This window comes from Nocardia cyriacigeorgica, assembly GCF_010868145.1.
In the GTDB taxonomy this organism is placed as follows: domain Bacteria; phylum Actinomycetota; class Actinomycetes; order Mycobacteriales; family Mycobacteriaceae; genus Nocardia; species Nocardia cyriacigeorgica_D.
Genome location: NZ_JAAGUY010000028.1, coordinates 1 through 57,671 on the forward strand (window position 1 = coordinate 1; position 57,671 = coordinate 57,671).

At 66.3% G+C, this 57,671-nt stretch carries 52 protein-coding genes and 4 tRNA genes (1 of these 56 running past the window's edge); 17 read left to right on the forward strand and 39 right to left on the reverse strand.

The genetic code is table 11. From position 1 onward, the window contains the following. Positions 1–177: 177 nt before the first annotated feature. Positions 178–696 (reverse strand): hypothetical protein, encoded by a 519-nt coding sequence (locus GV792_RS24280; protein WP_163826750.1) that lies wholly within the window; start codon positions 694–696, stop codon positions 178–180. 142 nt (positions 697–838) lie between these two features. Here GV792_RS24280 and GV792_RS24285 point away from each other — a divergent pair, with 142 nt between their 5' ends. Then, positions 839–1,528, forward strand: coding sequence for a TetR/AcrR family transcriptional regulator C-terminal domain-containing protein (locus tag GV792_RS24285; protein WP_163826752.1), 690 nt, complete (start codon positions 839–841; stop codon positions 1,526–1,528). A gap of 98 nt (positions 1,529–1,626) precedes the next feature. Continuing rightward, positions 1,627–2,823, forward strand: a complete 1,197-nt coding sequence (locus GV792_RS24290) for a glycosyltransferase (protein ID WP_163826754.1) — start codon at positions 1,627–1,629, stop codon at positions 2,821–2,823. Positions 2,824–2,891: 68 nt separating this feature from the next. Here GV792_RS24290 and GV792_RS24295 read toward each other — a convergent pair whose 3' ends face one another. From GV792_RS24295 to rplJ, 15 genes are all read right to left on the reverse strand, one after another. After that, positions 2,892–6,845: a DNA-directed RNA polymerase subunit beta' gene (locus GV792_RS24295; protein ID WP_163826756.1), complete on the reverse strand. Its 3,954-nt coding sequence runs from the start codon at positions 6,843–6,845 to the stop codon at positions 2,892–2,894. A gap of 102 nt (positions 6,846–6,947) precedes the next feature. Beyond that, the gene (rpoB, locus tag GV792_RS24300; protein ID WP_375154317.1) at positions 6,948–10,472 is read right to left on the reverse strand and encodes a DNA-directed RNA polymerase subunit beta; all 3,525 of its coding nucleotides are present in this window, start codon (positions 10,470–10,472) and stop codon (positions 6,948–6,950) included. Positions 10,473–10,941: 469 nt separating this feature from the next. Beyond that, on the reverse strand, positions 10,942–11,742 hold the full coding sequence (locus GV792_RS24305) for a hypothetical protein (RefSeq protein ID WP_256668095.1): 801 nt from the start codon (positions 11,740–11,742) through the stop codon (positions 10,942–10,944). Positions 11,743–11,823: 81 nt separating this feature from the next. Continuing rightward, the gene (locus GV792_RS24310; RefSeq protein ID WP_175583031.1) at positions 11,824–12,735 is read right to left on the reverse strand and encodes a hypothetical protein; all 912 of its coding nucleotides are present in this window, start codon (positions 12,733–12,735) and stop codon (positions 11,824–11,826) included. 21 nt (positions 12,736–12,756) lie between these two features. Further along, positions 12,757–13,998 carry an MCE family protein gene (locus GV792_RS24315; protein WP_163826760.1) on the reverse strand — a complete coding sequence of 414 codons (1,242 nt, stop codon included), beginning with the start codon at positions 13,996–13,998 and terminating at the stop codon, positions 12,757–12,759. Further along, positions 13,995–15,230, reverse strand: a complete 1,236-nt coding sequence (locus GV792_RS24320; RefSeq protein ID WP_375154318.1) for an MCE family protein — start codon at positions 15,228–15,230, stop codon at positions 13,995–13,997. The genes GV792_RS24315 and GV792_RS24320 overlap by 4 nt, the downstream gene beginning before the upstream one ends. Beyond that, positions 15,230–16,459 carry an MCE family protein gene (locus GV792_RS24325; protein ID WP_163826764.1) on the reverse strand — a complete coding sequence of 410 codons (1,230 nt, stop codon included), beginning with the start codon at positions 16,457–16,459 and terminating at the stop codon, positions 15,230–15,232. Before GV792_RS24325 ends, GV792_RS24320 begins: the two co-directional genes overlap by 1 nt. Continuing rightward, positions 16,459–17,469 (reverse strand): MCE family protein, encoded by a 1,011-nt coding sequence (locus GV792_RS24330; protein ID WP_256668094.1) that lies wholly within the window; start codon positions 17,467–17,469, stop codon positions 16,459–16,461. Before GV792_RS24330 ends, GV792_RS24325 begins: the two co-directional genes overlap by 1 nt. Then, positions 17,469–18,548: an MCE family protein gene (locus GV792_RS24335; RefSeq protein ID WP_175583032.1), complete on the reverse strand. Its 1,080-nt coding sequence runs from the start codon at positions 18,546–18,548 to the stop codon at positions 17,469–17,471. Before GV792_RS24335 ends, GV792_RS24330 begins: the two co-directional genes overlap by 1 nt. After that, complete coding sequence (locus GV792_RS24340) at positions 18,545–19,897, reverse strand: MCE family protein (protein ID WP_163826765.1); 1,353 nt, start codon at positions 19,895–19,897, stop codon at positions 18,545–18,547. Before GV792_RS24340 ends, GV792_RS24335 begins: the two co-directional genes overlap by 4 nt. Continuing rightward, positions 19,894–20,760, reverse strand: a complete 867-nt coding sequence (locus GV792_RS24345) for an MlaE family ABC transporter permease (RefSeq protein ID WP_163826766.1) — start codon at positions 20,758–20,760, stop codon at positions 19,894–19,896. The genes GV792_RS24340 and GV792_RS24345 overlap by 4 nt, the downstream gene beginning before the upstream one ends. A gap of 3 nt (positions 20,761–20,763) precedes the next feature. Then, on the reverse strand, positions 20,764–21,558 hold the full coding sequence (locus GV792_RS24350) for an MlaE family ABC transporter permease (protein ID WP_163826767.1): 795 nt from the start codon (positions 21,556–21,558) through the stop codon (positions 20,764–20,766). A 131-nt stretch (positions 21,559–21,689) separates the two neighbouring features. Beyond that, the gene (locus GV792_RS24355) at positions 21,690–22,763 is read right to left on the reverse strand and encodes an ABC transporter ATP-binding protein (RefSeq protein ID WP_175583033.1); all 1,074 of its coding nucleotides are present in this window, start codon (positions 22,761–22,763) and stop codon (positions 21,690–21,692) included. A 245-nt stretch (positions 22,764–23,008) separates the two neighbouring features. After that, a complete protein-coding gene (gene rplL / locus GV792_RS24360) occupies positions 23,009–23,389 on the reverse strand; it encodes a 50S ribosomal protein L7/L12 (RefSeq protein WP_163826769.1) in 381 nt (126 codons plus the stop codon). A 60-nt stretch (positions 23,390–23,449) separates the two neighbouring features. Beyond that, positions 23,450–23,977, reverse strand: a complete 528-nt coding sequence (gene rplJ, locus GV792_RS24365; RefSeq protein WP_163826771.1) for a 50S ribosomal protein L10 — start codon at positions 23,975–23,977, stop codon at positions 23,450–23,452. A 438-nt stretch (positions 23,978–24,415) separates the two neighbouring features. On the opposite strand from rplJ, the gene GV792_RS24370 reads away from it, so the two are divergent. After that, positions 24,416–26,038, forward strand: a complete 1,623-nt coding sequence (locus tag GV792_RS24370; RefSeq protein ID WP_163826773.1) for an MFS transporter — start codon at positions 24,416–24,418, stop codon at positions 26,036–26,038. A 749-nt stretch (positions 26,039–26,787) separates the two neighbouring features. Here the strand turns inward: GV792_RS24370 and rplA are convergent. The 10 genes from rplA to GV792_RS24420 form a co-directional block, all read right to left on the reverse strand. Continuing rightward, positions 26,788–27,501 carry a 50S ribosomal protein L1 gene (gene rplA / locus GV792_RS24375; protein ID WP_163826775.1) on the reverse strand — a complete coding sequence of 238 codons (714 nt, stop codon included), beginning with the start codon at positions 27,499–27,501 and terminating at the stop codon, positions 26,788–26,790. Between the two features lie 71 nt (positions 27,502–27,572). After that, positions 27,573–28,007, reverse strand: coding sequence for a 50S ribosomal protein L11 (gene rplK, locus GV792_RS24380; protein WP_014353103.1), 435 nt, complete (start codon positions 28,005–28,007; stop codon positions 27,573–27,575). 184 nt (positions 28,008–28,191) lie between these two features. Beyond that, complete coding sequence (nusG, locus tag GV792_RS24385; RefSeq protein ID WP_163826868.1) at positions 28,192–28,995, reverse strand: transcription termination/antitermination protein NusG; 804 nt, start codon at positions 28,993–28,995, stop codon at positions 28,192–28,194. A gap of 114 nt (positions 28,996–29,109) precedes the next feature. Next, positions 29,110–29,490 (reverse strand): preprotein translocase subunit SecE, encoded by a 381-nt coding sequence (secE, locus tag GV792_RS24390; RefSeq protein WP_163826777.1) that lies wholly within the window; start codon positions 29,488–29,490, stop codon positions 29,110–29,112. Positions 29,491–29,521: 31 nt separating this feature from the next. Further along, positions 29,522–29,594, reverse strand: a tRNA-Trp gene (locus GV792_RS24395). Positions 29,595–29,831: 237 nt separating this feature from the next. Further along, positions 29,832–30,893 carry a fused (3R)-hydroxyacyl-ACP dehydratase subunits HadA/HadB gene (locus GV792_RS24400; RefSeq protein ID WP_163826871.1) on the reverse strand — a complete coding sequence of 354 codons (1,062 nt, stop codon included), beginning with the start codon at positions 30,891–30,893 and terminating at the stop codon, positions 29,832–29,834. A 207-nt stretch (positions 30,894–31,100) separates the two neighbouring features. Further along, entirely contained in the window at positions 31,101–31,271 is a 171-nt protein-coding gene (gene rpmG, locus GV792_RS24405; RefSeq protein ID WP_011211653.1) for a 50S ribosomal protein L33, read from the reverse strand. A 37-nt stretch (positions 31,272–31,308) separates the two neighbouring features. After that, a tRNA-Met gene (locus GV792_RS24410) sits at positions 31,309–31,384 on the reverse strand. Positions 31,385–31,468: 84 nt separating this feature from the next. Then, positions 31,469–31,541, reverse strand: a tRNA-Thr gene (locus GV792_RS24415). A gap of 207 nt (positions 31,542–31,748) precedes the next feature. Further along, a tRNA-Tyr gene (locus tag GV792_RS24420) sits at positions 31,749–31,831 on the reverse strand. 216 nt (positions 31,832–32,047) lie between these two features. Between GV792_RS24420 and GV792_RS24425 the strand changes: the two genes are divergently transcribed. Further along, the gene (locus tag GV792_RS24425; RefSeq protein WP_163826779.1) at positions 32,048–32,539 is read left to right on the forward strand and encodes a YajQ family cyclic di-GMP-binding protein; all 492 of its coding nucleotides are present in this window, start codon (positions 32,048–32,050) and stop codon (positions 32,537–32,539) included. 78 nt (positions 32,540–32,617) lie between these two features. Here the strand turns inward: GV792_RS24425 and htpX are convergent, their stop codons facing one another. Next, entirely contained in the window at positions 32,618–33,496 is an 879-nt protein-coding gene (gene htpX / locus GV792_RS24430; RefSeq protein WP_163826781.1) for a zinc metalloprotease HtpX, read from the reverse strand. Between the two features lie 258 nt (positions 33,497–33,754). Beyond that, positions 33,755–34,777, reverse strand: a complete 1,023-nt coding sequence (locus GV792_RS24435) for a polyprenyl synthetase family protein (RefSeq protein WP_163826783.1) — start codon at positions 34,775–34,777, stop codon at positions 33,755–33,757. Positions 34,778–35,032: 255 nt separating this feature from the next. Between GV792_RS24435 and GV792_RS24440 the strand changes: the two genes are divergently transcribed. The 3 genes from GV792_RS24440 (at position 35,033) to GV792_RS24450 (ending at position 37,371) form a co-directional block, all read left to right on the forward strand. Continuing rightward, positions 35,033–36,313: a geranylgeranyl reductase family protein gene (locus tag GV792_RS24440; RefSeq protein WP_175583366.1), complete on the forward strand. Its 1,281-nt coding sequence runs from the start codon at positions 35,033–35,035 to the stop codon at positions 36,311–36,313. A 132-nt stretch (positions 36,314–36,445) separates the two neighbouring features. After that, entirely contained in the window at positions 36,446–36,862 is a 417-nt protein-coding gene (locus GV792_RS24445) for a helix-turn-helix transcriptional regulator (protein WP_163826876.1), read from the forward strand. A gap of 65 nt (positions 36,863–36,927) precedes the next feature. Then, positions 36,928–37,371 carry a VOC family protein gene (locus tag GV792_RS24450; protein WP_163826785.1) on the forward strand — a complete coding sequence of 148 codons (444 nt, stop codon included), beginning with the start codon at positions 36,928–36,930 and terminating at the stop codon, positions 37,369–37,371. Between the two features lie 49 nt (positions 37,372–37,420). Here GV792_RS24450 and GV792_RS24455 read toward each other — a convergent pair whose 3' ends face one another. Then, a complete protein-coding gene (locus GV792_RS24455; protein ID WP_163826787.1) occupies positions 37,421–37,927 on the reverse strand; it encodes a DUF2505 domain-containing protein in 507 nt (168 codons plus the stop codon). A 95-nt stretch (positions 37,928–38,022) separates the two neighbouring features. Here GV792_RS24455 and GV792_RS24460 point away from each other — a divergent pair, with 95 nt between their 5' ends. Then, a complete protein-coding gene (locus GV792_RS24460; protein WP_163826789.1) occupies positions 38,023–38,487 on the forward strand; it encodes a DUF3592 domain-containing protein in 465 nt (154 codons plus the stop codon). Between the two features lie 121 nt (positions 38,488–38,608). Next, complete coding sequence (locus GV792_RS24465; RefSeq protein ID WP_163826791.1) at positions 38,609–39,751, forward strand: glycosyltransferase family 4 protein; 1,143 nt, start codon at positions 38,609–38,611, stop codon at positions 39,749–39,751. Between the two features lie 42 nt (positions 39,752–39,793). Here GV792_RS24465 and GV792_RS24470 read toward each other — a convergent pair whose 3' ends face one another. Further along, positions 39,794–40,228, reverse strand: a complete 435-nt coding sequence (locus tag GV792_RS24470; RefSeq protein ID WP_163826878.1) for a GtrA family protein — start codon at positions 40,226–40,228, stop codon at positions 39,794–39,796. Positions 40,229–40,469: 241 nt separating this feature from the next. Between GV792_RS24470 and GV792_RS24475 the strand changes: the two genes are divergently transcribed. Further along, positions 40,470–41,108: a DUF4097 family beta strand repeat-containing protein gene (locus GV792_RS24475; protein WP_163826793.1), complete on the forward strand. Its 639-nt coding sequence runs from the start codon at positions 40,470–40,472 to the stop codon at positions 41,106–41,108. 107 nt (positions 41,109–41,215) lie between these two features. Here GV792_RS24475 and GV792_RS24480 read toward each other — a convergent pair whose 3' ends face one another. Next, the gene (locus GV792_RS24480) at positions 41,216–41,845 is read right to left on the reverse strand and encodes a TetR/AcrR family transcriptional regulator (protein ID WP_163826795.1); all 630 of its coding nucleotides are present in this window, start codon (positions 41,843–41,845) and stop codon (positions 41,216–41,218) included. 82 nt (positions 41,846–41,927) lie between these two features. Between GV792_RS24480 and GV792_RS24485 the strand changes: the two genes are divergently transcribed. Then, on the forward strand, positions 41,928–42,962 hold the full coding sequence (locus GV792_RS24485; RefSeq protein ID WP_163826797.1) for an aldo/keto reductase: 1,035 nt from the start codon (positions 41,928–41,930) through the stop codon (positions 42,960–42,962). A gap of 139 nt (positions 42,963–43,101) precedes the next feature. Beyond that, positions 43,102–43,725, forward strand: coding sequence for a TetR/AcrR family transcriptional regulator (locus tag GV792_RS24490; RefSeq protein ID WP_163826799.1), 624 nt, complete (start codon positions 43,102–43,104; stop codon positions 43,723–43,725). A gap of 4 nt (positions 43,726–43,729) precedes the next feature. On the opposite strand, the gene GV792_RS24495 is transcribed toward GV792_RS24490, so the two are convergent. The 5 genes from GV792_RS24495 to GV792_RS24515 form a co-directional block, all read right to left on the reverse strand. Next, complete coding sequence (locus GV792_RS24495) at positions 43,730–44,677, reverse strand: NADP-dependent oxidoreductase (RefSeq protein WP_163826802.1); 948 nt, start codon at positions 44,675–44,677, stop codon at positions 43,730–43,732. Between the two features lie 240 nt (positions 44,678–44,917). Continuing rightward, positions 44,918–49,126, reverse strand: a complete 4,209-nt coding sequence (locus GV792_RS24500) for a bifunctional nitrate reductase/sulfite reductase flavoprotein subunit alpha (RefSeq protein WP_256673880.1) — start codon at positions 49,124–49,126, stop codon at positions 44,918–44,920. A gap of 120 nt (positions 49,127–49,246) precedes the next feature. After that, entirely contained in the window at positions 49,247–49,951 is a 705-nt protein-coding gene (locus GV792_RS24505) for a demethylmenaquinone methyltransferase (protein WP_163826806.1), read from the reverse strand. A 71-nt stretch (positions 49,952–50,022) separates the two neighbouring features. Further along, complete coding sequence (locus GV792_RS24510; RefSeq protein WP_163826809.1) at positions 50,023–50,703, reverse strand: GAP family protein; 681 nt, start codon at positions 50,701–50,703, stop codon at positions 50,023–50,025. An 81-nt stretch (positions 50,704–50,784) separates the two neighbouring features. Next, on the reverse strand, positions 50,785–51,381 hold the full coding sequence (locus GV792_RS24515; RefSeq protein ID WP_163826811.1) for a TIGR03086 family metal-binding protein: 597 nt from the start codon (positions 51,379–51,381) through the stop codon (positions 50,785–50,787). A gap of 198 nt (positions 51,382–51,579) precedes the next feature. Between GV792_RS24515 and GV792_RS24520 the strand changes: the two genes are divergently transcribed. Then, entirely contained in the window at positions 51,580–51,792 is a 213-nt protein-coding gene (locus GV792_RS24520; protein ID WP_163826812.1) for a hypothetical protein, read from the forward strand. Between the two features lie 24 nt (positions 51,793–51,816). On the opposite strand, the gene menD is transcribed toward GV792_RS24520, so the two are convergent. Beyond that, complete coding sequence (menD, locus tag GV792_RS24525; RefSeq protein ID WP_163826814.1) at positions 51,817–53,451, reverse strand: 2-succinyl-5-enolpyruvyl-6-hydroxy-3-cyclohexene-1-carboxylic-acid synthase; 1,635 nt, start codon at positions 53,449–53,451, stop codon at positions 51,817–51,819. Between the two features lie 86 nt (positions 53,452–53,537). Between menD and GV792_RS24530 the strand changes: the two genes are divergently transcribed. Continuing rightward, positions 53,538–54,368 (forward strand): siderophore-interacting protein, encoded by an 831-nt coding sequence (locus tag GV792_RS24530; RefSeq protein ID WP_163826816.1) that lies wholly within the window; start codon positions 53,538–53,540, stop codon positions 54,366–54,368. 126 nt (positions 54,369–54,494) lie between these two features. Here GV792_RS24530 and GV792_RS24535 read toward each other — a convergent pair whose 3' ends face one another. Both GV792_RS24535 and GV792_RS24540 read right to left on the reverse strand, forming a co-directional pair. After that, the gene (locus GV792_RS24535; protein ID WP_163826818.1) at positions 54,495–54,941 is read right to left on the reverse strand and encodes a DUF6918 family protein; all 447 of its coding nucleotides are present in this window, start codon (positions 54,939–54,941) and stop codon (positions 54,495–54,497) included. A gap of 76 nt (positions 54,942–55,017) precedes the next feature. Beyond that, on the reverse strand, positions 55,018–55,674 hold the full coding sequence (locus tag GV792_RS24540; protein WP_163826820.1) for a PaaI family thioesterase: 657 nt from the start codon (positions 55,672–55,674) through the stop codon (positions 55,018–55,020). 115 nt (positions 55,675–55,789) lie between these two features. Between GV792_RS24540 and GV792_RS24545 the strand changes: the two genes are divergently transcribed. The 3 genes from GV792_RS24545 to menE form a co-directional block, all read left to right on the forward strand. Then, positions 55,790–56,683, forward strand: a complete 894-nt coding sequence (locus GV792_RS24545) for a 1,4-dihydroxy-2-naphthoyl-CoA synthase (protein ID WP_163826822.1) — start codon at positions 55,790–55,792, stop codon at positions 56,681–56,683. A gap of 57 nt (positions 56,684–56,740) precedes the next feature. Further along, positions 56,741–57,133 (forward strand): VOC family protein, encoded by a 393-nt coding sequence (locus GV792_RS24550; RefSeq protein ID WP_163826824.1) that lies wholly within the window; start codon positions 56,741–56,743, stop codon positions 57,131–57,133. A 280-nt stretch (positions 57,134–57,413) separates the two neighbouring features. Further along, on the forward strand, positions 57,414–57,671 hold the 5' end (the start) of the coding sequence (menE, locus tag GV792_RS24555; RefSeq protein WP_163826826.1) for an o-succinylbenzoate--CoA ligase. Its footprint extends 900 nt past the window's final position; only the first 258 of its 1,158 coding nucleotides appear in the window; the start codon lies at positions 57,414–57,416; its stop codon lies beyond the right edge, outside the window.

Genomic DNA, 57,671 nt, shown 5'->3' on the forward strand with positions numbered 1-57,671 from the left:
GGCCAACCCGCCATCGACGCCGCGGTCGCGTACCTGAACCGCACGCCCTGACGCCGACAACAGACTTCGGCCGCCGATCACTGACGAACCCGGCCAACGACAGCATTCGGCCCCTCGCTCCCATGGCGGAGCGAGGGGCCGAATGCGTATCGGGACCGAAGCGCGACAGGCCTTGCGTCAACTGACGGCCATGACCACCAGACCGAGCAGCGCCGCCCCGAACACCACCACATTGCGAACGTTCTGCAAGGTCCAGGTCCATGCCGGGAACCCGGCTTCGGCAGCCTTCAGCAGCGCAGGCACGTCGATACGGGCCAATTCCGGATCGCCCTTGCGCTCGAACGCGGCCTGGACCGACCGCACAGCCGTGAGGTTGCTGTAGACGATCACGGCATTGCCGAGCAGCACCAGGATCAGGACCGCCCAGTTCACCGGCCGCACCCAATCGGCGCCTGCGAGGTTCGCACCGGCGAGGGCGATCAGGATCGCCGCGATGCTGATCGGCGCGGCGGATTCGTGGCCGCTCGCGTCGAACCGCATCCCGTGCTCGGACAGCGCCGTCGTGCGCACGCCCTGGCGAGCCAGCTCCGACTGCGCCTGAACCATTGCACCTCGGCCGTAGCGGTTCCGAACGATCGGCATGCTGAGGAATGCGGCCGCGATTGCCAGAGCCATAACAGCGACGAAGGCGTTCATGATGGGTTCTCCTTGCCCAGGTGCACTCTCCCGTGCACCGACTTGAACTAAGTACAAGTAGAGAATACGCACAGACTTGCACTAAGTACAAGTGATTCCTTGAACTTTGTGCAAGAGCTGGGTTCGCGCATAGAGTGCAGCCATGTCCCGGGACACGCTGACCAGCGAACAGATCGTCGCGACCGCCATCGAACTCCTCGATGAGGAGGGCCTGGACGGGCTCAACATGCGCAGCCTCGGCAAGCGACTCGATGCCGCCGCCACCGCCATGTACTGGCATGTCAAGAACAAGGACAACCTGGTCCGACTGGCGGCCGACGCGGTGTGGGCCGAGGTCGACCTACCCGACCTGAGCACAATGGACTGGCGCACCGCCGCCGAGACCATGGCCACCGGGATGTACACCATGATCACGACACATCCGTGGCTGGTGCAGGCGCAGTCGTCGTATCTGCTCTACGGCCCCAACAAGTCCCGCCACGACGACCATGTCCTCGCCGTCTACGACGAGGCGGGCTTCGACGAAGCCGACGCCGACAACGCCGCCGCCACCGTCTTCATGTTCGTCCTCGGCAACGCCGTCGGCGCCGCAGCCAACGTCTCCCTCCATCGCCGCCTGGCCCAGAAAGGCAACGATCCCGAACACGAACTCCGCGAAGCCATGACCGCCGCCACCGACGTCGCCGCCCAATTCCCCCGCCTACGCCGCCGCATCGAATCCGCTGCCGCCTCCACCGGTTACAACGCCGCCCCCGACTCCGGCTTCACCTTCGGCCTGACCACCCTGCTCGACGGACTGCGCGACCGGCTTGCCGCCAGCGAGTCCGCCTGACGTACCCACGCATCGTCATCGGTGGGGACACCGTGACCTCCTGACTTCCCATGGCCGACTACGGTTCACGCCGAATTACGTGTGCAAGGAGGGGCAGCGTGCGGGTGCTGTTGTCGGCGAGCGGGACGCGGGGCGATATCGAGCCGGCCTTGGCGCTCGCACTGGGAATGCGCGAGGTCGGGGCCAAGGCACAGGTCTGCGCGCCGCCGGACTTCGCAGGGCGCTGCGCTGAGCTGGGCGTATCGATGGTCCCCCTTGGGCCGCCGATCCCTGGGCTGCGCGGCGCAAAGGTCTCGCCGGCGGATCTACTGGAATACGCCGACCAGTGGCCCACAGCTCAATTCGACACGATCCCCGCAGCGGCCGCGGGATTCGACGCCGTAGTAGCGACCGGCATGACCGAAATCGCCGCCCGGTCGGCTGCGGAACGTCTGGGAATCCACTACCAGTACGCGAGCTACCAGCCGACCAGCCTGCCCTCACCGCACCATCCGCCCATGCCGCGGATGCCGGGCGATCGGCCCGCACCGGAGGCGATCGGCAACGGGCTGCAGTGGGAGATCGACGCCCTCGGGTGGAACGCACAGTTCGGTACGGCGCTGAATTCCGGCCGGTCGACGCTCGGACTGCCACCGGTGGACGATGTGCGCGACCACGTCGTCACCGACCGGCCGTGGTTGGCAGCGGACCCGGTACTCGCACCATGGACGGAGTCCCCCGGTCTGGACATCGTGCAGACCGGTGCCTGGATCGTCCCCGATACGCGTCCCCTACCCGCCGACCTGGCGGCGTTCCTGGATGCGGGTACGCCCCCGGTATACATCGGCTTCGGCAGTATGCGGGTGCACAACGGCATCGCCCGGGTCGCGATCGACGCAGCCCGCGCGCACAACCGCCGTGTCCTCCTATCCCGCGGCTGGGCCGAGTTGTCCCCGGTCGACGGCCAGTCCGACTGCATGGCCGTCGGCGAAGTCAACCACCAGGCGTTGTTCCCCCGGGTCGCTGCCGTCATCCACCACGGCGGCGCGGGCACGACAACGACCGCCACCCGAGCCGGCGTGCCGCAAGTGGTGGTGCCCCAGATGATGGACCAGCCGTACTGGGCCCACCGAGTCACCGACCTCGGCATCGGCACGACGTGCGAAGGCCCCGCCCCCGACCTGGCATCGTTGTCTGCTGCCCTCGACACAGCACTGACCTCGACCACCCGAGACCGCGCGAACGCAATCGCGGGCATGATCCGCACCGATGGTGCGACGGTGGCAGCGAAGTTGTTGGCCGACGCGATCGGATAGCAGTTCCAGGTAGCACTTCGGCCCCGCTCCAAACCGGAGCGGGGCCGAATGCTGTCTCTACCTACCGATTACCGGTAGTCGCTGAAACCGTAGTCGTCCAGCGGGACCGCGGCACCTGTGGTGGTGCCGAAGCCCTCCGGGCTGTAGTAGGTGTCGTCGTAGGACGGCACCGCGTACGCCGCGGCACGTGCCTCTTCGGTCGGCTGAACCTGGATGTTGCGGTAGCGGTTGATACCGGTACCGGCGGGGATCAGCTTACCGATGATCACGTTCTCCTTGAGACCGATGAGCTTGTCGGAGCGGCAGTTGATCGCCGCATCCGTCAGGACTCGAGTGGTCTCCTGGAACGATGCCGCCGACAGCCACGAATCGGTGGCCAGCGACGCCTTGGTGATACCCATCAGCACCGGACGTCCGGCCGCGGGCTCGCCACCCTCGGACACGACGCGACGGTTGGCCGCCTCGAACTCGGCGCGCTCGGTGAGCGAACCGGGCAGGAACTCGGTGGCACCGGAGTCGATGATCGTCACGCGACGCAGCATCTGACGCACGATGGTCTCGATGTGCTTGTCGTGGATCGACACACCCTGCGAGCGGTAGACCTCCTGGACCTCGTGGACCAGGTGGATCTGCACCTGACGGGGGCCCATCACGCGCAGCACCTCGTGCGGATCCGCCGCGCCTTCCAGCAGCTGCTGGCCGACCTCGACGTGGTCACCGTCCGAGAGCAGACGCTCGGTGCCGTCGTCGTGCTTGAACACGCGCAGCCGCTGACGCTTCGAGAGCTTGTCGTAGACGACATCCTCGCCACCGTCATCCGGGATGATGGTGATCTTGTAGAAGCGATCGTCGTCCTCGAGCCGCACGCGACCCGAAACCTCGGCGATCGGCGCCTTGCCCTTCGGCACGCGAGCCTCGAACAGCTCCTGAACACGCGGCAGACCACCGGTGATGTCGTCACCTGCGACACCACCCTGGTGGAAGGTACGCATGGTCAGCTGGGTACCGGGCTCACCGATGGACTGCGCGGCGACGATACCGACGGCCTCACCGATGTCGACCAGCTTGCCGGTCGCCATGGAGCGGCCGTAGCAGGTCGCGCACACGCCGGTGCCGGTGGTGCAGGTCAGCACGGAGCGGACCTTGACCTCGGTGATGCCTGCGTCGAGCAGCGCCTCGATGGCCGGGTCGCCCAGGTCGGCGCCCTTCGTCACCACGACGTTTCCGTTGGCGTCGACCGCGTCGGCGGCCAGCGTACGGGCGTAGGTGGAGGTTTCCACATGCGCGTCGCGGATGATCGAGCCGTCGAGCTGCTTCTCGGCGATCGGCACCAGGATGCCGCGCTCGGTGCCACAGTCGTGCTCGCGCACGATGACGTCCTGCGAGACGTCCACCAGACGACGGGTCAGGTAACCCGAGTCGGCGGTACGAAGCGCGGTGTCGGCCAGACCCTTACGGGCACCGTGGGTGTTGATGAAGTACTCGAGAACGGTCAGGCCCTCACGGAAGGAGGACTTGATCGGACGCGGGATGAACTCACCCTTCGGGTTCGTCACCAGGCCCTTCATACCGGCGAGGGTACGAGTCTGGGTGAAGTTACCCGTGGCGCCCGAATCGACGATCGTGATGATCGGGTTGTCGGCCGGGTAGTGCGCACGCAGCGCCTTACCGACCTCTTCGGTCGCCTCCTGCCAGATCTTGACCAGGGCGTTGTTGCGCTCCTGGTGATCGAGCGCACCACGCTGGTACTTCTTCTCGATCTGATCCGACTGCGCCTCGTAGCGCTCCATGATCTCGGCCTTCTCCGGCGGAACGAGAACGTCCGACATGGAGACGGTGACACCCGAACGCGTGGCCCAGTAGAAGCCCGCGTCCTTGAGCTTGTCGACGGTCTGCGCGACCACGATCATCGGGTAGCGCTCGGCGAGATCGTTGATGATCGTCGCCTGCCGCTTCTTCGGCATCTGCTCGTTGATGAACGCGTAGTCCGCGGGCAGCAGCTCGTTGAACAGCACCCGGCCCAGCGTGGTCTGGGTGGTCCAGGCCTCGCCGCGACGCCAGCCCTCGGGGAACAGCTCCGCCTCGACGTCCTTGGGCGGACGCTGGTCGGTCAGACGCACCTTGATCAGCGACCGCACGGTCAGCTCACCACGGTCGACCGCCATCTGCGCCTCGGCGGGCGAGGAGTACACGCCCTGCTCCGGCGCGTCCTTGGTGGCAGGCTGGTACTCGCCCTTTGCGCCCTCGTGCAGGCGGGTCAGGTAGTACAGACCGGTCACCATGTCCAGACGCGGCATGGCCAGCGGACGACCCGAAGCCGGCGACAGGATGTTGTTCGAGGACAGCATCAGGATGCGGGCCTCGGCCTGCGCCTCCGCGCTCAGCGGCAGGTGCACGGCCATCTGGTCACCGTCGAAGTCGGCGTTGAACGCCTCACAGACCAGCGGGTGCAGCTGGATGGCCTTGCCTTCCACCAGCTGCGGCTCGAAGGCCTGGATACCGAGGCGGTGCAGGGTGGGTGCACGGTTGAGCAGCACCGGGTGCTCGGCGATGACCTCTTCGAGGACATCCCACACCTGCGGCCGCTGCCGCTCCACCATCCGCTTGGCGGACTTGATGTTCTGCGCGTGGTTCAGGTCGACCAGCCGCTTCATCACGAACGGCTTGAACAGCTCCAGCGCCATCAGCTTGGGCAGACCGCACTGGTGCAGCTTCAGCTGCGGACCGACGACGATGACCGAACGGCCCGAGTAATCGACACGCTTACCGAGCAGGTTCTGACGGAAACGACCCTGCTTGCCCTTGAGCAGATCCGACAGCGACTTGAGCGGACGGTTGCCCGGTCCGGTGACCGGACGGCCGCGGCGGCCGTTGTCGAACAGCGCGTCGACCGACTCCTGCAGCATCCGCTTCTCGTTGTTGACGATGATCTCGGGCGCACCGAGGTCGATCAGTCGCTTGAGGCGGTTGTTGCGGTTGATGACGCGGCGGTACAGGTCGTTCAGGTCGGAGGTGGCGAAGCGGCCACCGTCGAGCTGAACCATCGGACGCAGCTCCGGCGGGATCACCGGAACGGCGTCGAGCACCATGCCCATGGGCGAGTTGCCGTTGGTCTGGAACGCGGCCACGACCTTGAGTCGCTTGAGCGCACGCAGCTTCTTCTGGCCCTTACCGCTGCGGATGGTCTCGCGCAGGTTCTCGGCCTCGGCCTCGATGTCGAAGTTCTCCATCAGCTTCTGGATGGACTCCGCGCCCATCGCGCCGGTGAAGTATTCGCCGTAGCGGTCGGTCAGCTCGCGGTAGAGGACCTCGTCGACGATGAGCTGCTTCGGGGCCAGCTTGGTGAAGGTGGTCCAGATCTCGTCGAGCCGGTCCAGCTCACGCTGGGCGCGGTCGCGCAGCTGCTTCATCTCACGCTCGCCGCCGTCCTTGACCTTGCGGCGGACGTCGGACTTGGCGCCTTCGGCCTCGAGCTCGGCGATATCGGCCTCGAGCTTCTGGGCGCGGGCCTCGAGATCGGCGTCGCGCTGATCGGCGACAGCCTTCTTCTCGACCTCCATCTCCGCCTCGAGGGTGGACAGCTCGTTGTGACGGAGCTCCTCGTCGACGGTGGTGATGACGTAGGCGGCGAAGTAGATGATCTTTTCCAGATCCTTCGGCGCCAGGTCGAGCAGGTAACCCAGGCGCGAGGGCACGCCCTTGAAGTACCAGATGTGGGTGACCGGTGCGGCCAGCTCGATGTGGCCCATCCGCTCACGACGCACCTTGGCGCGGGTGACCTCGACGCCACAGCGCTCACAGATGATGCCCTTGAAGCGGACACGCTTGTACTTGCCGCAGTAGCACTCCCAGTCCCGGGTGGGACCGAAGATCTTCTCGCAGAACAAGCCGTCCTTCTCCGGCTTGAGCGTGCGGTAGTTGATGGTCTCCGGCTTCTTCACCTCACCGTAGGACCACCGGCGGATGTCTTCGGCGGTGGCAAGGCCGATCCGGAGTTCATCGAAGAAGTTGACGTCTAGCACGTAACTTCCTTTCCCCTGTGCGGGTCGAATTCGAGCAAAAGTTCACTAGTGAGTCGAGCGCGGAGGCCGGATGACGTCCGGAGACGGCACCCGGCCCGCCGCCTAGTTCGCCAAATCGTCGACGGTGGCCGCTTCGTTCCTTGACAGGTTGATGCCCAGGTTGGCCGCCGCCCGCTCCAGATCCTCGTCGTCGCCATCGCGCATCTCGATCGCGGCGCCGTCGGACGACAGCACCTCGACGTTGAGGCACAGGGACTGGAGTTCCTTGAGTAGCACCTTGAACGATTCCGGAATGCCCGGCTCCGGAATGTTCTCGCCCTTGACGATCGCCTCGTAGACCTTCACACGGCCCACCACGTCGTCGGACTTGATGGTCAGCAGTTCCTGCAGGGTGTAGGCGGCGCCGTAGGCCTGCATGGCCCAGCACTCCATCTCACCGAAGCGCTGACCACCGAACTGCGCCTTACCACCGAGCGGCTGCTGGGTGATCATCGAGTACGGGCCGGTCGAACGGGCGTGGATCTTGTCGTCGACCAGGTGGTGCAGCTTCAGGATGTACATGTAGCCGACCGCGACCGGGTACGGGAACGGCTCGCCGGAGCGGCCGTCGAACAGGGTCGCCTTGCCGTTCTCGTTGACCATGCGGTCGCCGTCGCGGTTGGGCAGGGTCGAGCCGAGCAGACCGGTCAGCTCCTCCTCGCGGGCACCGTCGAACACCGGGGTGGCGATGTTCGAGTCGGCCGGCGCACCCAGCATCTGCTCGGGCAGGGCCTTGGCCCACTCCGGACGGGTGCCGTCGGCGGCCACGTCGACCTGCCAGCCCGCCTTGCCGATCCACCCGAGGTGGGTCTCCAAGATCTGACCGATGTTCATACGACGCGGAACACCGTGGGTGTTCAGGATGATGTCGACCGGGGTGCCGTCGGGCATGAACGGCATGTCCTCGGTGGGGAGGATCTTGCCGATGACGCCCTTGTTTCCGTGCCGACCGGCCAGCTTGTCGCCGTCCTGGATCTTGCGCTTCTGCGCCACGTACACGCGCACCAGCTCGTTGACGCCGGGAGGCAGATCGTCGTCGTCATCGCGCGAGAACACGCGGATGCCGATGACCTTGCCGGACTCACCGTGGGGCACCTTCAGCGAGGTGTCGCGGACCTCGCGGGCCTTCTCACCGAAGATGGCGCGCAGCAGCCGCTCCTCCGGGGTCAGCTCGGTCTCGCCCTTCGGGGTGACCTTGCCGACCAGGATGTCGCCGTCGCGGACCTCGGCACCGATGCGGACGATGCCGCGCTCGTCCAGATCGGCGAGCACCTCGTCGGAGACGTTCGGGATGTCCCGGGTGATCTCCTCGGCGCCCAGCTTGGTGTCGCGGGCGTCGATCTCGTGCTCTTCGATGTGGATGGAGGTGAGGACGTCGTCTTCCACGAGGCGCTGCGACAGGATGATCGCGTCCTCGTAGTTGTGGCCCTCCCACGGCATGACCGCGACGAGCAGGTTCTTGCCCAGCGCCATCTCACCGTTCTCGGTGCAGGGACCGTCGGCGAGGACCTGGCCGGTCTCGACCCGCTGCCCCTCGTCCACGATCGGACGCTGGTTGGCGCAGGTGCCCTGGTTGGAGCGGGCGAACTTGCGCATCCGGTAGGACTTGCGAGTGCCGTCGTCGGCCATCACGGTGACGTAGTCGGCGGAGACTTCCTCGACCACACCGGACTTCTCGTTCACCACGACGTCACCGGCGTCGACCGCGGCGCGCAGCTCCATACCGGTACCGACCACAGGGGCCTCGGAACGGATCAGCGGCACGGCCTGACGCTGCATGTTCGCACCCATGAGGGCACGGTTGGCGTCGTCGTGCTCGAGGAACGGAATCATGGCGGTCGCGACCGACACCATCTGGCGCGGCGAGACGTCCATGTAGGTCACCTCGGGCGGGGCGACGAACTCCATCTCCTCGTTGCCCTTGCGCGCGAGCACCCGGTCGTCGAGGAAGTTGCCGTCGGCGTCGATCGGCGAGTTCGCCTGGGCGCGGACCTCGCGGTCCTCCTCGTCGGCGGTGAGGTACTTGACCTCGTCGGTGACCCGGCCCTCGACGACCTTGCGGTACGGCGTCTCGATGAAGCCGAACGGGTTGACCCGCGCGTACACCGACAGCGAACCGATCAGGCCGATGTTCGGGCCTTCCGGGGTCTCGATCGGGCACATGCGGCCGTAGTGCGAGGGGTGGACGTCTCGGACTTCCAGGCCGGCACGCTCACGGGACAGACCACCTGGGCCGAGCGCGTTGAGGCGGCGCTTGTGGGTCAGGCCCGACAGCGGGTTGTTCTGGTCCATGAACTGCGACAGCTGGGAGGTTCCGAAGAACTCCTTGATCGCGGCGACGACCGGGCGGATGTTGATCAGGGTCTGCGGCGTGATGGCCTCGACGTCCTGGGTGGTCATCCGCTCGCGGACCACGCGCTCCATGCGGGACAGGCCGACCCGGATCTGGTTCTGGATCAGCTCGCCGACGGTACGGATACGACGGTTGCCGAAGTGGTCGATGTCATCGACCTCGACCGGAACCTCGGCACCACCGGGCGCGGTCATCGCGCGGTCACCCGAGTGCAGGCGCACCAGGTACTCGATGATGTTGACGATGTCTTCCTTCGTCAGCACCGAGCTGGTGACCGGCTCGCCGAGGTGGATACCCAGCTTCTTGTTGATCTTGTAGCGACCGACGCGTGCCAGGTCGTAGCGCTTCTCCTTGAAGAACAGGTTCTCCAGCAGGTTCTGCGCGGACTCCTTGGTCGGCGGCTCGCCCGGACGCAGCTTGCGGTAGATGTCCAGCAGCGCCTCGTCCTGACCGGCGGTGTTGTCCTTCTCGAGGGTGGACATCATGATTTCGGAGAAGCCGAAACGCTCGTGGATCTCCTCGGTGGTCCAGCCCAGCGCCTTGAGCAGCACGGTGACCGGCTGACGACGCTTGCGGTCGATGCGGACGCCGACGGTGTCGCGCTTGTCGACGTCGAACTCCAGCCACGCGCCACGGCTCGGGATGACCCGCACGCTGTGCAGATCCTTCTCGGTGCTCTTGTCGACGGAGTGGTCGAAGTAGACACCGGGCGAGCGCACCAGCTGCGAGACGACGACGCGCTCGGTGCCGTTGATGATGAACGTGCCCTTGTCGGTCATCATCGGGAAATCACCCATGAAGACCGTCTGGCTCTTGATCTCACCGGTGTTGTTGTTGATGAACTCCGCGGTGACGAACAGCGGAGCCGCGTAGGTCATGTCCTTGTCTTTGCACTCATCGATAGAGGCCTTGACCTCTTCGAAGCGCGGATCCGAGAAGGACAGAGACATCGACCCGGAGAAGTCCTCGATGGGCGAGAGCTCCTCGAGCACCTCCTCGAGCCCACCGACCAGGCCGACGTCGCCGCGGGCAGCTGCCCGCTCACGCCATTCGGGCGACCCGATCAGCCAGGCGAAAGATTCCGTTTGTAGATCGAGAAGCCCGGGCACCGCAAGCGGCTCCCTGAGCTTCGCGAAAGACACCCGCAACGGGGCCCCGGGGATAGACCCCGCAACTCCCAGCTTCGAATTGGCGCTTGTCTGGGTGGAGACTGCCAAGATGCGTCCTTCCAGCACCTCACGCGCGTCGCGTGGTGGTCCGCGACCGTCGCTTGTCTGCTACGAATTCCGCTGGTTACAACCCGAACGAAACTCGAACAGGCACCAACGGAAGTAACACCGGAAGGGTGGAACTTACGTGTGCAAATCGAGGTATGGACAGGAGGCAGCCAGCGCAACGTCCAAACTTACACCTACTGACACGGAGGTGTCAAAGTACCAGCCGTGCGAATTTTCGCGTGGCTGACGCGCCGTGTCCGGCCCACCCTGCTCCGGCCGTGTCCGATTCCGCTGGCTGCGTCGTGAACCACGGTGAGCCGAGTGTCATATGTGACGGATTACCGCCACGGTGACAGCTGCCGCTGCTGTGAATAGCGTGACGGGTCCAACGAGACTCGTCAAGTGGCAGCACCGGGTCGGCAGCCGGCGAGATCGACTGCCCCGCTGTGCTTATCCAGGCCGTGTAACGGCTCGGATCAGCCGGTTGTCATCGGTCGATGATGTCTTCGGCCAGCCAGCGGCCATCCACCTTCCGCATCTGCAGCACCACCGGTCCGGCGACACTCTGCTGCGCGATCCCGTCCTTCTCCGCACTGACAACGAGGTTGACAAGGACCTCGGCTCGGTCGCCGGACAGCAACGTCACACCGATCGGCTCGGGATGGGCTTCGGTGCTGGTCCCGGCCTGTTTTATGGCCGAAATGGTGGTCGCGGCATAGCTGTCGAGCTCCTCGCGCATAGTGCCGGTGAGCACCTGCGAGACGGCCTCCTGATAGCCGTCGATGTCGTTGACCTCATAGCCGTAGACAGTGCGCAGGGCGTGCTCGGCGGCGGCCCGCACTTCTTCGGTGGTGGCGTTGTCGACGAAAGCGGAGTTGTCGTCGGGGACACCGGGTCGCAGGGCGGCGACGATGGCGAAGGCGGCCAGCGCCAGCGCGGCGATACCGCACGCCAGTGGGAGGGTCCAAGAACCGGCCCGACCGGAGCGGGGGCGTCTGCGCGACAGGAAATGGCGGCGATCCCGGCCGCTCTGCGTCGGACGCGACAGCCGTGCAATGCGCGCGGCCTTGGTGCGGGACGCGCGGGTGGTGCTCGCTCCGGTCAGCGCGGCGGGGCCGCGGCTGTCCGCGCGGCGTGCTCCGCCGGCGCGGCTGCCGGTCGAGCGAGCGCCGGACGCGGCGATGCCACGGGTTCCCGTCGACGGCGTACCGGTGCGGCGGATCGGACGACCCTGGCGTTCGGCCGGGCGACGAGAGGAGATCTTGTTGACGGATCGACGTTCAGCCATCGCTGTTCCTCCTTGGCACCGGCTATCGACTGGAGTTGTGGGACGGGTGACGCGCCCGGCCGCCGAGCGCACCCCGGGGTGTCACCGGGTTCCGCCCGGACGGAGCGAACCGGTGGGCTCCGCCGGGGCGGGAGCGGCGCCCGACTCACCCGGTGTGGAAGCAGGCCCGGAGCCAGGCGACTGGCTGCCCGGGGTGGCGCCACCCTGGCCGGGCGCCGGCGGGTCGGCGGGAATGGTTCCGGCATCGTTCAGCGGCACCGGCTGACCCAGCGACGCCACCTGCTCGGCTTTCCAGGTCTGCCCTTCCTTGGCCATGTCGAGGCTCCAGGTGTACCGATACCCGGTCGGCCGCTCCCCTGGCTTGGCCTCGGTGACACGCAGCACCACCAGCGCCGATGCCCGATCCCGCTCGGAGTTCAGTGAAGTCAACGCCGCGCCGAGCACGGTTGATTCCATCCGCACGCCCGCCTGCGTCGCCATTGCCTCGGCCTGCTGCTGATGTTCGGTCGCCGAGGCAAGGATCGGCCCGGTCATCGACGACCGCGCGATCGCCAGCGATCCCGGCACATCGTCGAGATTCATCGAGGTCATATTGATCGCCGCCTGCTGCGCGGCGTCCAATGCGGCATCGCGCGCGGCCGCCCGTGGTCCATCGGTGAAGTAGGCGGCCCGCACCCAGCCCGCCCCGAACCACACGGACGCGGCCAACGCGACCACCAGCGCACCAACCGCCGCAGCCGTAACGAGCCTCGTCGGACCGGACCGACCGGGCCGATCATCTGCCATGTGTGTTCCGCGCTCGGCGGCGACCGACGACTCCGTCCCGATCTCGCCGTCCTTCTGGTCGGCGGCTTCGGTGCGAGACTCGGGGGCGGTGGAGGACGGCACCGGCTCGGCGGCACCAGGCTGCGGGTTGTGGCCGGGACCGGTCTGCGCTTCGCTCCGGGGCGGACGCTCCGGGCTTCCCTCGGGATCGAGCGGGTCGAGATTCACTACACACCTCGTGTCATTCGGTCAGCGTTTCGGCGTTACTCCCAGCAGGGTCGAGAGCTGGACGGCAATGGGGGTCAGGTTGAGCTTGTCGGGGTCGACCTTGGGGTTGTCGTCCCACGGCTGGACGATGGCTGGATCGGCGAGGTCGGCACGTTCACCACCGCGGACCGCGGTCGGATTGCCGAACGGCACCGTGCAGGTGGCCTCGGTGTTGAAGGGGAACTCGTCGCGGGTGTCGTCGAAGTCCGGGTTCTGCGCCTTCATCTGGTCGAGGATCACCTGGGTGCCCTCGTAGCCGACGGTGCAGGCGGGTGGGTTGTTGGTCTCGAGCACCAGCCCGAAATGGCTGGTGCCGTCGCCGGGCGCGGTGGCGGAGGCGCCGATGGACAGCTGCGGCAGCATCTGTAGCAGCGGTTTGATCGCGTAGAACTGCGGGGAGATGGCCAGCAATAGCACGCGCAGATTCGTCAGATCGGTGGTGAGCGCGCCGCCGCTCTCGTTCAGCAGGGCACCGATCTGCTGACCGGCGTCGGTACCGGTCCCGATGAGCCGGCGCACCGCGGGATCGCTGGCTCGCAACTGTGCGGCGAGCTGGTCGAGGCCGGCGCTGAACTCCCGAATCTCGGCCGACTGGGCGGCCTGCGTGCCAAGGGCGACCCGGCCGTCACGTATCAGCTGCACCGTCTGCGGCAGCGCCTCACGGAAGGTCTCGGTGAAGGTGCGCAACGAATCGAGCAGCCCGCGCAGATCGCCGCCCTTGCCGTCGAGCGCACGGCCGAGTTCGGTGACTGTCGTGCTCAGAGCCGTCAGGTCGACGGTGCTCGCGAGGGTGTCAACGCTGCCGATCAGTTCCTCCACCGGCACCGGTGTGGTCACCGTATCGATGATCGACCCGTCCCGCAGGTACGGTTCGCCGACGGTGTCGGGTTGCAGGTCGACATACTGTTCACCGATCGCCGACCGGTTGGCCACCACGGCCCGCGCTGATGACGGGATCGGCGGCGAACTCGCATCGATCACCAAGGTGATCAGCACTCCGTCATCGGTCAGGTCGAGTCCGCCCACCCGGCCCACCGGCACCCCGCGATAGGTGACCTCGGCGTCGGTGTAGGCACCGCCGGTGTGCTCGGCCCGCACCATCACCTCGTACTGGCCGAACCCGAGCATGTGATCGAGCCGGATATAGCGGGCGCCGACATAGACGACGCCGAGCACCGCAACGATCGCGAACGCGATCAGCTGATACCGCACCATGCGCGTCATCGCGGACCACCCCCGGCGCCGAACTGTTCGAGCAGCGGCCCGAGCTGCGGCGGAAGTCCTGGCACACCCGGTTGCCCCGGCACGGGCACGACCGCCATCGTCGGCGGCAAGGGCAGCAGTGACACCGTCGGCCAGCCGGGTCGCGGTCCGTTGCCGTTGTAGTACGGGTTGCTCGGGTCGACATTCACCGGCGGCCCGATCGGCGGGATGTACACCGGGTCGGGTTTGCCGACGCCGAGGTTGCTCAGTGTCACGCCGATCTGCTGATCCACCGACAGCCAGGTATTGACCTGCCCGCCGAAGGTGCCCTCCAGGGTCGAATCCGGGAACGGATAGGTGGGGATCAGCGGCAGCGCGGTCACCAGGTCCGGCGCGGCGCGGCCGAGTTCCTGCAACGTGGGCCGCAGGGCGCGCAGATCGCGGATGAGGTCGTCCTTGGCGGTGTCGATGACGTCGAAGCCGGCCCGCCCGACCCGATCCAGCTGGGCAAGCAGCGCGATCAATTGCGGCCGCTGCTCCTCCAGGATCCGGATGCCCTCGGGTAGTTCGTCGATGATCGCGGTGAGCTGCCCGGTCTGTGCGGCGACTCGATTGCTCAGCGTCTCCAGACCATCGAGCGCCCTCGTGATGTCGTCGACCTGGTCGTTGAGCCCGCCGATGAGGGTGTTCGCCTCCTCCAGCACCGCACGGACCCGATCCTCGCGACCACCGAGCGCCTTGTTCAACTCACTGACAATCGGCTGCAACTGCGCCACCCCACCGCCGTTGAGGAGTAGTGACAACGCTCCGAGCACCTGCTCGATCTCGGTGGCGTGCCTGGTGTTGGTCAACGGGATCACCGCGCCGTCGGTCAGTCGTGGCCCCGACTCACCACCTTCTGGTGCGGACAGTTCGATGAACTTCTCGCCGAGCAGATTCGACTGCCGCACCTCGGCCAGCGCGTTCGCGGGCAGATCGACCGACGAATTCACCAGTGTCGCGACGTTCGCGGTCCAGCCGTCCGCGGCGAGGGTGATGTCCTCCACTCGTCCGACCGGCACGCCCTCGACCTTCACCACGGACTGTGGCACCAGATCCAGCACATCGTCGAAACGGATATCGATACGCATGGGATCCGCACCGACGTCCGCACCGCCGGGCAACGGAATGCTGTAGATGCCGTCCGACGAACACGACCCGAGCAGTAGTCCCGACAGCACGACGGCAGCAGCTCCCGCGATCCGGCGACGCATCATCGCTCACCTCCCTGCGAAGGCGGCAGCCGATCGGATGGCGTGCCCGGCACGGTGCCCGGCACGGGGGCACGCTGCTGGTTCTCGCCGCTCAGGATGCCGAACGGCAGGATCAGGGTCGGGGTCTTGACGGCCGCGGTGATCTGGTCGGCGATGATCGTGCAGCGTTCGAGCAGCGGCCGCATCTGTTTGCCGATCGCCTCGAACTTCGGATCGCCTGGCATGAGCTTGCTCAGATCGAGCATCCGGCAGATCGCGCCGAACGGGTCCTGCAGATCGGGGAAGTTGGCGCGCATATCGAGCGTGCCGGATTCGCCGTTGTGGATATTGATCAGGTTGCTCAAGGCCACCGGCAGCACCGGCAACGCTTCCGCCAGCGCGTCACGCTGGTCGGCGAGGGTTTGGGTGAGGGTGATCAGCGAGTCGGCATTGCCCTGGATCAGCTGCCGGTTCGCGTCGATGAACCTGGCCACATCGCCGAGCGCGATCGACAGCAGTTCCAGCGCATTACCGAGGTTCTGCCGTTCACCGGCCAGAAACGACGACAGGTCCGCGAGCTGGGTGTTGAACTGACGCACCTGCTGGTCGTTGCGGGCAAGCATCGTGATGAACGATTGCAGGTTCTTGACCGTGTCGAAGATGTCGCCGCGCGAATCCGACAGCGTGCGTGCCGCCGCCGACAGTTCGGTGATGCCATCGGCGATCGCGGCGCCATTGCCCGCCAGATTCTGCGCCGAGGTCTGCACCAGCTGATCGAGTGCACCGTCGGCATTGGCGCCCTCAGGGCCGAGGGCCCGCGATAGTTCGGTGATACTGCGATAGAGCTGATCCACTTCGATCGGCGTCACCGTCCGGTCGCGCGGGATCGTCGCGGTGCGCTCCATTTTCGGTCCGCCCCGGTAGACGGGTGTGAGCTGGATGTAGCGGTCCGACACGATCGACGGGGTGATCTGCGCGGCCCGTGCGTCGGCGGGAATGTCGTAGGAACGGTCGACGCTCATGACGATCTTCACCTGATCGCCCATCGGCTCGACCGAATCCACCGACCCCACCGGAACACCGAGGACCCGCACATCCGAACCCTCGTAGATGCCCACCGAGCGGTCGAAGTAGGCAGTGATCGTCGTGGTGTTCAGCCGGTCGAACAACCACCACAGCGCCCCGCCCGCGACCAGCGCGATCACCACGGCCAGCGCGATCGCGATCTTGCTGCCACGTCGCATCGCCATCAGTTGCCTCCCAGCGTGCGCACCGGCGGCCGATAACCGGGAATCTCCGGCAGACCCGGCGGCGTGACGTTGACGATGACCGCGTCGAACCATCGTCCCGTGCCGAGCACATTCGCGTACACCCCGTAGAACGGTGCCGCGAGTTCCAGCGTCGTGGCGATGTTCTGCTGATTGGCATTGAGCAGGTCGATCGCGGCTTGCAGATTCGTCAGCGCCGGACCGATCTGTTTCTCGTTATCGGCCACCAGCGCACTCAGCTCGGTCGATACCGTCTGCGCGCCGGCCAGCAGCTGCGAGATGGACTGCTGGCGGATATTGAGTTCGGCGAACAGCTGACCGGCCGAGGTGAGCAGACGCTCGAATTCGGCATTGCGATCGGCCAGCACCTGGGTGGTCTTCGCGGTCGCGGCGAACAGTTTGCGCAGTTCGTCGTCGCGTTTGGCCACGGTGTTCGACAGCCTGGTGACCCCGTCGATGGCACTGCGAATATGCGGCGGCGTGGCGGTGAACGCGTCCGAGAGCACCCGCATCGAGGTGGCCAGCTGGGTGGTATCGATATCGTCGAGGGTGCGCGCGGCATCGCTGAAGGCGTCGATCACGTCGTAGGGAGACACGGTGCGCGACAACGGGATCGGCTCACTGGGATCGGCCACCCGCGAACCCTGCGGATCCAACGCCAGATACTTCTGCCCGAGCAGCGTTTTGATCTGGATGGAGGCGGTGGTTTCGTCGCCGATCCAGGTGTCCCTGGTGCGGAAGTCGACCAGCACCCGGTCACCGTCGAGCCGCACGCCCGATACCGAACCGACCTTCACTCCGGCGACCCGCACTTCGTTACCGCGTGTGAGGCCTGCGGCTTCGGAGAATTCGGCCGAGTAGGAGATGCCTGCGCCGATGATCGGCAGCCGGTCGAGGAAGAACGCCGACATCGTCACCAGCAGCACCATCACCAGGCCGAGCACGCCGATAAAGGCGGGGCTGCGTGTGCCGAGCAATACCCGGTCGTCCATCAGCGGCCCCCTTCCCCATGACAGCGCGGGGCGGCATTGGTGTAGAGCGGCTGATTGATCGTCGGCATCCCGGCGGGCAGATTCAGCTGAGGGGCGTCGGGGACACCCGGCCCGGCCACGATGTCGATGCCGCACAGATAGAACTGGAACCAGGAACCGTAACTGCCGACACGGCCGAGCTTTTCCATCTTGATGGGCAGATTCACCAGCGCCTGGTTCACCTCGTCGCTGCGTTCATCGATGACGCCGGTCAGCTGACTCAACCCGGCGATGGTGCCTTGTAACGACGGACGGGTCGGCACCAGCAGTTCCGAGGTGGCGGTGGCGACGTCACCGAGCGAGGTGACCGCGTTACCGATGATGTCGCGTTGGGCGGCAAGGCCGTCGATCAGCGCCGCGGTATTGACGATGAGCTGGTCGAATTGATCCTCGCGCGCGTTGATCGTGTCGAGCACCTCGGTCAGGTCCCGGACCAGCTCCCCGATGACCGCGTCCTTGTCGGCGATCTTGTTGGTCAGGTTCGCGGTGCTGGCAACCAGGTCTGCCACGGTGCCCTGCTCACCCTGGAAGACCTGGATGATCTCGTAGGACAGCTTGTTGACGTCCTCGGGCTGCAATGTACGGAACAGCGGCCGGAACCCGTCGAACAAGGTGGTCAGATTCAATGCGGGCCGGGTGCGCTCCAGCGGGATCGTGGCGCCCTCGTTGAGCTTGCGCCCCTGTTCGCCGGGGCCGCGTTCGAGCTCGATATAACGTTGCCCGACCAGATTGCGGAACCGGATGGTCGCGGTGACCGACGCGGGCAGCCATTCCCGATCGGTGAGCTCGAACTTCACCTCGGCCAGGCGCCGGTCCACGATCGAGATGCCGGTTACCTTGCCGACGCGCACACCGGCGATCCGGATCTCATCACCCGGATTGAGCGAGGTGACATCGGTGAAGCGGGCTTTGAACAGCGTCCCGCCGCCGGTGTAATTGGCGATCGACAGCCCGAGAAACGTCGTCGCGAGCAGGGTCACCACCACGAAGATCACCAGTTTGGTGAGCGGACCACCCAGGCCGCGCAGCTTCGCCTTCATCGCACACTCACCTCGCTGCCGCGGAAGGCGGGTGCGGCGATCCTGGTCACCCAACCCGGCACCTGATCCGGCGAAACCCCTTGCACGGCACCGTAGATCGCGCCGAGGGCATGCTGTTCACCCGGCGAGCCGGCGAGGGTCGGGGTATTGCCCGCGGGGAAGACACCGAACTGCGGCGCTTGCATGGCGCCGATCTGCTGATCGCCCGGATTACGGCTCGGCACCTGATAGGAGCCGTCATTGTTCGGCCCGCCCGGATACTGCCCGGCATCCACACCCAGCGGAAACTCCGGGAAACAGGAAGGACCGCGGGTATCGAGCCAGCGCGGTTCGTCTTGATTTGGCAGGTAGCGACCGCGGGTGTTGATCAGCTCGATCGTCACCCTTGAGCCGGGGCGGTCGGTGCCCATACCCATGATCTGGTCGATGCGCGGACGCATCTCGGCGAAGTTGGCCAGCGCGCAGACGTAGGTCGGCGAATAGGTGGCCAGCAGTTCCAGTGCCGGGCGGGCGTCGGCGGCGATATCGATGATGTTGTCGTGGTTGGCGATCAGGAAGTCGGCGGTCGCCGCCGAGGTCGGCGTCAGGGTGGCAAGCAACACGTCGATATCGGTGCGGCGCTGCACAATCGTCGCGTTCGTGGTGCGCAGGTTGTCCAGGGCGTCGATCAGCTGCGGTGCGGCGTCTGCGTAGGTGACCGCGGTTTCGGCCAGACTGCGCAGGCCCTCGCGCAGCTCGGGCAGCACCGCATTGACGTCGGTCAAGATGACATCGAGCCGATCGAGCGTCGCACCGAGCCCCTCACCCTGGCCGGACAGCGCTTGCGACAGCGCGCCGAGTGTGGCTGCCAGATCCTGCGGCGGAATCGCCTGCAACAGTGGCAGCAGATCGTCGAGCAGCTGGCTCACCTCGATCGCATTGCCGCTGGCGTCCTGATGCAACGTCACCCCGGAGGTCAGATGCTCCGGGCTCGGATCCTGCGGGATGACCAGATCCACATAGCGTTCACCGAACAGGGTCTTCGGCAACAACCTGGCAGTGGTGTTGACCGGGATCTGCTCGGCGCGATCCGGATCAATGGCCAGCTCGAGGGTGACCTCACCGCCCTCGGCGCGGCTGGACCGTACCTCGCCGACGTTGACTCCGCGCGCCTTCACATCGGCGTTCTTGGTGAGCGAGTTGCCGACGCTGTCGGTGATCAGACGGACATCGACAGAGTTCACGAACGTCTTGTTGTAAATGGCCACAGTCGTCCAGAGGAACAGCGCCACCAGCACGAAGAACGCGATACCGAGCAGTCTGTTCCTGACCTTGGCCGTCGACCGCCACCACTGCACCCGGCTGCTCATCCCGCCACCCGCACCGTCGTCGTGGTGCCCCAGATCGCCAGACTGAGGAAGAAGTCCAGCACATTGACCAGCACGATCGCGGCGCGGACCGCCCGCCCGACCGCGACGCCCACTCCAGCGGGACCGCCGGTGGCGTGGAAGCCGTAATAGCAGTGCACCATGATGATCACGAACGCGAACACCAGCACCTTGAGGAACGAATACAGCACGTCCTCGGGTGGCAGAAATAGCCCGAAATAGTGGTCATAGGACCCGCTGGACTGGCCGTTGAACCAGATGCTGATCATCCGCGAGGCCAGGAACGTCCCGAGCAGGCCGACGACATAGAGCGGAATGACGGCGAGGAATCCCGCGATCACCCTGGTCGTCACCAGGAACGGCACCCCGGGGACCGCCATGACTTCCAGCGCGTCGATCTCCTCGGATATACGCATGGCGCCCAGTTGGGCGGTGAAACCACAGCCCACTGTCGCCGACAACGCCAGTGCGGCAACCAGCGGCGCAATTTCCCTGGTGTTGATATAGGCGGTGAGAAATCCGGTCAGTACCGAACTTCCGAGCGAATCGAGCGCCTTGAAGCCCTGCAGCCCCACCACCACACCGACCGAACCGGACATGAACACGATGACGCCGATGGTCCCGCCGATCACCGCGAGCGCACCGCTGCCGAAGGTCACCTCGGCCAGCAGGCGCATGACCTCCTTGCGATAGTGCACCGCGGTCCGCGGAATCCATGCGATGGCACGGGAGTAGAACGACATCTGCTCGCCCGCGCGATCGATGACATTCAGTGGCGCACGTGCGAAATCCCCGGCCCGGCGGGCCGTCTTGGCAAGGGCTGGATTCCGGTAGCGGACAGCCACCGGTCAGGAACCCTTTGCGGGAACAATCTGCAGATAGATCAAGGTAAGGACCAGGTTCACGAAGAAAAGCACCAGGAACGTGATCACCACTGATTGGTTCACCGCGTCGCCGACTCCTTTCGGCCCCCCACTCGGATGTAGCCCCTTGTACGCGGCGATCACGCCGGCGATAAGCCCGAAAACAGCTGCTTTGATCTCGCCGATCCACAAATCGGGCAGCTGCGCCAGCGCCGAGAACGACGCGAGATAGGCGCCCGGTGTACCACCCTGCAACAAGACATTGAAGAAATAGCCACCAGCAATGCCGACCACCGACACCAGGCCGTTGAGCAATAACGCGACCAGCATCATGCCGAGCACGCGCGGCACAACCAGCTTCTGCACCGGGTCGACGCCGAGCACCTCCAACGCGTCGATCTCTTCCCTGATGGTGCGCGAACCGAGGTCGGCGGCCACCGCCGAACCGGCGGCTCCCGCGATGATCAACGCCGTCACCACCGGCGCCGCCTGCTGGACGGTCGCGAGCACACTCGTGGCACCGGTGAACGATTCGGCGCCCAGCTGTTTGATCAGCGAACCGGTTTGCAGCGCAACGACCGCGCCGAACGGAATGGCTACCAGTGCGCTCGGCAGAATCGAGACACTGGCAATGAACCATGATTGCTCGATGAACTCACGCCATTGAAACGGCCGGCGAAAGACCTTGCGCGCCACATCGAGAAACAACGCGAAGATCTTCCCGGCCTGAGCGAACCCTGACTCGACCGGAGTCCGTAAACGCTCATGCGTTGGGTTCACGATCGCAGATGTTACCTGCGTTACACCCGCGGACGGTCATGCATAACAGCCGTGTCGCCGGGTTTATCGACATCGTGCGCCGAAAATGCGAATACCGCGCCGGTGATCCGGCGCGGTATTCGAAGCGGTGATTACGCGTTGGGCGTTTGGTGGTGCGGCACCGTGGCCTCGTAGGCGCCGCCCTGCGCGAGCTCGGCGGTGTTGTACGACATCACCTGGGTGTCGTCGTTCTCCTCCAGCGACTGCTGGATGGCGACCTGCGCGGCGTGCGGCAGGGTGTGCATGATCTCGCGCACCCGCTGCTTCCGGCGATGCACCGCCTGACGCACCGGCATGCCCGGGGTGGCCTTCATCTGCGGGATGATGCCCTCGATCTCCTCGGCGCCACCGTGGTGGTGACCGGCGTCGACCATGGCCTGCTCGCGGGCCATCTGCGCCTCGTCCTTTTCCTCGGACATACCGATCGGACCGATCATCCGGCCGTTGAGGAACTGCTTGACCACCGGCTCGTCGGAGGTGAGCAGCACCTCACGAGGGCCGAACATGACCAGCTGGCGGCGGAACAGCATGCCGATGTTGTCGGGCACTGTGCGGGCCAGGTTGATGTTGTGGGTCACGATGAGGATCGTGGCGTCGATCTGAGCATTGATGTCGATGAGCAGCTGGCTCAGGTAGGTGGTGCGGACCGGGTCGAGACCGGAGTCCGGCTCGTCGACGAGGATGATCTGCGGGTCGAGCACCAGCGCGCGCGCCAAACCGGCACGTTTGCGCATACCACCGGAGATTTCGCCGGGGAGCTTGAACTCCGCACCGAGGAGACCCACCATCTCCATCTTCTCCATGACGATATTCTTGATCTCCGACTCCGACTTCTTCGTGTGCTCACGCAACGGGAAGGCGACGTTGTCGAACAGATGCATGGAGCCGAACAGCGCGCCGTCCTGGAACAGGACGCCGAACAGCTTGCGGATCTCGTAGAGCTCCTTGTTGGAGCAGGTGGTGATATCGGTGCCGTCGATGTAAATCGAGCCACGCTCGGGGCGCAGCAGACCGATCAGCGACTTCAGAAAGACGGACTTACCGGTACCAGAGGGGCCGAGCAGCGCACTGACCTCCCCGGACGGCAGGGTGATCGAAACGTCCTGCCAAATCCGCTGGGAACCAAAGGACTTGGTAATGCCTTCGGTCCTGACCTCGACGCCCACGCCAACCTCCACATTTCTCAGCGAGCCGCCCCACCGGCGAACCGCGTTTGCTCGACATCGCGGTGTGTCACGTCACAGTGGGTGCGGTCACTCTATCGCATGGGCATGTCGCCGCACACCCCAACCTGACCGAAGAGTAACCCCCGAACGGTCCCGTTATTCGCACGAACCCGACATCCTGCCGGAAAAAAACGAACGGGCGGCCCCTGAAAAGGGACCGCCCGTTACGGCGTTTCGCTCGGAAATTACTTGACCGAGACCGAGGCGCCGGCCGCTTCCAGCTTCTCCTTGGCGGCGTCGGCGGCGTCCTTGGCGACCTTCTCCAGGATCGGCTTCGGGGCACCCTCGACCAGGTCCTTGGCTTCCTTCAGGCCCAGGCCGGAGACGATCTCGCGGACCACCTTGATGACCTGGATCTTCTTGTCGCCGGCACCCTCGAGGATGACGTCGAACTCGTCCTGCTCCTCGGCAGCCTCGGCCGGAGCAGCGGCACCACCGACGGCGGCGACGGCGACCGGAGCAGCAGCGGTGACCTCGAACTTCTCCTCGAACTTCTTGACGAAGTCCGACAGCTCGAGCAGGGTCATGTTGCCGAAGGTCTCGAGCAGTTCGTCAACGTTGGCCATTGTTGTTTCCTTTCGGTAGATGATGTCTGGGTTGGGCGAGGATCGCCCGGGTAACGGCGCTTATTCGGCGCCTTCGGCCCGCTTCTTGTCCTCCAGCGCGGCGGCCAGGCGGGCCACCTGCGAAGCAGGAGCATTGAACAGACCGGCAGCCTTGGCCAGGTTGCCCTTCAGCGCACCGGCCAGCTTGGCCAGCAGCACCTCGCGGGTTTCCAGGTCGGCGATCTTCTCGACCTCGGACACGGACAGCGCGTTGCCATCCATGTAGCCGCCCTTGATGACCAGCGACTTGTGGTCCTTGGCGAAGGTCTTGAGCGCCTTCGCCGCGTTGACCGGCTCGCCCGTGATGAAGGCGATAGCGGTCGGTCCCACGAACAGGTCGTCAAGGCCCTCGACACCCGCCTCTTCCGCGGCACGCTTGACCAGGGTGTTCTTGGCGACGGAGTACGTGGCGTCGGCACCGAGCGCGCGGCGCAGGTCGGTGAGGGCACCGACGGACAGGCCACGGTATTCCGTGACAACGGTGGCCGTCGAGCTCTTGAACTGCTCAGCGATCTCCGCGACCGCGGTGACCTTCTCGGGTTTTGCCATACTTCGCCTCCTCTCTGATGTCGGTTCGGACCCGAACTACCGACCAGGGGTGGCGACACAACAAACGCCCCGAACGCAGACAGAGCGTTCCGGGGCGCAATAGGATGAACCGATCCGAGCCTTGGCTCGTAATCGACTCCCAGCCTCGGCTCTCCCTGCGTGGGCCGCCGGCTGCTGCCGGACCTTCGACCGAACCCATGCGGGATCGGCGACCAACGGTCTTCGGTAGAACGGATTGGGTAGTGATCGAACACGTCGATAACTTCGCTTTAGAGTACCGGTAGGTCCGCCATCTGGCAAAACGGGCCCCGGGAACGCCCGAGGAGGCCGCGATCTCGGCCAGATTCAGTGTCGTACATCACAATTGACGACCAACAGTGAGCGAGATCGCAGCAATTAAGTGTTACGACGGGTAACGGTTACTGCTTAGCTGCTGGCATGACAACCTTCACAGTCGATCCACCGGTGCTGCTGGAACGACGCGCGCACCGATTCCTCGCGCTCGCGGTGATCTGCCTCGCCGAACTGCTGGTCGTACTCGACAACACCATCGTCAACGTCGCCCTGCCCTCCATCGGTGTGGAACTGTCCACCGGGGTCAGCGGCCTGCAATGGGTCGTCGACGCCTACACCCTCACCTTCGCGGGCCTGCTGCTGGCCTTCGGCAATCTCGGCGACCGCTACGGCAGGCGCCGGGTGATGATGATCGGTTTGATCGGCGTCGGCGTCATGTCGGTGGCGGGTGCGCTATCGACCTCGCTCGACGGCGTCATCGCGGCTCGCGCCGCCATGGGCGTATTCGCCGCCGCGGTCTTCCCGGCGACGTTGGCGCTGGTCATCAATATCTTCACCGACAAAAGAGAACGGGCCCTTGCCATCGCCGCCTGGACCGCCATGGCCGGCTTCGCCATCGCGATCGGCCCCATCTCCGGCGGCTGGCTGCTCGAGCACTTCTCCTGGCATTCGGTGTTCTGGATCAACGTCCCGGTGGCGCTGGTCGCGCTGGTCGCGACGATGCTGTGGGTGCCCGAATCCCGCTCCTCGGAGGTCGGCAGGCTCGATCTGCCCGGTATCGCGCTGTCCATCGCGGGCATCACGCTGCTGGTCTGGGCGATCATCGAAGCGCCGCGCTACGGCTGGCTGTCGGCGACGACACTGACCGCAGCCGCGGGCGGTGTCCTGCTCCTCGCCGCCTTTATCGCCTGGGAATTGCACACTCGCGCACCGATTCTCGATATGCGCCTGTTCCGCAATCGTCGATTCTCGCTACCTGCCTTGGCGATTGCGGTCGGCTATTTCTCGATGTTCGGTTTCCTGTTCCTGATCACCCAGTATTTCCAGGGTGTGCGTGAATACTCACCACTCGAATTCGGTATCGCCTCATTGCCGTTCGCGTTCTCCGTCGCTCTCGGTGCACCCATTGCGACACTGCTGGCCCAGCGGCTCGGCACCACACCGGTGATCGTGTTCGGTCTGCTACTGACCGGGCTCGGGCTGTATCTGGGCGGTCAGGTCACCGTGGACAGCGGATACGTCACCGAGGTCCTGCCGTCGATGGTGTCGATGGCGCTCGGCCTGGCCATCGTGCAGGGCCCCGCGACCGAATCGATCATGTCATCGCTGCCGTTGAACGAGGCGGGCGCCGGATCGGCGGTCAACGACACCACCCGCGAATTCGGCGGCACGCTCGGTGTCGCGGTACTCGGCTCGATCGTGGCGTCGTACTACACCACCAAGGTGGGGCCGCTCGTCGACCGCGTTCCCGAGAGCCTGATGTCGGCCAATGAGAAGGACTTCGCGAAATCGACGCCGCTCAGTGTGCTGGAGATGCGCAAACGCGAACTCGCGCCCTTCTTCGAGTCACAGCGCGAGAACATCATCACCGCGATGAAGGCGGCCTGCCTCGAAGGCTCGCATGCCGCCTCACTGGTCGCTACGGGAGCGGTCGTGGTCTGTGCGGTAGTCGTCGCGATCTTCCTGCCCTTGGGCGTGCAGGACGGGGAATCGGTGCTGCTCGGCTGGCGGAAGAACAAGGACGCCGATTCGGATTCGGTGCGGTAGCGAAGCGATCCGACGCATGCCCAACGCCGACCCCCACGCCCTTGCGGGACTCGGGCTATCGTCACCGGGTTCGGTTACTTGCGATGCCGTCCCGTTCGTGTTTCCGACGGCGGAGTATCGGAGTGATCGTCCCGGTTACGGTCGCCTTCACCGTCGTCGCTGGACCGGTCTCCGATTCGGCGAGGTTTGGGCAGGCGTCGACTACCGACGGCTGAGGTATCGTCCCCGGCTCGCTTCCGACGCAACTCGGCGAGATCGACGACGCTCCCGTCCTGATCGGCGCTGTGCGGTTCGGCCGCCGCCATCGGCGGCCATGCCGCTGCGGGGTCGACCGGCCACGACCCGGTTTCGCGCTGTAGCTCCGATCGCAGCACCGGCCGGGTCGGTGCTGGATCGTAGGCGGTGCCACTTTCCGAACGCCACGTTTTCGCCGGCGCTGCCTCTGCCACACGCCTTGGGCGGCGCGGCAGGGGTATGACCCTCGAGGACCGCCGGTCCGGTACTTCCTGATCCGACATCGAACTAGCAGCCGCCGAATGCCGAGGTACCGGTCGGGGCACTGAATCGCTGTCTGATTCTTGTGCTGACTCTGTTGCTCACGTCCATATTCTCCCTCAGGATCGCCGCAACGTCAGAACGGGTCGGCTCTGCCCGGTCGGCTCTCGAGTGCCGACCGGGTGGGTCGCCGAATACGAAACGGCGGGAACGCGATCGCGTTCCCGCCGTTTCGGGTCTTGCTCAGGTGCTGCTTACGCGTCCTCGTCCAGGAGGTTGCGGGTGCGGTTCGGGTCCACCGGGATGCCCGGTCCGGTGTTCGTCGAGACCGTCACCTTCTTGACGTAGCGACCCTTGGCGGTCGACGGCTTGACACGCAGGATCTCCTCCAGCGCGGCGCCGTAGTTCTCCACCAGCTTGGCATCGTCGAAGGACGCCTTGCCGATGACGAAGTGCAGGTTGGCCTGCTTGTCGACGCGGAAGTTGATCTTGCCGCCCTTGATGTCGTTGACGGCCTTGGTCACATCAGGGGTGACCGTGCCCGTCTTCGGGTTCGGCATCAGACCGCGCGGGCCGAGGACGCGCGCGATGCGGCCGACCTTGGCCATCTGGTCCGGGGTGGCGATCGCGGCGTCGAAGTCCAGCCAGCCGCCCTGGATCCGCTCGATCAGGTCCTCGGCGCCGACGGCGTCCGCACCGGCGGCTTCGGCCTCGGCGGCCTTGTCGCCGACCGCGAACACGATGACGCGGGCGGTCTTACCGGTGCCGTGCGGCAGGTTGACGGTGCCGCGGACCATCTGGTCGGCCTTGCGGGGGTCCACACCGAGACGAACAGCGACCTCGACGGTCGCGTCAGTCTTGGTGGTGGCAGTCTCCTTGGCCAGCCGCGCGGCGGCCAGCGGGGAGTAGAGCTTGTCGCGATCGACCTTCTCGGCCGCGGCGAGGTACGCCTTGCTTCGCTTTGCCATGTTTTCTCTGTCCTTAGCTGTGGTTCAGAAGTGGTTATCGGGCCTGGCCGGCCCTCCCACCTTGCAGGGGCTCAGCCCTCGACGGTGATACCCATCGAACGAGCGGTACCGGCGATGATCTTCGCGGCCTGCTCGATGTCGTTGGCGTTCAGGTCTTCCTGCTTGGTCTTGGCGATCTCGCGCACCTGGTCCATGGTCACCGTGGCGACCTTGTTGCGGTGCGGCTCCGCCGAACCCTTCTGCACGCCTGCGGCCTTGAGCAGCAGCTTGGCGGCGGGCGGGGTCTTCAGCTTGAAGTCGAACGTCCGGTCCTCGTACACCGAGATCTCGACCGGAATGACGTTGCCACGCTGCGACTCGGTCGCGGCGTTGTACGCCTTGCAGAACTCCATGATGTTGACGCCGTGCTGACCGAGCGCGGGGCCGACCGGAGGGGCCGGGTTCGCCTGGCCGGCCTGGATCTGCAGCTTGATGATCCCGGCGAGCTTCTTCTTCTTGGGGGGCATCTTTCTTCCTTGGTTTCGGTTCCTTACGGTTGCCGTAAGCCTTGCGCGGGCATCCACCCGCAGCCGGGCGCACCCGGCTCCGCGCGACGAATCCGGTGGAAAGCTCCGATTCTCACGCGAACCATGACACCTTACCGGGATCGCCCGTGCGCCTGATCGAGTGGGGCGGGTGGCCCGCCCCTGATCAGATCTTCGCGACCTGGGTGAATGCCAGTTCGACGGGAGTTTCGCGGCCGAAGATCGACACCAGCACCTTGAGCTTCTGCTGCTCGGCGTTGACCTCGGAGATGCTGGCGGGCAGCGTCGCGAACGGACCGTCCATGACGGTGACCGACTCGCCGACCTCGAAGTCGACCTCGATGACCGGCTTGGCGACAGCCTCGGTAGCGGCTTCCTGGCTGGCGGACGAGGCAGCGGCCGCAGCGGCCGGGGCCTTCTTCTGCTGCGAGGCCGGCACCAAGAACTTCACCACATCGCTGATGGTCAGCGGCGAAGGCCGCGACGTCGCGCCGACGAAGCCGGTGACACCGGGAGTGTTGCGCACCGCGCCCCAGGATTCGTCGTTCAGTTCCATCCGGACCAGGATGTAACCGGGCAACACCTTGCGGTTGACGTTCTTGCGCTGGCCGTTCTTGATCTCGGTGACCTCTTCGGTGGGCACTTCCACCTGGAAGATGTACTCCTCGAGGTCGAGGTTCTGCACACGGGTCTCGAGGTTGGCCTTGACCTTGTTCTCGTAGCCCGCGTAGGAGTGGATGACGTACCAGTCACCGGGCGCGCGACGCAGCGCGGCCTTCATCTCTTCCACCGGATCGGCGGGGATCTCCTCCGCGGGGGCTTCGGCGGCAGCGGCGTCCTCGTCAGCGGGCGCGGATTCGTCGACAGCCACGGACTCGTCGGCGGACTCCTCGACGGAGCCCACAGCCGACTCGGCCGCCGCGTCGTCGACCGGGAACTCGTCGTTTGTGTCGTTCTCCGGGGTGCTCACTGGGGCACTCGCTTCCTGTGTCGTCACGTACATCCTCTGCGTGCCGGGGCCGGACACGGTGAAAAATGATCCGTCCGTCCCGTCCCGGGGGTCGGCTTCCGGCGTCGGCGTTCGCTAGCCGAACAGCCAGTCGACACCTTTGACGAACGCCACATCCAATCCCGCGATGAACGCGACCATGAAGACCACGAACACCAGAACAACGCTCGTATAGGTGACCATCTGCTTCCGGTTGGGCCAGATGACCTTGCGCAGTTCCGCGATCACCTCACGCAGGAACTTGATCAAACGCTTGATCGGATTACCCGACTTGTCGCGTTCGGCCCGATCGGAGGTCTTGGCTGCCTTGCGCGCCGGTCGGTCGATCGTGGCAATCGATCCGTTATCGGCCGACGACGAACCGGCACGGGCCCGCCGGGCGGACCTCTTGCCGCTCGGCCGACTCGCCGCGGCGGTGCCATCGCCGTCGTCGCGAGTGTCCCGCTCGTCGGTCACGTCAACCCTCTCTCGTCGCTGGCATCCAGGGCAGGGGCGACAGGACTTGAACCTGCAACCTGCGGTTTTGGAGACCGCTGCTCTGCCAATTGAGCTACGCCCCTTCGGCTGGACGGTGATACGGACGTCCAGCCACATGTGCTGTATTCAGTTGTTCGCTGGTGTCACAAACACGCGCGCCGCTCCGGCAGTTGCCGGCCCCGTCAGCGGATGTTCCGGAGCTGCGCCCCGGGCCGCCTGGAACCAGCCTTGCAGAGCAGCGCGCATCGGCTGGTGACCCCAGAAACCCGAGTGTACGTGAACACCGGTGGCATTAGCCAATCCGGGGCCACGCGAGCAGGTCAGGCCAGCTGGACCGTCGCTGTTGCGCGACCGAAGATCTTGCGGCCGGCGGACTTCGCGACGATGGCCACGACCGCGGTCCTGGTCTCGGGATCGACCGACTTCACCTTGCCGGTGAACTCGACCTCGGCAGGCTCGTCCACGCCCACGTACACCGGGCTGGTGAACCGCACGTTGTACTCCTTGACCGCGCCCGGGTCGCCGAGCCACGAGCTGACGAATCCGCCACCGAGGCCCATGGTCAGCATGCCGTGGGCCACAACATTGTCCAGGCCGACCAGCTTGACGACTTCGTCACTCCAGTGGATCGGGTTGGCGTCACCGGATACACCGGCGTAGTTCACCAGGTCGCCGCGGGTCAGGCGAACGGTACGCGGGGGCAGCTCGTCGCCTGCGCTGAGCGAGTCGAAGGCGAGGGCGTGTTTGCTCGGTGCGACCTCGGGGACGCTTGCCACCGGCGCGGGGGCGGCGGTGGGCGCCGTGCGCGGGTGATGATCAGGAGTGTCCTCACCGAGGCCGTGCATGAGCACATTGCGGACCGCGCCGGCCAGGTTCGGGTCGATATCGCCACCGCTGCGGCCGATGAGTGTGGTGTAGGTGGTGAGCACCAGCTCATCGCGCTGATCGGTGACGATGTTCTTGGTGACGATGATGTCGCCGCCGAACGCCTGCCGGAACGAATGCAGGTAGACATCGCAGGTCAACTGGTCGCCGACCTTGATCGGCCGGTGGAATTCCAGGATCTGGTCGGTCTGCATGATCTGGCTCAGGTCGTAGCCGGTGACGACCTCTTCGAACAGCTTGCGCTGGGCCAGAATGCCGACCAGGGAGATGAAGGTCAGCGGCGCGAGCAGGCCGTCATAGCCGTACTCCTGCGCGGTGTCTTCCTCCCAGTGCACCGGGTGGTAGTCCTGCACGGCGCGGGCGTATTCGCGAACCTTCTCGCGGCCGACCTCGTAGTAGTCGTCGACGCGGTAGTGGTGCCCGACCATGGCCGCCGCGTGTTCCGCGGGGTCGAATGTCTCGCCCGACGCGACTGCTTCGTCTGTACCGGTGTTCATTGTCACGGGAGGACTGTACCTATCTGACCCCGCTGCGGGCAGGGTCGGTGGAGCGTTCACCACCGCTAGAGAGGCACCGTGGAAAAGCAGTCGGGCCGGACATCGCGTCCGGCCCGATGGCTTGTGTCACGGCGGTTGTGTCCCGGCTCGTGAGGCCGGGATCAGTGTCCCGGCGCCGATACACGCGGCAGCTTCACGCGTGGATGGCTAGCGGGACTCGCGATGCGCCCGGTGGGTGCCGCAGTTCGGGCAGAACTTCTTCAGCTCAAGCCGGTCCGGGTCGTTGCGCCGGTTCTTCTTGGTGATGTAGTTGCGGTGCTTGCACTGCTCGCAGGCCAAGGTGATCTTTGGCCGGACATCGGTGGACTTCGCGGCCACGATATGCCTTCTTTCCGGAACTGGGCTTGATCGGTTGTGGTAGCGATGGCCGGACTTGAACCGGCGACACAACGATTATGAGTCGTTTGCTCTACCGACTGAGCTACACCGCCACGGGTCGCATTGCCGCGGCGCCGCGCCCAGCCCTCCAACAAGCGGGAAGCGATGCCGAGTCGGTCACCACCGGCAATCCGGCGAGCCCCCTAACGGAATCGAACCGTTGACCTTTTCCTTACCATGGAAACGCTCTGCCGACTGAGCTAAGGGGGCACGACCTCTTGCGCACCGGGACTCGACTTTCTCGACCCCGGCGCTTCGAAGTCTTGAACGAGGTTACACACTCACCGGTCCTCGTACCAAACCGGCTGGTCAGAGCCGGTATTTCCGATCTCTGAGCCCCTGCCGAGCCGGCGAAGACAGAGCAGGCGCCGAAACGGAAGAACCCCCGCGGATCATGTGATCCGCGGGGGTTCTCGGTGGCAGATGTAGGATTCGAACCTACGTAGGCTTTCACCGACAGATTTACAGTCTGCTCCCATTGGCCGCTCGGGCAATCTGCCTTTGCGCTTCTCGGCGCGCAGAGCAGAATACAACGAACCCACACCCCGAATGCAAACCGGCTGGCTGACGGCATGATCACGTCGGCACCCGACTATGCCACCGGCGACACAGCCCGCGCCCGGCGACTAATGTCAGGCGGCCGGGTAGAACTAGGTGGGTGCGGCGAACCATCCGGCGCGACCTCGAACGCCGGACCGTCAGGACAGGAGCGCAGTGTGGCCGATTCGTCTTTCGATGTCGTCAGCAAGGTCGATCGCCAGGAGGTCGACAACGCGTTGCATCAGGCGGAGAAGGAGCTGAACACCCGCTACGACTTCCGGGGCACCGGAGCGGCGATCGAATGGTCCGGTGAGGAGAACATCGTGATCAGCGCCGAGGCCGAGGAGCGGGTCAAGGCCGCGCTCGAGGTGTTCAAGGAGAAGCTGATCCGCCGCGATATCTCGCTCAAGGCGTTCGACGCCGGCGATCCTGTGGTGTCGGGCAAGACCTACAAGATCACCGGTTCCCTGGTGCAGGGCATCGACTCCGAGCACGCGAAGAAGATCTCCAAGAAGATCCGCGACGAGGGCCCCAAGGGCGTCAAGGCCCAGATCCAAGGCGAAGAACTGCGCGTCAGCAGCAAGAAGCGCGACGATCTGCAGGCCGTGATCTCCCTGCTCAAGGGCGAGGACTTCGGTATCGCCCTGCAGTTCGTCAACTACCGATAGGCATCAATCCGTAGACCAACGTTGGCCGTGTCGCCGCGACATCGCGCCGACACGGCCGTACACGTTCGGGGCGCTGGATCAGCCGTGGTGCGGCCGCCCGGCCAGCTCTTCGAGGCGGGCGATGCGGTCTGCCATCGGCGGATGGGTGGAGAACCAGCGCGCCGCACGCTCACCCGGGCGGAACGGGTTGGCGATCATCAGGTGGGACTGGGCGGTGAGCTGTGGTTCCGGAGGTAGCGGGGCGGCCTGCACGCCACGTTCGAGCTTGCGCAGGGCCGAGGCCAAAGCGAGGGGATCGCCGGTGAGTTCGGCGCCGGACTGATCGGCCTGGTACTCCCGTGACCGCGAGACGGCCAGCTTGATCAGGGTCGCCGCGATGGGGCCGAGCAGCGAGACCAAGATCACGCCGATGATGTTCGGGCCGCCCTCGCGGTTGCCGCCGAAGGCGGTGGCGAAAAAGGCCAGATTGGCAAGGCCGGAGATGACGGCGGCCAGCGCGCCCGCGACCGAGGAGATGAGGATGTCGCGGTTGTAGACGTGAGACAGCTCATGACCGAGGACGGCGCGCAGCTCGCGCTCATCGAGAATCTGCAGGATGCCGCTGGTGCAGCACACTGCGGCATGACGGGGATTGCGGCCGGTGGCGAAGGCATTGGGCGCATTGGTCGGGCTGATGTAGAGCCGCGGCATGGGCTGACGGGCCGCGGTGGCGAGTTCTCGCACGATCCGATAGATGACCGGCGCCTCCAGCTCGCTGACCGGCTGCGCGTGCATGGCCTTCAACGCGAGCTTGTCACTGTTGAAGTAGGCGTAGGCGTTCATGCCGACGGCCAGCAGGATCGCGATGACCAGGATCGTCGGGCTGCGGAACATCGCCCCGGCGAACACGATCAGCGCGGAAAGGCCGACCATCAGCCCGAACGTCTTGATCCCGTTCGCATACCCATGCCCGTGCATAGTTCTCCTTGCCGCTCCCCCGTTCGTTGCGTGCTTCCTGGAAGTTCAACGAAACGGTCCCGAAGCAAAGTTCCTGGATACTCCACCGGACGCGATGGTTTACGCACAATCGTGCCCCATTCGCGCCCTCTGGTGGATGACCTCGAGCGACACCGGTTGTCGGCCGCACTCGGGCCGCCACCACCGTGCTGCGCCCCTGGGAAACTCACGCTCGGGGTGGCGCAGCACGGCGCCGCGGCCACCGCCCTCGGAGAGCGGCTACCCCACCCGTTCGATGGTGTAGCGGACCAGCCGCACCAGGGCATCGTTGGCGGGGCCCGGCGGTAGGGCGGCCAGCTCGGCGTAGGCGAGGTCGGCGTATTCCTGCAACTTCTGCTTGGCCTGCGCCATACCGGGGGAACGACCGAGCAGCGTCAGCGCCTCCTCCACCTCGGCATCGGTTTCCAGCGGGCGCGCCAGCAGGGTGCGCAACCGGTCGCCGTCGGCGCCTTCGTCGCGCAACGCGTACAGCACCGGCAGGGTGTGCACCCCTTCGCGAAGATCCGTGCCGGGGGTCTTACCGGACTGCGCGGATTCGGAGGAGATGTCGATGATGTCGTCGGAGATCTGGAAGGCGGTGCCGACGGCGTCACCGAGGCGGGCCAGCCGCTCGACATGTTCGGTGTCGGCGCCGGAGAAGGTGCCACCGAACCGTCCGGCGGCGGCGATCAGCGAACCGGTCTTCTCCCAGACCACGCGCAGATAGTGCGCGACCGGGTCCTTGGACTCGGCGGCGCCCATGGTTTCGCGCATCTGCCCGGTGACCAGTTCGGCGAAGGTTTCGGCGATGATCCGCACCGCGTCCGGGCCAAGCGTGGACACCAGCCGCGACGCGTGGGCGAACAAGTAGTCACCGGCGAGGATGGCGATGCTGTTGCCCCAGCGCGAATTCACGCTCGGCGCACCGCGACGCATGGTGGCCTCGTCCATGACATCGTCGTGGTACAGCGTCGCCAGGTGTACGAGTTCGACGACGGTGCCCGCGGTGATGAGGTCGGGATCGGTCGGACGCGGCCCGAGCTGCCCGGTGAGGATGGTGAACAGCGGACGGAACCGCTTACCCCCCGCTTTGGCCAGGTGCAGGGCCGCTTCCTGAAGGAACGACGCGCCGTCGGACAGCTCCTCGATCAGTAGCTTCTCGACGTCGGCCAGGCCGTTGCGCACCGTCGCGGCGAGTTCGGTATCACCGAGGTCCACCCCAGCTACCACCGTGCTCTCGTCGCTCACAGCAGATGTGCTCATTTCTTCTCCCAGCGATGCGTCCGACCCACGGTCAAAGAACCTAGCGTGTCCACGCTAGATAACCCCATGAACACCGTCACTCCCGGCAATATCCACTGGGGCGCACCGCACACCTTCGCACACCTGGTCGGGTATCGGACGGCGAGCCCGGCGGCGGGTCGGAATGCACCGGCCGCACATCACACACTGCACCGGTCACACATCACACGGCACCGGCGTCGACATGGGTGCGGCCGCGCTGCGAGTATGGAAACCATGGGTGCACCGGATGTCACACCAGCGGGCGGGGACGAGCAGACACATGGCGCGATACCCGCGCATGCCGACGTCCTTGTGGTCGGGGCCGGACCGGCCGGGTCGGCCGCGGCCACCTGGGCCGCACGCGCGGGCCGCGATGTCCTACTGGTCGACTCGGCGGTGTTCCCGCGGGACAAGACCTGCGGTGACGGCCTGACACCGCGGGCAACCGCCGAAATGGAGCACCTGGGTCTGGGTGACTGGGTGCGCGCGCACACCGTCAATCACGGTCTGCGGATGACCGGTTTCGGGCGCGAGGAGCTGCTGCCCTGGCCGGGCGGATCGTTCCCCACCTATGGAAGTGCGGTTCCGCGAACCGAACTCGACGACAAGCTGCGCGAGACCGCGGTGAAGTCCGGAGCGGGAATGCTGGACGGCACCAAGGTGGTCGATGTCACCCGCGACGGCGAGCGCGTCACCGGCGTGACGGTCCGCACGGGTGAGGACACCCACTCGATCACCTGCCGGACCCTCGTCGTCGCCGACGGTGTGCGTTCACCGGTCGGCAAGATGCTCGGCCGCGAATGGCATCGGCAGTACGCCTACGGCGTCGCCGCCCGCGCCTACATCACCTCCGGTCGCTCCGCGGATCAATGGATCACCTCGCATCTGGAATTGCGTGATGCGAACGGTGAACTGGTGCCCGGCTATGGCTGGGTGTTCCCACTGGCCAATGGCGAGGTCAATATCGGCGTCGGATCGCTGGCCACCGAGCGCAGGCCCTCCCATATCGCCCTCAAGCCGCTGCTCGAGCATTACACCGGGCTGCGGCGGGACGAATGGGAGTTCACCGGTTCGCTGCGTGCGGTCGCCTCGGCACTGCTGCCGATGGGTGGGGCGGTATCGAATATCGCGGGCCCCAACTGGGTCTTGATCGGTGACGCCGCCGGTTGTGTGAATCCGCTCAACGGCGAGGGTATCGATTACGGCCTCGAAGGCGGGCACATGCTCGCCGACCTGCTCGATGAACCTGACCTGAGCACGGTGTGGCCCGAACTGCTGCGCGCCCGATACGGGCGGACGTACTCGGTGGCACGCCGGATCGCCGGGCTCGCCACTCACCCGAGGATGGTGCCGCTGGGCGGTCCGCCGGTGATGCGGTCGAAGTTCTTGCAGCGCACCGCCGTTCGAGTGATGGGCAATCTGGTCACCGACGAGGACGTGGATCTGGTGGCACGCGCTTGGCGGACCGCGGGCCGCCTGTCCGCGCGCCTCGACGAGCGGCCGCCGTTCTGTTAGCCGCACCGGCCCGGGCAGCTTTACCCCGCTGAGCCTCGGCTAGCGCACCGGCGATGCGGCACACCAGGCGCCGACGCCAGAGCGTCCGACGACCGGCAAGCGACATACAGTGGTCTGGTGACGCCGCGACCGGTGCCGGAAGATCTGCTCCCCCATCTGCGGCGGGCGCGGGATCTGGCCGACCGCGAATACGCGCAGCCGCTCGACCTGGACGGGCTAGCCGCCGCCGCGGGGGTATCGAAATATCACTTCCTGCGCTGTTTCGCGGCCACGTACGGCAAGACACCGGCGGTGTATCTGGCCGAACGCCGTATCGAGCGGGCGCAGGACTTGCTGCGAGCCACGAACGTCACCGTGACCGAGACGTGCATGCTCGTCGGCTACACCAGCCTCGGTTCGTTCTCCCGGAAGTTCACCGAACTGGTCGGGATGTCGCCGTCGGCGTATCAGGCCAAATTCGCCACCGATGGGGCGCCACGCATCCCCGGTTGCTATGTCTTCATGCACGGACTCTCCGACCGGGCACCGCGCCCCGACAGCGGCCTCTGAGACCGATCCGGCACCGAGCAATTTCGGAGAAGCTCGGGCCGCGACCTTCGCCCTAGCCTGAACTCATGACTCCGATCAAGAACATTTCGCTGGTCACGGTCTATGTGACCGATCAGGACGCGGCCAAGAACTGGTACGTCGACAAGCTCGGCTTCGTGGAGACCGCCGACATCACGATGGGTGACAACGGCTTCCGGTGGGTCAGCGTCAGCCATCCAGATCACCGTGAACTCGAGGTGACGCTGATGCTGCCCGGGCCGCCACTGGACGAGAATATGGCCGAGGCGATCCGGCGGTCACTCGCCAACGGTACGCACGGCGCCTTGGGTCTCAATACCGACGACTGCCAGAAGGCATATGAGGAACTGTCGGCCAAGGGTGTCGAATTCGTGCAGCCGCCGTCCGAGCGCCCCTATGGCGTCGAAGCGGTGTTCCGCGACAACTCCGGCAACTGGCTGGTGCTGGTCGAGCCGAGGGAATACGACCCGACCATCGCGGCACCGGAGTAGATGTGCGACCGGATGCGCACCGGGCGGCACGCATCCGGTTCACCACAGATCAGGCCGACGCCTGCCCGGCGAACCACTTCTCGATGAACTTACGTTCGCTGTCGAGCACGCGGTGGTGCAATTGTTCGGCCAGCGGTTCGATGGCGCCGCCGACCAGCGGAACCTTCACCTTGACGGTGCCGACGACCTCGATCTCGCAGCCTTCGGCGGTCGGACGCAGCTCGTAGGTGCCCGACATCTCCGAGTTGATCCCGTTGGAAGTGCCTTCGAAGTTGCCCTTGGCGATCTCGCCGGTCAGGGCCTGCCAGGTGTCGGTGCGGGAGACGACCAGATCGCTCTTGAGGACCTTGCGCACGATGCCGGGAATCTTGTCGGGTCGGATCTTCTCGCTCATCGCGAGGCGCACGGTGCCCTCGCCGCCTGGGTGGGCCAGATCGAGGGTGGCCGTCTCGGCGCCGGCGAACCGGGCCTGCCACAGCTCGTCGCCGGTGAGTGCCCGGTGCAGGTCTTCCACCGGGACGGTGTAGGGCACCGTGAAGCTGAATTTTCGGGACATGGGCGAAACCATAGTCAAGACGGCCTTGCGCGGCCCATCATCAGGTCGAGCGAGGCCCGAGTACGCGCGACGGCGATGCCAAGTAGCCTGTGGCGGTGTCGGAAACCAGTCATCCGCAGCGGCGTCCGCAACGCCTGCGGCGTGCCCGGATCGGCGTGCTGACCGCCGCGACAGTGGTCAGCGTGCTCGTCGGGCTGCTAGTACTGGCGGCCTGGCGCAACGACCATCTGATCACCTCGGATATGGGCCGAACCACCGGTGAGGTGCTGTCGGCGGGCAGGCTGCGTTCGGCGGTCATGTACGTGACCCCCGACGGAGTGACACACAATCCGAAGGTCGGTGTCCTCTACCCCACCAACCTCACCGCGGGCGAGCACATCAATGTCGAATACAACCGCGCCGACCCCGACCTGGTGCGGGTCGCCGGACGTGACGTCCGGGTGGCCATACCGCCCGCCCTGTCGGTGATCGCGGTGACCTGGGCGCTCGCGCTCCCGACGCTGTGGATTCTACGGCGGGTGAGCAGGCGGCCGGTCACGGTGTCGACTGCGAAGGTCTGACCTCGGCACACCGTCATGCGCGACCCTGGCAGTGCCGCTTCGGGTTGGTATTCGCCGGAACTTCGCACGGACGTCACGTTGGTGTGGCCGAGGTGAGAAGGCCGGCACCCAGACTCGAGTGGTGCGCGTAGCCATTGTGGCGGAGTCGTTCCTGCCGAATATGAACGGCGTGGTCAATTCCGTGCTCAGGGTGCTCGACTATCTGGACCAGCACGGGCACGAGGCGCTGGTCGTCGCGCCGGACACCTTGCGGGGGCAGGCGCCCGCGTCACGCTTCCACGGGCGTTTCCCGGTGTATCGGGTACCCGCGGTGATGGTTCCGAAAGTCAGCTCGCTGCCAGTCGGCCTGCCGCAGCCGGGGATCGTGCGTGCGATCGCGGATTTCGACGCCGATGTGGTGCATCTGGCCTCGCCGTTTCTGCTTGGCGCTGGCGGGCTCGGGGCGGCGCTGCGACTGGATCTGCCCGCGGTGGCGGTGTATCAGACCGATGTGGCCGGGTTCGCGAAGAGCTATGGGCTGGGGCTGGCCAGTCGCGCGGCCTGGGGGTGGACCCGGCGGATTCACGAGGGTGCCGCGCGGACGCTGGCCCCGTCGAGCGCGGCCGCGGCAGATCTCGCGCTGCATGGCATTCCCCGGGTGCATCGCTGGGGGCGAGGGGTCGATATCGCGCGGTTCACACCCTCCGCGCGGCGAGCGTCGTTGCGGGAGACGTGGCTGAATGGTTCGTCGGCACTGATCGTCGGTTTCGTCGGGCGGCTCGCGCCGGAGAAGCATGTCGAGCGGCTTGCGGCTCTCGCCCACGATCCGGACATTCAGCTGGTGATCGTCGGCGACGGGCCCGAGCGTGGCAAGCTCACGCGGCTCCTGCCGAACGCCATCTTCACCGGTGAACTCGGCGGGGACGAACTCGCCGAGGCTTACGCCAGTCTCGACGTGATGGTGCACGCGGGCGAGCACGAAACCTTCTGCCAGGGCGTCCAAGAAGCGCTGGCCTCGGGTGTTCCGGTGGTCGGCCCTGATGCCGGCGGCCCGCGCGACCTCATCGCCCACTGCCGCAACGGCTATCTGCTGCCGGTGGACCGGTTCAGTGAATTGCTGCCGAGCGCCGTGGCCGCGCTCCGCGATCCGGCCCTGCGCGTCAGGTTCGCCGGGGCCGCGCGCACATCGGTGCTGCATCGGACGTGGCCCGCCATCTGCGATGAATTGATGGGGCATTACGCCGAGGTGACCGGCCGAGAATCTCGGCTCCCGCGCACCGCGTGATCTGGCCCACCTCCACGTGGAGACGTCCATCCAGGCCGGAAACTAGAACAAGCTACGCAGTGCAAGGAAGCGAAGGCCGCCGACCGCGGCCATAATGGCGAGCACCGCGCCCGCCCGGGTGATTTCGCCGAGGCCTGGTGCCATGAGCTCGAGACCGGCCAGGGCGGCCGTGCTGATCAGCAGGCCGACCAGCGCCAGCCCGCCGCCCTCCCACTGCGCGGTGAGCCAGCCGACACGGCCCGCAGCACGGAAGGTGAGTCTGCGGTGCAGTTCGTTCGCGATCATCGTGCTCACGATCGAGCCCGCGGCATTGGCGGCCAGCGGGCCGAGTCCGCCGCAGGCGAGGAACAGCAGCAGGTAGGCGATATTGCTGGTGCCGCCGACCAGGGCGAAGCGGAGCAGTTGCGCGAAGGCGTGATCGCCGAGCAGACACTGCCGCGCGCGGGCGCACCGACCGGCCCATTCGCTGCTCAGCATCGGGACGAGGGCAGGGCAGGCGATGGGGGCCGCGAAGGCGGTGCTGTTCACGAGAAGAACGGTCGCCGACCCCGCTGACGGCGACCTGACGCCCGACTGACATGACACCCTCGCGTCTCATGAGACGTCAGATCCGTGTCAGGTCGGTGTCAGCTGCTCCCGCGACAGTAATCACGTCAACGAAACAGCAACCGCGGCATACGGACCGCGGGAGCGGCATCCGAGCTCGAGGAGAGAGCCCATGTACACCTTCCAGACCCCGCAGCCGATCTCCGTCACCGTCGAGGTCCTGGCCGCCGACGTCACCGTCGTCGCCTCCGACCGCACCGACAGCGTCGTTGTGGTCCGCCCCGCCGACGAGTCCAAGAAGGCCGACGTGCGCGCCGCCGAGCAGACCGAGGTCGATTTCACCGACGGCACTTTGAGGGTGACGACGCCGAAAAGCTGGCGCACCTACACTCCGTTCGGCGGCAACGCGGCGATCACGGTGACCATCGAGGTGCCGACCGGCTCCGAGCTGACGAGCACCACCGGAGTCGGCCATGTGCGTGGCGCCGGCGCGCTCGGGCACTGCGAGCTGACGGTGGCGCTCGGCGACATCACCGTCGAGCGTCCGCAGGGGTCGGTGACCGCGAAGGCCACCAAGGGAAATATCCGCATCGGTGCCGCGACTCGCGGCGAGCTCCGGCTGGAGACGTCCGTCGGTGAGTTGGAGGTCGGTATCCGCCCCGGCAGTGCGGTGCGCCTGGAGACCGATGCCACCGTCGGCACCGTGCAGAACACGCTGGCGCCCGTCGGAGCGGAGCCGGTGGACACGGTGCAGGTGTTCGCACGGAGCTCGCTCGGCAACGTCATCATTCGGCACGCCGAGGCCGCTTAGGTCGTGTGCCCGAGCAGCGGGGACGGGCCGGCCATCCCCGCTGGTGTCGGAACCATTGGTGATCGGGGGGCCGAGCCGCTGCACGTGGAATGGATCGTCGCCGACGGCTAGGAGATCTGGGCCCGGGTTGCCACGTAGACCCCCCGTACGGCCGCATCAGCTGTCGATTCCGCGGCAGCACGGACGGCGAATTCGTCGATCGGGTCCCCGCTGGCGAGCATCCGGTAGTACAGCGGGCCGGACACTGCCGTGAGGACAGCGCGAGGGTCTGTTCCGGGCGGGGCTTCCCCGCGGGCAATGGCGTCGGTGACGCACCCCGACCACTCGGTGAGCCGGACATCGTAGAACCGGCGCAGGGCGGTGGCGGTGGTTTCGTCGCAGGTGGCTGCGGCTATGACGGCGCGGAACAGGCGGCCTTGGCGTCGATCGGTGAGAGTTTTCGCGACCAGGCGAGCATTGGCAGTGAGATCGTCGAGCAGGGAACCTGTGTCCGCGCGCGGAAGTGACTGTTCGGCCATATCGACCAGAAGATCGGCGATGAGCCCGGTGGGGGTGCGCCAGCGCCGATAGACGGTGGTCTTGCCGACCTCGGCGCGCGCGGCGACTTCGGCCAGGTCCAGGTGGGCGAATCCGTGTTCGGCGAGCAGATCGCCGGCAGCGCCGAGTACGGCCGCACGGACCCTGGCAGTGCGCCCACCTGGGCGAACCGACCCCGGGGCGGTTAAATCTTCCGTCATAACGGGACTCCAGTTTCATTTATCTTCGAACGGGTGTATGTTCGAATCCGTTAACGGAACTATAGACCCTTTAGGAGTTGTCATGGAGTACCGGCGGTTGGGTGCCTCAGGTCTGCTCGTCCCCGCGTTGAGCTTCGGTGCGGGTACTTTCGGCGGCCGCGGCGAACTGTTCAGCGCCTGGGGTGACACCGACGCCGCCCAAGCGCGGCGCATGGTCGATATCAGCCTGGAGGCCGGCGTCACCATGTTCGATACGGCCGATGTCTATTCCGACGGCGCTTCGGAGGAGGTGCTCGGTGCAGCCATCCGGGGGCGGCGCGATCAACTCCTGCTGTCCACCAAAGCGAGCTTGCCCACCGGACCCGGCCCCTACGACGCGGGTTCGGGCCGGTCCCGGCTGATCGGTGCCGTGGAGGCCTCACTGCGCCGGCTCGGAGTCGACCACATCGACCTGTTCCAGCTACACGCCTTCGATGCGCACACCCCGATCGACGAGGTATTGCGCGCACTCGACGATCTGGTGCGCGCGGGCAAGATCCGCTACCTCGGCGCATCGAACTTCGCGGGCTGGCAGCTGATGAAATCGCTGGCCGCCGCGGACCGCAACGGCCTGACCCGCTACGTCGCGCACCAGGTCTATTACTCGCTGGTCGGGCGGGATTACGAATGGGAACTCATGCCGCTCGGCCGCGACGAGGGCGTGGGTGCGGTGGTCTGGAGCCCGCTGGGCTGGGGCAGGCTGACCGGCAAGATCCGTCGCGGACACCCGCTCCCGGAAGGCAGCCGCCTGCATCAGACCGCCGCGGCAGGCCCGCCGGTGAACGAAGAGCTCCTCTACGATGTGGTCGACGTCCTCGACGAGATCGCCGCCGAGACCGGCAAGACCGTTCCGCAGATCGCACTGAACTGGCTGCTCACCCGCCCGACGGTCGCCACCGTCATCGTCGGTGCCCGCAACGAGGACCAGCTGCGCCAGAACCTCGGCGCCATCGGCTGGCAGTTGTCCGCCGATCAGATCGCCCGTCTCGACAAGGCGAGCGCCGTCACCCCGCCCTACCCCTACTACCCGTACTACCGCCTCCCCGATTTCACCCGCCTGAACCCGCCGGCGGTGTAGGAGCACGAGTGGTACCCGGCTGCGGCATTTCGCGAGAAGGCCCCGCAGCCGGGTACCACTCGTCACCACGTCTGCGGCGTCCGCAGGGATAAGTGGACGGTTGTACTATTATTTTGCTCGGGGGAGGAAGGTGGACGGCATGGTTGGCAACGGCAAGGTCGACGGCCGCGTGCGCCGTGGCGAACAGTCCCGGCGCGCCATCCTGGATCGAGCGATGGATATCGCCTCGGTCGAAGGGCTGGAAAGCCTGTCGACTCGGCGACTGTCCGCAGAACTCGGACTCAGCAACAGCGGGGTTTTCGCGCAGTTCGGATCCAAAGAGGAACTACAGCTGGCCACCGTGCGGGCCGCGATCGACGTGTTCGCCACGCAGGTGGTGAAACCCGCCCGGCGAGCGCCCGCGGGAATGCGTCGGGTGCGCGCACTGGCCGAGTCGTGGATCGATTACGCAGCCAAACCCATCTTCAGTGGCGGATGCTTTTTCCTGTCCACGATCTCGGAGTTCGACGCGCGCCCAGGGCGGGTGCGCGGCGCCCTCGCCGCGGCTCGGCAGGACTGGCTGCGCCTGTACGGATCCACTGTCGCCGAGGCGATATCGCTCGGCGAGATCGATCCGGACATCGATCCCGCCGATCTCGCCTTCGAGCTGGACGCGGTCGCCAGGCTGGCCGCACAGGACGCGTTACTCTTCGACGATCCCGCCCGTTACGAGCAGGCTCGTCGGATGATCGATGCCCGGCTGGCCACCGTGGCGACCACGTGACGCCTCACGCGGCGTCGGCGATATTCAGGACGATCTTTCCCGTGGTTGTGGCCCGCGCGACGAGCTCATGAGCCTTTGCCGCTTCCGCCAGCGGCAGTTCCTGGTCGACGTGCACACGCAATCGTCCGGTGCGGACGAGATCGGCCAGGGCCTCCAGCCCCGCATCGTCCGGATCTACGAGGTAGCCCGCGGCGCGCACGCCGAGCTCGTCGGCACGTTCGTGCAGGCCCGGCGTCCAGGCGGCCTGGCCGCTGACCAGAATCCCGCCGGGGCGTAATGATTCGAGGGCAGCGAGCCCATGCTTACCGCCGAACATCTGAATCACTACATCGGCATCGGGTACCTCGGTCGCCACATCCGAGGTGGTGTAGTCGATGGTCTCGTCGGCGCCGAGCTCGCGCAGGAACGGGTGTTTGACGGCACGGGCGGTGCCGATGACGTAAGCGCCGCGCGCCTTGGCGACCTGAACGGCCAGATGGCCGACCCCGCCGGCGGCGCCCGCGATGAGAACCCGCTGCCCCGAGGCGACATTCGCCACGTCGACCAGCATCTGCCACGCGGTAAGACCGGCCAGCGGCAGCGCGGCGGCTTCCACGAAACCGAGTTCGTCGGGCATCAACGCGAAGTGGCGTGCCGGGGCCGTGACGTATTCGGCGTAGGCGCCGGCCTCGCGCGGAAACCACGGCATACCGAAGACCCGATCGCCGGGCTGGAATCGAGTCACGCCGTAGCCCACCGCGCTCACGACGCCTGCCGCGTCCCAGCCGTTGATGAACGGAAGCGTGAGCACTCGGTTATACGCGTGGCCTTCGCGCGTGTAGTAGTCGACGGGATTGACCCCGGCCGCGACCACCTGCACCAACACCTCGCCCGGCCCGGGCTGCGGTTGCTCCACCTCGACCAGCTGCAACGTCTCGGGACCGCCCCATTCCCGCTGCTGTATTGCCCGCATCTCGCATACCTCCAAACTATGTGGACGACTGTACTGTAAATTTTGCGGCGTGCTGGCGTCAATATCCCACTAGCGTGGATATTAATGAGGACGGTCGTACTAATTCACTACGTTCAGGCAGCTGGGTAGGTGATCGTCGAGCGGCACATGGCTGAGGCATCACGCGAGTAGCCCCTCGCTCATGTGCCATTCGGCATACCCGAGAGGTGGCACGTGGCCGACAGCCGGCGGTTGACGAGCTCAGTAGACGTCGCGGACGTAACGCTTTTCGGCGACGAGCTGCTTCTTGAAGGCGAGGGCGCCGTCTTCGTCGAGTTTGCCGTGGATCTGGGCGATCTTGAGCAAGGTGTCGTCGACATCCTTGGCCATACGGGCGGCGTCGCCGCAGACGTAGAAGTGGGCGCCCTCGCGCAGCCAGGACCACAGTTCAGCGCCGTGCTCGATCATGCGGTGCTGGACGTAGATCCGTTCGCGCTGGTCACGGGAGAATGCGAGATCGAGACGGGACAGATGCCCGGTTCGGAACATATCTTCCAGCTCGGCACGGTAGTAGAAGTTGTGCGCGGCATGCTGATCGCCGAAGAACAACCAGTTGCGCCCGGTGGCACCGAGTGCGCGACGCTCGTGCAGGAACCCGCGGAACGGTGCGATACCCGTGCCAGGGCCGACCATGATCATGGGCACGCTCGGGTCGAGCGGCGGCCGGAAATGCGGGGCGCGCTGCAGGAAGATCGGCACTTCGGTGCCGTCGGCACGGTCGGCGAGGAACGTCGAGCTGACGCCACCACGACGGGCGGCAGACCCCGCGGCGGCCGGATCGCCGTAGCGCACCACGCCGACGGTCAACTCCACTTGATCCGGGCTGATCAACGGACTCGACGAAATCGAATACTGACGCGGCTGTAGCCTTTTCAGCGCACCCAACCAATCGACCAGATCGGCCCGCACCGGGAAGTCGCGCAGCACGTCCACGGCCTGGCGATCCCACAGATACCCGGCCAGCTCATTGCGGTTGTCGCGCCGCAGCAGTTTGGCCAACCGTTTGTCCGGATTGCGTCCGGCGACGAACTCCAACAGATCGTGGGAGATCTTGGTGATGTCGTAGCGGGTGCGCAGCACCTCGGCCAATGGCAGCTCGGCCGAGTCGACCTCGACGTTCCAGCGGCCGTCCAGACCGGCCGCGGCGAGCCATTCGTCCACCAGTGACGGGCAGTTCGTCGGCCACACCCCAAGCGAATCGCCGACCTCGTATCCGGCGTCAAGCCCGCGCAGATCGAAACCGAACCGGCGCACCTCTTTCGAGGAGTCCGCGGTGGTCAGCACGTCATTGCGCACCAGCGGTGCACGCAACGGGGCATTGCGACTGAACGGTGCGGGCGTGCGGCGTGCGGGCTGTGGTGCGGGCGCGGTGGTGACGGTGCGATCGAGCACGGCGGTGGCGGCGCGGCCGGTTCCGGTGGGCGGAGGAAACCCGGCCGAATCGGGCGGGTTCGAGCCGGAGGACCCCGCGGGCGGATCGCTGTCTGCCCCGCCGAGTGCCACTATCACCTCATCCAGCCACGCCTGGCCGGCATCGGAGAAATCGGGTTCGCAGTCCACCCGCGGCAGCAGCCGGGTCGCACCGCGTTCGGCGAACTTCTCGTCCAGTTTGCGGCCGTGTCCGCAGAAGTCGTCATAGGACGAATCACCCAGCGCGAAAACGGCGTAGCGCATACCGGTGAACCGGGCCGCGCTGTCGTCGAGGCGGACCCAGAAATCGTTGCCATTGTCGGGTGGACCGCCATCGCCGAAGGTGCTGCTGATGACCAGCACGTCGCCGGTCAACGCACTCAGCTCGCAGGAATCCATATCGAGCAGCCGCGGGCCGAAACTGGATTCGGTCAGCCGTTGCGCGGCCATCGCCGCGAACTCTTCGGCATTGCCGGTCTGCGACGCCCACAGCACCGTCACCGGCCGTGGTTCGGAGACAGGTTCGGCGGGCATCGAATCACCAGCGACGCCACGTGAATACATACCTGCCAACATTCCGTCGACCCACAGCCTGCTCTGCGGCGAGAGCGGCGCCGACGCGGGCAGCACCGGCTGGCCGGTGACCGGAAGGGAATGCAGGGCCGCCAAATAGCCGCCGAGGTAGATCCGTTCTGTCTCGCTCAGGGTCGGAGTGGCAGGCGCATCAAGGCCGAGCATCGCCGCCAACGGATGGGTGCCACTCGGCGGCGTCGATTCCGGCTGCGCGACCGGAGCTTCCCGCGTCGGCCGCGCGACCGGAGCGACCCGGCGCAACGCGACGGCGCAGGCCTTGAACTCCGGTTGCAACGAATCGGGGTCGACGGCGTCGTTGGTGACGGCATTGATGGTCAGATACTCACCCTGTTCGTCGTTCCAGTGGAAAGGCGCGAAGCAATCGCCCGGCCGCACCCGGTCGCTGATCTGGACCGGAAGCACGGCCCGGCCACGGCGCGAGGTGATCTCGAGCTGATCACCGGGAGCCAATTCGAGTAGGCGTGCGTCGTCGGGGTGGACCTCGACGAATGGTTCGCCATTGAGCTTGTTGAGTTTGTCGATCCGGCCCGTCTTGCTCATCGAATGCCACTGATGTTGCAGCCGGCCGGTATTGAGCAGGAACGGGTAGTCGTCGTCCGGCATTTCTTCCGGCAGCAGATGCGGCCGCGGCCAGAACATCGCGCGACGGCTCGGTGTGGGGAACGCCAGACGCGGTCGGTGGCCATCGGCGTCGACGAACTCTGTCTGGCTCACCCCGTCGTTGACGTAGCGGATCGGGTTTCGACGCTGCTCGGGGTTCGGGCACGGCCACTGCATCGGCCCCTCGCGCAGCTGTTCGTAGCTCATCCCGCTCAGGTCGTAACCAGTCGCCGGATTGGCGAACTGACGCAACTCCGCGAAAACCTCCGCGCTGGAGGTGAAATCGAAGCCGGGGAATCCCATTGCGGTGGCGACCTGCGCAATGAGCTGCCAATCCGGGCGAGCGTCACCCGCGGGTTCGACCGAACTCTGCAGCAGGGTGACATTGCGTTCGGAATTCACCATGACCGCATCCGCCTCGGCCCACAAGGTGGCGGGCAGGAGCAGATCGGCGTAGGCGTTGGTGGCGGTCTCGGTGTAGGCGTCCTGGGCGATCACCAACTCGGCGGCCTCCAGGCCCGCGATGACCGTCTTCCTATTGGCCACGGTGGCCACGGGATTGGTGCAGATGATCCAGGCCGCCTTGATGCTGCCCGCGGACAGGCCACGGAACATCTCGATGGTGCCTGGCCCCGACTCGGCGCGGAGGGTGCCCGGTGCGATGCCCCACGCCGATTCCACGAACGTCCGGTCGGCAGGAGACAGGACACTGCGCTGGCCCGGCAGGCCAGGACCCATGTAGCCCATCTCCCTGCCGCCCATGGCGTTCGGCTGACCGGTCAGCGAGAACGGCCCGCTACCCGGACGGCAGATCGCGCCGGTGGCCAGATGCAGATTGATCAGGGCATTGGTGTTCCAGGTGCCGTGGGTGGACTGGTTCAGGCCCATCGTCCACAGGCTCATCCATTCACCGGCCTCACCGATCCAGCGGGCCGCGGTGCGCAGATCGTCCTCGGCCAGGCCGGTGATCGCGGCGACCCGGTCCGAGGGGTAGTCGGCGAGGAACTCCGGCATCGCCGCCCAGCCCTCGGTGTGCTCGGCGATGAAATCGGCATCGATATCGCCTGCCTCGACCAGCAGATGCAGCAGCCCGTTCAGCAGAGCGAGATCGGTACCCGGCGCGATCTGCAGGAACAGGTCGGCACGGGCCGCGGTATCGGTGCGACGTGGATCCACCACGATCAACTTCGCGCCCGACTTCAGGCGGTCGGCCATCCGAAGGAACAGGATGGGGTGGCAGTCGGCCATGTTCGCGCCGATGACGAAGAACAGGTCGGCGTGATCGATATCGTCGTACGAGCCGGGCGGTCCATCCGCACCGAGTGACTGCTTGTAGCCCGTGCCCGCACTCGCCATACACAGCCGGGAATTGGCCTCGATATGCACGGTGCGCAGATAGCCTTTGGCCAGTTTGGTGGCCAGATACTGCGCTTCCAGCGACATCTGCCCGGAGACATAGAGGGCGATGGCGTCGGGGCCGTGTTGGTCGAGGATGCCGCGCAGGCGGCTGGCGGCCTCGGCGACCGCGGCGTCCACGTCGATCGGTGTGGGCGTCTCGTCGCGGCCGTCACGGCGGTAGGCGGTGCTCATGCGGCCCTCGGCGCGCATGAGTTCGGCGTGGGTGGCGCCTTTGGTGCACAGCCTGCCCGCGTTCGACGGATGCAGTTTGTCGCCGCTGACCTTGGCGATCACGGTGGCGCCCGAGGTGTCGCGGCCGGTCTCGACGGTGATGCCGCAGCCAACGCCGCAGTACGAGCACGCCGTCCTGGTCGTGCCCGGCTGCCGGTTGGTCGCCGCATCGGACATGCCACCGATCATTGCTGCGCTCGGTTTCGGCAGGTTTGCCCGATGTTATCGGCAGATGACGTTTCTGCTCACCGCCGATTTTCCGGCCGTGACCAGGGGTTCACGTCGGTGAGACGTGCATCACCCCAGCTTGTAGGCCCGATGCAGCGCCACGGCACCGAAGCTGAGGTTGCGCCATTTGACTCCCGACCAGCCCGCATCGGCGATCCGCAGCGCGAGCTGACGCTGATTCGACCAGTCCGGAATGGACTCGGCGAGGTAGGCATAGGCCTCGGGATTGCTGCTGGCCACGCGCGCTATCTGCGGCATGACCTTGGTCAGGTACTGGATGTAGATACCGCGGAACGCACGCACCACGGGCGTGGAGAACTCGCAGATCACCAGCCGTCCGCCCGGCTTGGTGACGCGCAGCATCTCCCGCAGGGCCAGATCCGGGTCGGCCACATTGCGCAGACCGTAGGAGATGGTGACGGCGTCGAAGGAGTTGTCGGCGAAGGGCAGCGCCATCGCGTCCCCGGCGACCATCGGTACGTCGCGGAATCGACCGGCCTGCAACATGCCCTGGGAGAAGTCGGCCGCCACGCACCACGCACCCGATTTGCTGAACTCCGCGGTGGACACCCCGGTACCCGCGGCGAGGTCGAGCACCCGCTCGCCGGGGCGGGGTGCGATCGCCTTGCGGGTCTCGCGCCGCCAGTACCAGTCCTGGCCGCCGGAGATCAGGATGTTGGTGGAGTCGTACTTCTGCGCGACCTCGTCGAACATCGCCGCGACCTCATTGGGCTGCTTGTCCAGCGAGGCCCGGACCGAGTGTGTTTTCGCCACGCCACCGACATTAACCGGCGCCGACGCCGCATCGGCGCTCGCATCTGTGTTGCCTTGGTTACCCGCGTGGCTCACCACAGGTGCTCGTAATGGATGCCCGCATCGACAAGCAACGCGATGCCGAGGATTACGAAGATGACGCGGACCGAGAGAGGGCCGTAGCTGGTGAGGACCCGCACCACCTTCCGATAGATCCGCTGGGCGGTCGGTGTGCGGCGGGTGGCCAGCGCCAGGACGAGCAGCGGCGGCAGCAGGGCAAGGGCGCAGTAGGCGACGATGATCAGCGGCCACAGCGTCGGCAGCGGGTCGCGGGCCGAGATCATCGCAAGCCCGGCCAGATACGGGATGGCGGTCGGGGCCTGCGCAAGCCCGATGGCGACGCCGACGATGCCGAGCAACCAAGGTTTTCGACGGAATGCCGTCGCCCAGGCCGGGGGTTCGGCGCGGGCGCCTGCGGGCAGGCAGGCGACGGCGATGAGTGCGATGCCGATTGCCAGTTCACCCCAGGCCCGGATGGTGGGCGTCAGCCGGAAATCGAACAATCCGGTGAGGAAGTTGATCCCGAGCACGGCCAAGAGGCCGAAGGCCGTGGTGACCGCGAAAACGCCCGCGATGAAACTCAACCCACCCGGAACCGGCGAGCGACGCCCCAGCTTGCTGTCGAACACGATCGCCGTGGTGACCCCGACGAGCAGCAGATCCATGGAATCGATGAATGCGAACCCGGCGAGTGCGAAAAGAAGGGCCAGCATGACCCAGCCAGCGTACGCGGCCGTCGGCTTTGGGCGCCGACCCCGTCGAACCGATGATGACGCTCCCGCCGTGGTGGAATGTCAGACCGTCGAACCTGTCTCCACCGACCAATTCGCCGCACGCCCGGTCAATGCCAGTACGCGGTCCAGACGCGGCGCGTCCTCGGCGACCGAAACGACCGGCCCGAACATCCCGGGAGTCCCTTCGGAAGGGGTGCCGTGCAGGAACTCCAACAGAATCCCGAGGTCGGTGTCGGTCGCCGTGAGGTCCTGGCCGGTGGCGCGGGCGAGGTCCCACGCGTGGATCACCACTTCGTCCAGGGCGACGCGGGCCATGACGATAGCGGGCATGCTGACACCACCGGCTTCGGTGTCGCCGTCCCAGGCCGAACCCTCACGCCAGGCCAGGACCAGCGCGTCGAGCTGCCGGGGAATACGCGCACGCCAGTCGGGGACGAGTGGATTCTCCGGACCCGTCGTCGGCGCGACCGAACCGCCGACCGCTTCTTTGGTCGCCGACTGGCGAAAAGCTTCGGTCAGGTCGACGACGTGGGCGAGCAGATCGCGCACCGTGGTGTCGGCGCATGGGGTCGGGGCGTCGAGCTGGTCGTCGGTGATGCCGGCGACGACGGTTGCCAGGGCGGCGGCGGCGGGCGCGAAATCGAACTCCGGTGTCATCGTGGCTCCTGGGGCGAGGGGTGATGGGCGTCCAGTCGTTGAGACGAGACGGCTCGCCCGAATTCATCGCAGCCACGCAAACGCCTGGTCATCGGGGTTGGTTGCCGGATCGCGGTAAGCGGAGCATGCTCGACATCGTTGGACTGTTGTCCGCCCCGCCGCGGCACCGCGCGGGGCATTCGCGGAGAGGAGCCCACGATGATCCCGAGTACACCCGACCCGGTCCCGGCCGCCAACCCCGCCGATCTGGCCGAGCAGTCCGTCCTGGTCGAGCCCGAGGACGACACCCCTGACGGCGCCGAGCTCCACACCCGCGACAACTGGAACGCCGACCCCGCCGACCTGCTGGAGCAGTCGATCTCGGTACCGATGGACGACGAATACGACGAGGAGACCGAACCTCCGGCCTGATCGCACCGCTACGCGGCGCCGGATTCAGCTCTGGATCTTGGCGCGTACCGTCGCGTGCAGCTCACGCAGGCTCGACCGTTCGGTCACCACCTCGAGCACCCGGATGCCGTGCGCGTTGCCGCCAAGCTCGACGGCCAGCTTCTCCGGCGTGACCTGCTGATGCGGTATGCGGTACGCCGCGCACAGGGCCGCAAGGTCCATACCGTGCGGGGTGCCGAAGACCCGCTCGAAGACGCCCGCGTAGTGCGGATCTCCCTGTTCGAGCAGTTCGAAGATGCCGCCGCCGTCGTCATTGGCGACCACGATGGTCAGGTCGGCGGGCCGCGGCTCGCCCCGCCCGATCAACAGCCCGGCCGCATCGTGCAGGAAGGTCAGGTCACCGATCAACGCGATGGTGCGACCCGGGTGGTGCAGGGCCGCGCCGACCGCGGTGGAGACGGTGCCGTCGATGCCTGCGACGCCACGGTTGGACAGCACCCGCACGCCCGGACGAGGTGACGACACCAGCGCCGCGTCACGCACCGGATTGGAGGCGCCGAGCAGCAGCTGGTCACCCTCGCGCAGGGCGTCCATCACGACGGCCGCCACGTGCAGGCCGGTCGGCTTGGGATGACCCGCCAATTCGTCGCGCACGACCTCGCTCGCCTTGGCGTCGAGGTCTCGGCAGTGCGCCAGCCATTCCGGGCGCGGCTGCCCCGTGGTGACCGCGCGGGTGCCGGTTCCGACGACGTTGCCGGACACATCGGGCCAGCGCGGGCCGGTGGTCAGCGCGAATACGGTGACATCGGGGTCGGCCAGCACCTTCGAGACCTGACGATGCAGGGTGGGCCGTCCGGTGATGATCGCCTGCCGCGGTTTCAACAGGGGCAGGGCCAGCGGATGCAGCGCGGGGCCGTGCATCGGGGCGGTCGGCTCGGCGACGGTCGGCAGCTGCGCCAGTTCCGGACGCAGGCCGGCACCGTGGCCGGAGATGACGACGGTGTCGGGGGTCAGATCGATATCGAGCGGGACGTCGAGGGTCGCGTAGCGGGTCGCGGTCCAGGCGCTGCCGTCGGGGCGGCCCTGCGGCAGCGATTCCCCCTTGGCGAGATCGGGAACCAGCGGTTCGCGCAGCGGGATGTCGAAATGCACCGGCCCCGCATTGCCGGATCGGGTGCCGCGCGCGGCGGCGAGCACCCGGCAGACCGCCGAGCGCCAGACGCTGTTGTGCTGGTCGTATCCGCCGCTCGGATCGTCGGTCTCGGCCAGCCCGAGGCTGATGGTCGCGCGCACCTGGCTACCGAACAGGCCGAGCTGTTCGACGGTCTGATTGGCGCCGGTGCCGAGCATCTCGTACGGCCGGTTCGCACTGAGCACAATGAGCGGCACCCGCGCGTAATTGGCCTCGAGCACAGCAGGACCGAGGTTGGCCACAGCGGTGCCGGAGGTCATCACGACGGGCACCGGGCAGCCGGAGGCGATGGCGAGGCCGATCGCGAGGAACCCGGCGGTGCGTTCGTCGATCCGCATATGCAACCGCAGCCGTCCGGCGGCGTCGGCGGCCTGCAATGCGAAGGCCAGCGGCGCATTGCGCGAGCCTGGGCACAGCACGACATCTCGGACGCCCCCGCGCGCCAGCTCGTCGACGACGACCTGGGCCTGTGCTGTTGACGGGTTCACGCCTCCAGACTCTCAGACCGCGCACCGCCGCGGTGCGTCAGCCTGCTCACACCCGAATCAACTTAGGGCTTGCTAACCTAAGCCGCATGGCCAAGCGCACCAAGTACGTCAAGCCGGAGGACCGGCGGATCTGCACCGCTGAGGTCGTAGCGAGCAAACGGCTGAGCCCGCACTTCGTGCGTGTGACCGTCGCGGGAGCGGACCTCGGTGACTTCACCTCGATGGGCTACGACCAGTGGTTCCGGCTGTTCCTGCGCCGCCCGCAGCAGAGCGAACTGCGCCTCCCGACGGCTGCGAACAACCTCTGGTACGCCCAGTATCTGATGATGAGCAAGGACTCCCGGCCGCTGGTGCGCAACTACACGGTGCGCGATTTCCGCCCCGCGGGCACCGGGCAGTTCGGTGCGCATCCAGAGATCGATATCGATTTCGTGTCACACGGCGATGACAGTCCGGCCTCGGCATGGGCGAACAACGTCAGCACCGGAACCACGGTCGGTCTGTTCGACGAAGGCGTGATGTATCAGGCGCCGGACCACACAAGCTGGTCGCTGCTGGTCGGTGACGAGAGCGCGCTGCCCGCCATCGCGGGTGTGCTGCGGTCGGCACCTCGAGATCTGCGGGGCGCGGCGTACATCGAGATCCCGCACATCGATGACGTTCAGGAGTTGGACGAACCCGAAGGCGTGACGGTGCATTGGCTGCCACGCACCGACGAAGCGGCGAAGATCGGGGCATTGGCGACGGCCACGGTCCGCGAGGCCGAACTGCCCGGCACCGGCGTGTACGCGTTCATCGCGGGCGAGCAGGCACTCGCTTCGGGAGTGCGCAGGCATCTGGTGAACGAGCGGGGAATTCCCAAGGCGGACGTCACCTTCACCGGCTACTGGCGATTCGGTAAGGCCGCACCCAGCTGATCCGCACCGGAAACATGCCACCGAGTGAGGAATTCGGCGGCGGACCCCCGGCCGGTACGAGAAGCCGGAGGCCGCACGGCATTGCGGTACCGCCGCGAGATTCCGCGGCGGCACCACCGGGCTGAATCAGCCCGCGTGCCGCTGCACCAGGTCGCCGACGCGCGGAAGCGCCTCGATGACATTCTTCTTCGCCGACGAACGCATCGAGGAGTAGACCTTCTTGATGGCGGGCCGGGTGGAACCTTCGGCACGCTCGTCGGTCACCACGAGCAACGCCTCGGCGACCTCGTCGGACTTGGCCACGAGCAGGTCGGCGAAACTACCCGAACCGGCAGCGGTGTACTCCTGCCAGTACGGCTCCAGCTGCGCGAGCAGCTTGGGCGCCAGCGACTCCAGCGCGTCGGGCACGATGGACGGGCTGATCTTCTTGACCGCCGCGTATCCACCCTTCACAGCCAGGCCGGACGCACCACCCTTGTCCGAGACCTCGGCGTCCAGAACCTGGACGGCCTCGGCGAGAAAGGCCGGACGCTTGGCCTCGTCGAGCAGGGATTCAGACAGTGCTGCAACCACTTTCAGGGTCCTCCGGATCGTTATTTCGATGGACGAGCAGCCGCAACTATACGCACCGCCTGCGGGCTTGCGTGGGCTATGGCTGCCATGGCAGCAACTGCACCATCAGCCCTTCACAATCGGCGAGCACTGTGCCCTGCTCATCGGCCAATTCCGCGCTGATGAATGTTTTGCGACCTTCGATTCGTTCGACTCGCCCGCGCACGGTCAGCGGGGTCTCCAACGGAGTCACCTTGCGGTAGTTCACGTGTAGGTAGGCGGTGCGGCTGATGGGCCGTCCTGAGTAGTGCACGATCATGCCGAGCAGGTCATCGAACAGCAGCGGCAGCACCCCGCCGTGCGCCGCGGAATTGCCGCCGAGATGGAACCGGCGGAACACGCCGGTCATCACGATGCCGTCCGGCCCGGCCTCCACGGTCTGCCATGGGAGCAGCAGCAGACTGCCTCGGCCGGGCAGCTCGACCGCGCGACCGGCCGGGCCCTGGCGTTCGGGTGCGCGGTAGGGCTCGAGCAGGTCGATCAACCGGCGCGCCTGGTCGAGCGCGGCACCATAGACCGCATCCGGTGCGTCAACGGAAACGGTGAGGTCCTGCAAGGTGCGCATGGCCTCGACGAACGGCCCGAAGTCGGGGCCGACCTGTGCGGGGGTGATCTTCGGAAACCCACCGTGTTCCTCGTACCGGGACACATCGACCGCACCATCGTCGATAACCGGTTCCACTCGCTCACTCATACCTGCACGCTAACGCGATTTTTTACACCGTCAAGTCGATGTGTCCCATACGCCGGGAGTCTGGCCGCTCACACCTGCGGCCGAACTCGGCGACCGCAGGGCCATAATCACTGGCGTGACGTTCAATCCGACGCTGTGGCGGCCCGTACCCGGGTTCGAGAACCTGACCGACATCACCTACCACCGGCATATCGATCAGGGCACCGTCCGGATCGCGTTCGACCGGCCCGAGGTGCGCAATGCCTTCCGCCCGCATACCGTCGACGAGCTCTACCGTGCGCTCGACCATGCCAGGATGACCTCCGACGTCGGCGCGGTCCTACTCACCGGCAACGGGCCGAGCGCCAAGGACGGCGGCTGGGCCTTCTGCTCGGGTGGCGACCAGCGCATCCGTGGACGCAACGGATACCAGTACGCCAGCGGCGACACCGCCGACACCGTGGATCAGGCCAGGGCGGGCCGGCTGCACATCCTCGAGGTGCAGCGGCTGATCCGGTTCATGCCCAAGGTCGTCATCGCGCTGGTCAACGGCTGGGCCGCCGGTGGCGGACACAGCCTCCACGTGGTCTGCGATCTCACCCTGGCCAGCCGCGAGCACGCCAGGTTCAAGCAGACCGATGCGGATGTGGGCAGCTTCGACGGCGGCTACGGCAGCGCGTACCTGGCCAGGATGGTCGGACAGAAGTTCGCGCGGGAGATCTTCTTCCTCGGCAGGCCCTACACGGCCGAGGAAATGCATCAGATGGGCGCGGTGAACAAGGTCGTCGACCATGCCGAACTCGAGGATGTCGCGCTGGAGTGGACCGCGGATATCAACGGCAAATCGCCCCAGGCCCAGCGCATGCTGAAGTACGCGTTCAACCTGCTCGACGACGGCCTGGTCGGCCAGCAGCTGTTCGCGGGCGAGGCGACCCGGATGGCCTATATGACCGATGAGGCCGTCGAGGGCCGCGACGCCTTCCTGGAGAAGCGCGCACCCGACTGGAGCCCCTACCCCTGGTACTTCTGACCTGCCACAGCCCGAACCCGGGCACGACGGCGCGGACCTACACCCCGAGGGAGACGGATGGACATCCTGAGTAGCCGAATCCTGCTGCGACCGGCCGATTACGACCGGACGCTCGCCTTCTACCGCGACGATCTCGGGTTGGCCATCGCCAGGGAATATCCGGGCGGCACGGTCTTCTTCGCCGGGCAGTCGTTGATCGAGATCGCCGGGCACGGCGGGTCGGGCGGGTCGTCGAGCTTCGATGGAGCTCTCTGGTTGCAGGTCCGCGACGCCTCGGCCGCCGCGGTGGAGCTCGCACTCAAGGGTGTGGCCATCGAACGGGCGCCGGTGCAGGAGCCGTGGGGATTGATCGAGATGTGGGTGCGCGATCCCGACGGTGTGGCCATCGTGCTCGTCGAGGTACCCGACGATCATCCGATTCGCCGCGATAACCGCAGGCAGCCGGAATGAACGCGGCCGCGCCCTGCGACTGTAGGCAGGCAACCGAGTTGCCATTCGGACAGCCGAGGGGAACGATAGCGCTCGGATGGCCGCCCGACCGTCGATGCCCGGGTGACCGTAGCCCGCGTACATCCGACGAACGAATCGCAGTTTCGATGTTTGGCCTATCCGAGCCTTCCTTTTCCGCGCCGGTTGCCGCTGGTACGCACCCTCACGGCAACCCGTTCCGCACCCGATCGCAGACGCATGACACGATCCCTATCGTGAGGGAGCGCAGCGAGGTGGAGTCATGAGTACCCTGCGTACCCTGCCGATGCCTACCGGTTCGGGAATGGGCGATGTCCTGCCGCATCTGCGTGAGGCGTTGGAGGGCAACGGCCCTGCCTGGCTACCGATTCCGACCAGCGATCGCCGCGAAGCCCGCAGGCTGAGCAGCGCACTGTCTCCCGGTGAGCCGATCGAAGACGATGTCGCGTTGGTGGTCACCACCTCCGGCACCACCGGCGTGCCAAAGGGCGCGATGCTGAGCGCGGCCGCCCTGCGCGCC

What these genes read in the sequence shown, in the direction of transcription:
- GV792_RS24450 (WP_163826785.1), top strand. Translation starts at nt 36,928, where the DNA reads ATGACTCCGATCAAGAACATTTCGCTGGTCACGGTCTATGTGACCGAT.
- GV792_RS24435 (WP_163826783.1), bottom strand. Translation starts at nt 34,777, where the DNA reads ATGAGCACATCTGCTGTGAGCGACGAGAGCACGGTGGTAGCTGGGGTG.
- rplJ (WP_163826771.1), bottom strand. Translation starts at nt 23,977, where the DNA reads ATGGCAAAACCCGAGAAGGTCACCGCGGTCGCGGAGATCGCTGAGCAG.
- GV792_RS24515 (WP_163826811.1), bottom strand. Translation starts at nt 51,381, where the DNA reads ATGACACCGGAGTTCGATTTCGCGCCCGCCGCCGCCGCCCTGGCAACC.
- GV792_RS24520 (WP_163826812.1), top strand. Translation starts at nt 51,580, where the DNA reads ATGATCCCGAGTACACCCGACCCGGTCCCGGCCGCCAACCCCGCCGAT.
- GV792_RS24315 (WP_163826760.1), bottom strand. Translation starts at nt 13,998, where the DNA reads ATGACGCGCATGGTGCGGTATCAGCTGATCGCGTTCGCGATCGTTGCG.
- GV792_RS24550 (WP_163826824.1), top strand. Translation starts at nt 56,741, where the DNA reads ATGGACATCCTGAGTAGCCGAATCCTGCTGCGACCGGCCGATTACGAC.
- GV792_RS24455 (WP_163826787.1), bottom strand. Translation starts at nt 37,927, where the DNA reads ATGTCCCGAAAATTCAGCTTCACGGTGCCCTACACCGTCCCGGTGGAA.
- GV792_RS24495 (WP_163826802.1), bottom strand. Translation starts at nt 44,677, where the DNA reads ATGCGGGCAATACAGCAGCGGGAATGGGGCGGTCCCGAGACGTTGCAG.
- rplK (WP_014353103.1), bottom strand. Translation starts at nt 28,007, where the DNA reads ATGCCCCCCAAGAAGAAGAAGCTCGCCGGGATCATCAAGCTGCAGATC.
- htpX (WP_163826781.1), bottom strand. Translation starts at nt 33,496, where the DNA reads ATGCACGGGCATGGGTATGCGAACGGGATCAAGACGTTCGGGCTGATG.
- rplA (WP_163826775.1), bottom strand. Translation starts at nt 27,501, where the DNA reads ATGGCAAAGCGAAGCAAGGCGTACCTCGCCGCGGCCGAGAAGGTCGAT.
- GV792_RS24285 (WP_163826752.1), top strand. Translation starts at nt 839, where the DNA reads ATGTCCCGGGACACGCTGACCAGCGAACAGATCGTCGCGACCGCCATC.
- GV792_RS24500 (WP_256673880.1), bottom strand. Translation starts at nt 49,126, where the DNA reads ATGTCCGATGCGGCGACCAACCGGCAGCCGGGCACGACCAGGACGGCG.
- GV792_RS24530 (WP_163826816.1), top strand. Translation starts at nt 53,538, where the DNA reads ATGGCCAAGCGCACCAAGTACGTCAAGCCGGAGGACCGGCGGATCTGC.
- GV792_RS24370 (WP_163826773.1), top strand. Translation starts at nt 24,416, where the DNA reads ATGACAACCTTCACAGTCGATCCACCGGTGCTGCTGGAACGACGCGCG.
- rplL (WP_163826769.1), bottom strand. Translation starts at nt 23,389, where the DNA reads ATGGCCAACGTTGACGAACTGCTCGAGACCTTCGGCAACATGACCCTG.
- GV792_RS24330 (WP_256668094.1), bottom strand. Translation starts at nt 17,469, where the DNA reads ATGGACGACCGGGTATTGCTCGGCACACGCAGCCCCGCCTTTATCGGC.
- GV792_RS24540 (WP_163826820.1), bottom strand. Translation starts at nt 55,674, where the DNA reads ATGAGTGAGCGAGTGGAACCGGTTATCGACGATGGTGCGGTCGATGTG.
- GV792_RS24305 (WP_256668095.1), bottom strand. Translation starts at nt 11,742, where the DNA reads ATGGCTGAACGTCGATCCGTCAACAAGATCTCCTCTCGTCGCCCGGCC.
- GV792_RS24340 (WP_163826765.1), bottom strand. Translation starts at nt 19,897, where the DNA reads ATGAGCAGCCGGGTGCAGTGGTGGCGGTCGACGGCCAAGGTCAGGAAC.
- GV792_RS24440 (WP_175583366.1), top strand. Translation starts at nt 35,033, where the DNA reads ATGGGTGCACCGGATGTCACACCAGCGGGCGGGGACGAGCAGACACAT.
- GV792_RS24485 (WP_163826797.1), top strand. Translation starts at nt 41,928, where the DNA reads ATGGAGTACCGGCGGTTGGGTGCCTCAGGTCTGCTCGTCCCCGCGTTG.
- GV792_RS24510 (WP_163826809.1), bottom strand. Translation starts at nt 50,703, where the DNA reads ATGCTGGCCCTTCTTTTCGCACTCGCCGGGTTCGCATTCATCGATTCC.
- GV792_RS24400 (WP_163826871.1), bottom strand. Translation starts at nt 30,893, where the DNA reads ATGAACACCGGTACAGACGAAGCAGTCGCGTCGGGCGAGACATTCGAC.
- GV792_RS24280 (WP_163826750.1), bottom strand. Translation starts at nt 696, where the DNA reads ATGAACGCCTTCGTCGCTGTTATGGCTCTGGCAATCGCGGCCGCATTC.
- GV792_RS24470 (WP_163826878.1), bottom strand. Translation starts at nt 40,228, where the DNA reads ATGCTGAGCAGCGAATGGGCCGGTCGGTGCGCCCGCGCGCGGCAGTGT.
- GV792_RS24335 (WP_175583032.1), bottom strand. Translation starts at nt 18,548, where the DNA reads ATGAAGGCGAAGCTGCGCGGCCTGGGTGGTCCGCTCACCAAACTGGTG.
- GV792_RS24475 (WP_163826793.1), top strand. Translation starts at nt 40,470, where the DNA reads ATGTACACCTTCCAGACCCCGCAGCCGATCTCCGTCACCGTCGAGGTC.
- GV792_RS24480 (WP_163826795.1), bottom strand. Translation starts at nt 41,845, where the DNA reads ATGACGGAAGATTTAACCGCCCCGGGGTCGGTTCGCCCAGGTGGGCGC.
- GV792_RS24325 (WP_163826764.1), bottom strand. Translation starts at nt 16,459, where the DNA reads ATGGCGATGCGACGTGGCAGCAAGATCGCGATCGCGCTGGCCGTGGTG.
- GV792_RS24320 (WP_375154318.1), bottom strand. Translation starts at nt 15,230, where the DNA reads ATGCGTCGCCGGATCGCGGGAGCTGCTGCCGTCGTGCTGTCGGGACTA.
- GV792_RS24490 (WP_163826799.1), top strand. Translation starts at nt 43,102, where the DNA reads ATGGTTGGCAACGGCAAGGTCGACGGCCGCGTGCGCCGTGGCGAACAG.